General features: G+C 37.9%; 39 protein-coding genes and 3 tRNA genes. 9 read left to right on the forward strand and 33 right to left on the reverse strand.

All coding sequences use genetic code 11. The features are described 5' to 3' along the window. Nucleotides 1–934: 934 nt before the first annotated feature. Entirely contained in the window at nt 935–2,002 is a 1,068-nt protein-coding gene (locus H3R28_RS08085; protein WP_198210615.1) for an acyltransferase, read from the reverse strand. A gap of 93 nt (nt 2,003–2,095) precedes the next feature. Beyond that, a complete protein-coding gene (locus H3R28_RS08090; RefSeq protein ID WP_232351279.1) occupies nt 2,096–3,682 on the reverse strand; it encodes an efflux transporter outer membrane subunit in 1,587 nt (528 codons plus the stop codon). A 217-nt stretch (nt 3,683–3,899) separates the two neighbouring features. Here H3R28_RS08090 and H3R28_RS08095 point away from each other — a divergent pair. After that, nucleotides 3,900–3,974, forward strand: a tRNA-Thr gene (locus H3R28_RS08095). Nucleotides 3,975–4,266: 292 nt separating this feature from the next. Here H3R28_RS08095 and H3R28_RS08100 read toward each other — a convergent pair. The 9 genes from H3R28_RS08100 to H3R28_RS08140 all read right to left on the reverse strand — a co-directional run bounded on the left by H3R28_RS08100 (nt 4,267) and on the right by H3R28_RS08140 (nt 13,307). Beyond that, nucleotides 4,267–4,341 (reverse strand) — tRNA-Met (locus H3R28_RS08100). An 82-nt stretch (nt 4,342–4,423) separates the two neighbouring features. Beyond that, nucleotides 4,424–4,942 (reverse strand): DUF4167 domain-containing protein, encoded by a 519-nt coding sequence (locus H3R28_RS08105; protein ID WP_198210616.1) that lies wholly within the window; start codon nt 4,940–4,942, stop codon nt 4,424–4,426. 205 nt (nt 4,943–5,147) lie between these two features. After that, a complete protein-coding gene (gene prmC / locus H3R28_RS08110; protein ID WP_155564890.1) occupies nt 5,148–6,011 on the reverse strand; it encodes a peptide chain release factor N(5)-glutamine methyltransferase in 864 nt (287 codons plus the stop codon). A 110-nt stretch (nt 6,012–6,121) separates the two neighbouring features. Beyond that, nucleotides 6,122–7,204 carry a peptide chain release factor 1 gene (gene prfA, locus H3R28_RS08115; RefSeq protein ID WP_198210617.1) on the reverse strand — a complete coding sequence of 361 codons (1,083 nt, stop codon included), beginning with the start codon at nt 7,202–7,204 and terminating at the stop codon, nt 6,122–6,124. 3 nt (nt 7,205–7,207) lie between these two features. Then, a complete protein-coding gene (hisS, locus tag H3R28_RS08120; RefSeq protein WP_198210618.1) occupies nt 7,208–8,458 on the reverse strand; it encodes a histidine--tRNA ligase in 1,251 nt (416 codons plus the stop codon). 36 nt (nt 8,459–8,494) lie between these two features. Continuing rightward, complete coding sequence (gene ispG / locus H3R28_RS08125; protein WP_110439535.1) at nt 8,495–9,619, reverse strand: flavodoxin-dependent (E)-4-hydroxy-3-methylbut-2-enyl-diphosphate synthase; 1,125 nt, start codon at nt 9,617–9,619, stop codon at nt 8,495–8,497. Between the two features lie 144 nt (nt 9,620–9,763). Next, the gene (locus H3R28_RS08130) at nt 9,764–10,963 is read right to left on the reverse strand and encodes a helix-turn-helix domain-containing protein (protein WP_198210619.1); all 1,200 of its coding nucleotides are present in this window, start codon (nt 10,961–10,963) and stop codon (nt 9,764–9,766) included. A 27-nt stretch (nt 10,964–10,990) separates the two neighbouring features. Then, nucleotides 10,991–12,055: a nitronate monooxygenase family protein gene (locus H3R28_RS08135; RefSeq protein ID WP_110439533.1), complete on the reverse strand. Its 1,065-nt coding sequence runs from the start codon at nt 12,053–12,055 to the stop codon at nt 10,991–10,993. After that, nucleotides 12,048–13,307: an aspartate kinase gene (locus H3R28_RS08140; RefSeq protein WP_198210620.1), complete on the reverse strand. Its 1,260-nt coding sequence runs from the start codon at nt 13,305–13,307 to the stop codon at nt 12,048–12,050. Before H3R28_RS08140 ends, H3R28_RS08135 begins: the two co-directional genes overlap by 8 nt. Nucleotides 13,308–13,465: 158 nt before the next feature. Here H3R28_RS08140 and ubiG point away from each other — a divergent pair, with 158 nt between their 5' ends. Further along, nucleotides 13,466–14,218, forward strand: a complete 753-nt coding sequence (ubiG, locus tag H3R28_RS08145) for a bifunctional 2-polyprenyl-6-hydroxyphenol methylase/3-demethylubiquinol 3-O-methyltransferase UbiG (protein ID WP_198210621.1) — start codon at nt 13,466–13,468, stop codon at nt 14,216–14,218. A 142-nt stretch (nt 14,219–14,360) separates the two neighbouring features. On the opposite strand, the gene H3R28_RS08150 is transcribed toward ubiG, so the two are convergent. From H3R28_RS08150 to galU, 16 genes are all read right to left on the reverse strand, one after another. After that, a complete protein-coding gene (locus H3R28_RS08150) occupies nt 14,361–15,653 on the reverse strand; it encodes an autotransporter strand-loop-strand O-heptosyltransferase (protein ID WP_370552842.1) in 1,293 nt (430 codons plus the stop codon). A 230-nt stretch (nt 15,654–15,883) separates the two neighbouring features. Further along, nucleotides 15,884–17,929: an AMP-binding protein gene (locus H3R28_RS08155; RefSeq protein WP_198210623.1), complete on the reverse strand. Its 2,046-nt coding sequence runs from the start codon at nt 17,927–17,929 to the stop codon at nt 15,884–15,886. Nucleotides 17,930–17,989: 60 nt separating this feature from the next. Beyond that, nucleotides 17,990–24,532 (reverse strand): type I polyketide synthase, encoded by a 6,543-nt coding sequence (locus H3R28_RS08160; RefSeq protein WP_198210624.1) that lies wholly within the window; start codon nt 24,530–24,532, stop codon nt 17,990–17,992. A 75-nt stretch (nt 24,533–24,607) separates the two neighbouring features. After that, a complete protein-coding gene (locus H3R28_RS08930; RefSeq protein ID WP_198210625.1) occupies nt 24,608–26,080 on the reverse strand; it encodes a class I adenylate-forming enzyme family protein in 1,473 nt (490 codons plus the stop codon). Nucleotides 26,081–26,173: 93 nt separating this feature from the next. Continuing rightward, nucleotides 26,174–31,237 carry a Hint domain-containing protein gene (locus tag H3R28_RS08170; protein WP_198210626.1) on the reverse strand — a complete coding sequence of 1,688 codons (5,064 nt, stop codon included), beginning with the start codon at nt 31,235–31,237 and terminating at the stop codon, nt 26,174–26,176. A gap of 83 nt (nt 31,238–31,320) precedes the next feature. Further along, nucleotides 31,321–31,662, reverse strand: coding sequence for a DUF6616 family protein (locus tag H3R28_RS08175; protein ID WP_198210627.1), 342 nt, complete (start codon nt 31,660–31,662; stop codon nt 31,321–31,323). Between the two features lie 355 nt (nt 31,663–32,017). After that, the gene (locus H3R28_RS08180; protein WP_198198209.1) at nt 32,018–32,500 is read right to left on the reverse strand and encodes a DUF2147 domain-containing protein; all 483 of its coding nucleotides are present in this window, start codon (nt 32,498–32,500) and stop codon (nt 32,018–32,020) included. A gap of 48 nt (nt 32,501–32,548) precedes the next feature. Continuing rightward, on the reverse strand, nt 32,549–32,803 hold the full coding sequence (gene grxC / locus H3R28_RS08185) for a glutaredoxin 3 (protein WP_155564878.1): 255 nt from the start codon (nt 32,801–32,803) through the stop codon (nt 32,549–32,551). A 90-nt stretch (nt 32,804–32,893) separates the two neighbouring features. Next, the gene (locus tag H3R28_RS08190; protein ID WP_155579960.1) at nt 32,894–33,625 is read right to left on the reverse strand and encodes a ComF family protein; all 732 of its coding nucleotides are present in this window, start codon (nt 33,623–33,625) and stop codon (nt 32,894–32,896) included. A 20-nt stretch (nt 33,626–33,645) separates the two neighbouring features. Continuing rightward, nucleotides 33,646–34,062, reverse strand: a complete 417-nt coding sequence (locus tag H3R28_RS08195; RefSeq protein WP_155568773.1) for a secondary thiamine-phosphate synthase enzyme YjbQ — start codon at nt 34,060–34,062, stop codon at nt 33,646–33,648. 3 nt (nt 34,063–34,065) lie between these two features. Continuing rightward, entirely contained in the window at nt 34,066–35,079 is a 1,014-nt protein-coding gene (trpS, locus tag H3R28_RS08200; protein WP_155568772.1) for a tryptophan--tRNA ligase, read from the reverse strand. A 23-nt stretch (nt 35,080–35,102) separates the two neighbouring features. Next, a complete protein-coding gene (locus H3R28_RS08205) occupies nt 35,103–35,585 on the reverse strand; it encodes an FKBP-type peptidyl-prolyl cis-trans isomerase (RefSeq protein ID WP_110439519.1) in 483 nt (160 codons plus the stop codon). Between the two features lie 24 nt (nt 35,586–35,609). Further along, nucleotides 35,610–36,839, reverse strand: a complete 1,230-nt coding sequence (locus tag H3R28_RS08210; protein WP_198210629.1) for an argininosuccinate synthase — start codon at nt 36,837–36,839, stop codon at nt 35,610–35,612. 325 nt (nt 36,840–37,164) lie between these two features. Then, nucleotides 37,165–38,013 carry a methyltransferase domain-containing protein gene (locus H3R28_RS08215; protein ID WP_198210630.1) on the reverse strand — a complete coding sequence of 283 codons (849 nt, stop codon included), beginning with the start codon at nt 38,011–38,013 and terminating at the stop codon, nt 37,165–37,167. A 96-nt stretch (nt 38,014–38,109) separates the two neighbouring features. Further along, nucleotides 38,110–39,498, reverse strand: coding sequence for a phosphoglucomutase/phosphomannomutase PgmG (pgmG, locus tag H3R28_RS08220; protein WP_198210631.1), 1,389 nt, complete (start codon nt 39,496–39,498; stop codon nt 38,110–38,112). Continuing rightward, entirely contained in the window at nt 39,498–40,382 is an 885-nt protein-coding gene (galU, locus tag H3R28_RS08225; protein ID WP_110439516.1) for a UTP--glucose-1-phosphate uridylyltransferase GalU, read from the reverse strand. The genes pgmG and galU overlap by 1 nt, the downstream gene beginning before the upstream one ends. Nucleotides 40,383–41,075: 693 nt before the next feature. Between galU and H3R28_RS08230 the strand changes: the two genes are divergently transcribed. Then, nucleotides 41,076–41,894, forward strand: coding sequence for a toll/interleukin-1 receptor domain-containing protein (locus H3R28_RS08230; protein ID WP_198210632.1), 819 nt, complete (start codon nt 41,076–41,078; stop codon nt 41,892–41,894). A gap of 169 nt (nt 41,895–42,063) precedes the next feature. Here H3R28_RS08230 and H3R28_RS08235 read toward each other — a convergent pair whose 3' ends face one another. Beyond that, entirely contained in the window at nt 42,064–44,346 is a 2,283-nt protein-coding gene (locus H3R28_RS08235; protein WP_198210633.1) for an NADP-dependent malic enzyme, read from the reverse strand. Nucleotides 44,347–44,467: 121 nt separating this feature from the next. Next, a tRNA-Leu gene (locus H3R28_RS08240) sits at nt 44,468–44,554 on the reverse strand. 66 nt (nt 44,555–44,620) lie between these two features. Between H3R28_RS08240 and lipB the strand changes: the two genes are divergently transcribed. Further along, complete coding sequence (gene lipB / locus H3R28_RS08245; RefSeq protein ID WP_110439513.1) at nt 44,621–45,328, forward strand: lipoyl(octanoyl) transferase LipB; 708 nt, start codon at nt 44,621–44,623, stop codon at nt 45,326–45,328. Here lipB and H3R28_RS08250 read toward each other — a convergent pair. Beyond that, nucleotides 45,306–45,932 (reverse strand): outer membrane lipoprotein carrier protein LolA, encoded by a 627-nt coding sequence (locus H3R28_RS08250; RefSeq protein ID WP_155564869.1) that lies wholly within the window; start codon nt 45,930–45,932, stop codon nt 45,306–45,308. The genes lipB and H3R28_RS08250 overlap by 23 nt on opposite strands. A gap of 183 nt (nt 45,933–46,115) precedes the next feature. Between H3R28_RS08250 and H3R28_RS08255 the strand changes: the two genes are divergently transcribed. From H3R28_RS08255 to H3R28_RS08265, 3 genes are read left to right on the forward strand one after another with little or no spacing between them, the layout of a single operon-like run. Then, on the forward strand, nt 46,116–46,709 hold the full coding sequence (locus tag H3R28_RS08255; protein ID WP_110439511.1) for a J domain-containing protein: 594 nt from the start codon (nt 46,116–46,118) through the stop codon (nt 46,707–46,709). Nucleotides 46,710–46,757: 48 nt separating this feature from the next. Further along, nucleotides 46,758–47,780 carry an AAA family ATPase gene (locus H3R28_RS08260; protein WP_122122887.1) on the forward strand — a complete coding sequence of 341 codons (1,023 nt, stop codon included), beginning with the start codon at nt 46,758–46,760 and terminating at the stop codon, nt 47,778–47,780. Between the two features lie 37 nt (nt 47,781–47,817). Next, nucleotides 47,818–49,701: a cobaltochelatase CobT-related protein gene (locus tag H3R28_RS08265; RefSeq protein WP_198210634.1), complete on the forward strand. Its 1,884-nt coding sequence runs from the start codon at nt 47,818–47,820 to the stop codon at nt 49,699–49,701. A 52-nt stretch (nt 49,702–49,753) separates the two neighbouring features. Here the strand turns inward: H3R28_RS08265 and H3R28_RS08270 are convergent, their stop codons facing one another. Continuing rightward, nucleotides 49,754–50,980 (reverse strand): pyridoxal phosphate-dependent aminotransferase, encoded by a 1,227-nt coding sequence (locus H3R28_RS08270; protein WP_232351280.1) that lies wholly within the window; start codon nt 50,978–50,980, stop codon nt 49,754–49,756. Between the two features lie 15 nt (nt 50,981–50,995). Further along, nucleotides 50,996–52,201, reverse strand: coding sequence for a pyridoxal phosphate-dependent aminotransferase (locus H3R28_RS08275; RefSeq protein WP_155566244.1), 1,206 nt, complete (start codon nt 52,199–52,201; stop codon nt 50,996–50,998). A gap of 243 nt (nt 52,202–52,444) precedes the next feature. On the opposite strand from H3R28_RS08275, the gene H3R28_RS08280 reads away from it, so the two are divergent. Both H3R28_RS08280 and H3R28_RS08285 read left to right on the forward strand, forming a co-directional pair. After that, nucleotides 52,445–54,070, forward strand: a complete 1,626-nt coding sequence (locus H3R28_RS08280) for a hypothetical protein (protein WP_198210635.1) — start codon at nt 52,445–52,447, stop codon at nt 54,068–54,070. A gap of 56 nt (nt 54,071–54,126) precedes the next feature. Continuing rightward, nucleotides 54,127–55,314 (forward strand): aldose 1-epimerase family protein, encoded by a 1,188-nt coding sequence (locus H3R28_RS08285; protein WP_198210636.1) that lies wholly within the window; start codon nt 54,127–54,129, stop codon nt 55,312–55,314. A gap of 72 nt (nt 55,315–55,386) precedes the next feature. Here the strand turns inward: H3R28_RS08285 and H3R28_RS09010 are convergent, their stop codons facing one another. Then, complete coding sequence (locus H3R28_RS09010) at nt 55,387–56,874, reverse strand: glucosyltransferase domain-containing protein (RefSeq protein ID WP_198210637.1); 1,488 nt, start codon at nt 56,872–56,874, stop codon at nt 55,387–55,389. Between the last annotated feature and the right edge of the window lie 173 nt (nt 56,875–57,047).

Raw genomic sequence — 57,047 nt, forward strand, 5'->3', positions numbered from 1 at the left:
ACAAGAAACACCCCACCTTCTCGATGCAAACCTTATATGGTGGCAACCAGCACAATTTCAATAACTTAACCAAAATTAATCATTCGCTATATCAACCTCATCAACAGTAAAATAAAAAATGTTTCCAATAGCATCTGGTTTTATCTAAATTAGACTTGATATTTTTGTACTGATTTAAGATTAGAATTATTTTTACTTTCAAAAAAATTCCTATCAAATTAATCTGAAATTTTATTACCTATAATAAGAACTTTAGTCTATTTACATTATTACTTATTCTGATATTTTATTGATCTATATCACTCAATTACAAATTCAAACTGCCATCCAAGTATATTCATCTGATCATAAAATATTTGTTCAATTTCATTTTCAAAAAATTGAAATAATATTCAAGGAATTACTGTCTAATAACCTAATTTCAAATTTATTTGAAAAATATAATAGGATAATAAATAAATAGAAAAAACATCCTCTTGTTAAGAAATATAAAATATAGTTTATAAAAATATAGTTAATTTTATTAAAATTTTATTTTCAAAACGTAATTTTGACTATATAATAACAATATGTCTGACAAACTGGGACTTTTTAGGATAATTCTGAAATGACTAAGGTAAACCCGTATCATAATATTAACTTTTACACTAATGATTACGAATAAAAACCCTATTCAGAAATTACCCCAATTTTCTCCATTTTCTGTATGTCGAAAAAGTAAAAGTGTTAGTTTGTTAGATATTTTATTTTTACTTTATTGTTTTAAGGAGACCGTATAACAACATTAATCATTTTTTAAATTTACTTTATTTTGTTATATTAGTAAAATAGTTAAATTTCAGTTTAAAAGGGTTAATGCTTCTGCCATGTTAATCCTTTTTTTTTAACCTTATTAATTGCATCATGTTCAATGATAATACCCAAATATTCTATTTTATAACCATTTTCTAACAATTCGATTTGATAAATGAATAAACGGACGTTCAATCCAGTTATAACTGTAAAAGCTTACAATTAAGACAAGTATTAATTCTACAGCAATCTGCAAGAAAGGATGGGTAGCGTTAGAAAAAAATCGTAACTGATAAAATGTGATAAAAATATAAAGGATAGGACAATGCCACAAATAAATGGAATATGACATATCACCTAGTTTTTTAAACAAATTCGCAACTTGAATATGATTGCTTATTTCAAGACCTATACATCCATATAAAATCAGAGCTGGTGATAATCCATTATAAAATAAATTGGCCCATTCATTAAAATGTAATCCATATAATTTCTTATAAGTTAATATAAAACCTGTACCACCGATCAATATACCTAAACACAAAGCAATATACTTATCCATTACAGTATGTTTTTTTATTTTAAAAAAGATATAAGCAACGCATAACCCGAAAAAAAAGTTGAAAATCTGATTATCTCCGAGAAAAAATGGAACATGATGAATCCAATGTTCCACATAAGCATATAAAATGACCAAATGTAAAATTGCCCAGATTATAAAAAAAGGAAGCAATGATTTTCTGGGAAACAAACAAATAAAACAGAACATTACAAGATAAAAATACTGTTCGAAGGGCAATGTCCATGCAGCATTCTGTAATGGCATATCAGTAGTTAAAAGGAAAAAATGTGAAATATTTTCTATTTTATGCAAACCAGCTGTTTTAATACCATTGCAGTGAAAAAGGATAATAATGAAAATCATGGTAACCCAAAATAACGGATAAATCCGGAAAATTCTTTTTATTAAAAATTTCAATCCTTCCTTAAATGATGCTTTTTCATGGTTTTCAAGAACGTTCAACGCAATGACAAAACCACTTATAACAAAAAATAGATCCACCCCATATCGCACGAAAGGTCCAGAAAACGTATATATCGTTGCGAATATGGGTTTAACTTCTATTTTAATCGATAAAAAATGCGCCCAACAAACTGATAAAGCGGCAAACCCTCTTAACATTTGAAGGGTATAAAATTTCCTTGGCAATAATACGGCTCCAAAATATAAATTATTTATAAGGAAATAAATAATTTGACCGTAATGATCAACTATTCTGATTATGTGCTAGAAATTTTATAATCAACTTTTCTTTTGAAGCGACTCAATATGTTCGGGAAAGATTGTTTCCCATCCTCCACCAAGTGCTTTATACAGTTGTACTAAATTGGTTGAAATACGTGTTGTACTTTTTACCAAATCATCCTGAGATTGCAATAGTCGACGTTCTGCATCCAGAACATTGATAAAAGTTTGCAACCCCTCACGATATTGTTCCTGTGCCAAAAAAACAGATTGCTGGTTTGAATTGACAGTTTCCCTTAATTTATCATTTCTTAACTGTTCGGCTTGATAAGCAGACAGAGCGTTATCAACCTCCTGCCAAGCACGCAAAACAGTTTTACGATAAGCAAGAGCCGCTTCTTTCTGCTGCGCCTTTTTTAATTGTAATTGACCCTTTAATTTCCCCCCTTCAAAAATGGGAATTGATATTGTCGGTCCAACATTCCATGCTCGTGCTGACCAAAATCCCAAATCCTTGATCGATAAAGATTGAAAGCCCATTTTTGCATCCACGGTTACTTTTGGATAAAAATCCCCTTCTGCCACACCAACCTCTGCGGTTGCAACATGTAAGGCGGCTTCAGCCTCTCTTACATCTGGACGACGTTGCAGCAATTCAGAGGGCAAACCAACAGGAATCTGCGGGGGAACTGGAGGAATTGGTTTTTGTTGTGACAAAATTTGATCCAAGGCGCGGGGTGGTTCCCCCATTAATAATGCAAGGGCATTCATATAATTAATGACCTGCTCTTCCAATTGTGGGATCTGTGCATTTGTCTGTTCCAGTTGAGCACGGGCATCGTGAACATCCAGTTCTGTTACCAATCCCCCCGTATAACGTTTTTGAGCTAGATCAAGTGAATCCTGAGCAATTTTCGCATTTTTTCGAACAATATCCAGTTGTGTCTGCAATCCACGTAGAGTTATATAATCATTGGCAACTTCAGCCAACTGGAGGGTTAAAATATCTCGTCGCTCCTCTTCGGAAACTTGCCATAAAGCTTTACCAGCCTCGTACTGACGACGAACACGTCCCCAAATATCAGCTTCCCAACTTGAATCCAGAGCATCAGCCCATTCATTAAAAGTGGGAATATCAATATCCTTGGGGTCAACGATTTTACCTAACTCAGGTTTCTGATTCTCGACACGGTTAATAATTCGACGTGCCATTTTACTACTATGTTGTGCTCGGCTGTAACTGCCCATTGCATTCAAGGTGGGAAAGCGTGCCGATCCTGTTATGATTAACTGGGCACGACTGGCAATCATTCGCTGTGTAGCCATTTGAATATCAAGGTTATTTGCGATAGTGCGACGTACCAGATCAGATAATATCGGATCATGAAAACATTCCCACCAATTCGGATCCAGTTTATTCATACTGATTTGACTTGTAACATTACCGTGGATTAAATTATGGTTTGGATACCATTTTGAAGGGTACCAAGGTGTCTGTTTTTTAAAATCAGGTCCAACCGCACAACTGGTCAATGCAATACTCAAAAAGGAAAGGGATAAAAAATAAAAGCTATATTTCATAGTTACAACCTGATATCCTATTTTAATATACAGCATTAAACGGGCGTTTTCATTTCGAACCATGATGGTTCTTTAATACTATTTAAGATACGCTTTGATGAATTTACATAGAAGACAAAAATAATATTAATCGAACTGAATTTTAGATTTGATGTAAATATTTCATCTAACTTTTGAACAATTTATCCTTGATTTGCAAGCCATATAAAAAATATGCAAAAAGATAATTTTTTTTGTTGCATCATTTTGAATGAAAAGCTACTAAATAAAGCAAATCGAAGCTGCTGTAGCTCAGTGGTAGAGCACTCCCTTGGTAAGGGAGAGGTCGCGAGTTCAATCCTCGCCAGCAGCACCATTTCTGATTATGTATGACAATTTAATATATCACATCTAATCTCGTTAAATTATTAAAAAAATTTTTACAAGATCGTTCTGTTTTTTCATTCCCAACAAAATATATTTTCATATTCAATGACTCTGATCACTTCAACAATAATCATACCATCAGTCTGATCATAATAAAATTACAATCAAATCACAAAATACCAACTTAAAAACAAAATTAAAAATAAGTTGTTAAGAATTATTCGATTTTAAGGATTTTGAATTTTAACAACCATCTGTAGATTTAAACCAAATTTTAAAGATGGTAGCGACGGGCGGATTTGAACCACCGACCAAGGGATTATGATTCCCCTGCTCTACCACTGAGCTACGCCGCCTTATCAATCATTGAAAGACGAGTTTAATTACCCTTATTTAAATGACAAAGTCAAGTATTTTTCACTCATCTTCTATAATATTTTAACTATTTTCTTCCGAAAGCTTTTTTTTTCCTGCTGACAGCGCTCTAGGAGGCCTTCCTCTACGGGGCACACGAACCGGTGCAGGCTGTTCAGCCTCTATCTCCTGAACAACATGAGTTTCATTTGCAGTTTCATCAATCTTAATTTCGACAGCCTCGGTTGTTTCCGATTCATCCTCTATCATTTTTGCAGGCTCTGTATTATTTGCCGTTTCCTGAAAATTATTGGGACGATGTCTTTGTTGATTAGACTGGTTAATCATATTAACAATACGAGAATAATGTTCTGCATACTGAAAAAAACTTTCAGCATTGACCCGATCCCCTGAACTTATGGCATCCCGTCCCTGTTGAAGATATTTTTCATGTAATTGTTGAGCAGTTCCACGAATACGTCCATTAGGACCGTTACTTTCAAACACATGATTTCGATTAAAAGAAACCTGTCCGTTTTGATGCCGTGCCCCCCCGTTATTGCCTGACCGGTAATAACGACCTCGCATACGTTTTGTATTCATAAGTTATTGTTATACTTTCCTATTAGTAAATATGAAACTAAGGTTACATTTTGATTGGTTGATAGATAATGATTAATATGAAACAAGTAAACTAAATGAAATAAATAAATTGCAATTTAATACTATAATTTATACAGCTATTAATCATTATATTGAGTTAGTAGCTTCTCTTACTATAATTAAAATAAAATTATATGATAAGCTTTTACAATTTTATATTAGAAAAAACAAGGGCTCTTGTATAACCATTTAAATCCTGTTGTTTTTGCACAACATGCAGCCCTACATCCCTTCCAATCTCTGTAACATGCTCTTCCTGTTCAATTCCTAGTTCTAAAATCAAAACTCCCTGTTCCGTTAATAAATCCGCGGCTTGATAACAGATTAAACGATATGCATCAAGGCCGTCCCTTCCTCCATCCAAAGCTGACATGGGTTCATAATTTTTGACCTCTGGCATTAAATTTAATAATTCATGTTCACGAATGTAAGGTGGATTGGATAAAATAATATCAAATTCCCCCTTTAAGGCATTACCCCAATAACCTGTATAAAATATAGATCGGTCCGCCAATTTGCATTTTTCCGCATTTTTCCTCGCCAATCTAACAGCCTGTTCTTTATAATCGACCCCAATTCCAAAACTTTTCGTATATTCAGACAAGGCGGCAAGCAACAGGCAACCTGTGCCGGTTCCCAGATCCAGAAAATTATAACGAGTTTGGCGTTTCGGAAACAATTTCAACAAAACCTCGATCAAAGTCTCGCTATCAGCGCGAGGAATTAAAGTGGCTTCTGACACTTCCAAATTTAACGACCAGAATCCTTTTTCCCTCACAATATAAGCGAAAGGTTCATGCTGACTTCGTCTATAAAAATATGAACGAATTAGGACAGGATCGATCAATTCTGTTTTATCCATCAAGAATAATTCGGTTCTGCTTTTTTTTAACGCCGCAGCTATTAATAACATTGCCTCTCGTCGCGGTGCTTCAATTCCTGCCTTTTGAAAAAGCATCTCGCCTTCCTGAATTAATGAAGCCAACGGTATTTGTACACTATTATCCATGTAATCCAGTAAAAATCAATTTATCCAAATATAAAAACAACTAATGCTTTTAAACGATAATATAACTAAAGCATTAGACAGAAATAAAAGGCAAAACCAGAATTTTTTTCCTAGGTATTCTCTTCAGAAGCCAATAGTCGGGATTGTTCTTCCTGGATTAAATAATCGATAATTTCATCAAATTCCCCCAACATAACACGATCAATCTTATGCAACGTCAAATTTACCCGATGATCAGTAACACGTCCTTGTGGAAAGTTATATGTACGAATACGTTCAGAACGATCTCCTGTTCCCACCTGAGAACGACGGTCTGCCGCACGATTTTCATGAGCGGCCAACCGTTGTTGTTCATATAAACGTGCACGCAGGATCTTCATGGCTTTCGCCTTATTTTTATGCTGACTTTTTTCCTCCTGCATCGCCACGACCACACCTGTCGGAATATGAGTGATCCGCACCGCACTTTCCGTTTTGTTAACATGCTGTCCACCAGCCCCAGAAGCACGATAGACATCAATCCGCAGATCACTTTCATCAATTGTGACATCCACTTCCTCTGCCTCAGGCAGTACTGCAACGGTTACTGTTGAAGTATGAACACGCCCCTGACTTTCGGTAGCTGGAACACGTTGCACGCGATGAACACCCGATTCATATTTCAAACGTGCAAAAACTCCCGTGCCCGTGATTGAAGCAATCCCTTCTTTAAGACCGCCCAATCCAGTATCACCATATTCCAGAATTTCAAAGCGCCAGCCTCGAGATTCCGCGTAACGTTGATAAGCAGAGAAAAGTTCTGCCGCAAACAGACCCGCTTCATCACCCCCAGCCGCTGGACGTAGCTCTAAAATTGCACTTCGTTCATCAGCCTTGTCCTTTGGTAACATTGCCAAACGAATCTTATGTCTTATTTCCGGAAGTTTTTCATGCAACCCCTGTAACTCGGCCTGCGCCAAATCTTTCATTTCAGGATCATCAAGCATTTCCTGAACAGCCTGATAATCCTTTTCTGCCGTCCTTAAAGATTCAATCAAGGCTACAAGCGGATTCAATTCAGCATATTCACGTGAAGCCTCAATAAATTCATCCCCGGATATCTCAGTGGATAACAAGTGTTGTAATTCTTCTGACCGAGCTATAATTTTATCCAGACGATTATTAAAACTTGCAGAAAATTCTTCAGAAGACATAAATTATTTCGCCAATTTCAAAATAAGCTGAGAAACCAAATCATGCAAGGTAACCTCGACTTGTTCACCAGAATTCAAATCTTTCAACTGAACAACTTGTTTGGTCGCCTCATCCTCACCAATAAGCAATGCAATAGACGCTTTCCTTTTATTAGCCCACTCCATTTGTTTACGGAAATTTCCTTTATAGGTCATTTCAGCGGCAATTTTATGCGTTCTCAATAGCTGTAAAACCGTAAATGCCATTTCATGAACCGCATCAGAAAATACAATGATTGCTACAGATTTAGGTTGGACGGGTATCGAATTCAATAAAAGAGCCAATCTTTCAACCCCAGCCGCCCATCCAATAGCAGGAACAGAAGGTCCCCCCATTTCTGCAACCAGCCCCTCATATCGTCCACCCGCCAGAACGGTACCCTGTGATCCAAGCTTTGTCGTTACAAATTCAAAAACCGTATGACTATAATAATCCAATCCACGAACAATATAATGATTTTCTCTAAATGGAATTTTAAACTGATCCAGTGCTTTTCGTAACCTATCCCAGAATTCCAGTGCTGTTGTAGTCATATAATCTTTCATTAACGGAGCATGATCCAATAACACTCTATCCTGTGCCGCCTTACTGTCCAAAATACGCAAGGGATTTTTCTCCAACCGATTTTGACTATCTTCTGATAATTCAGATTTAACAGTTTTGAAATAGGCAATTAAAGCTTCTCGCCATGCTTGACGGCTGGCCAGATCCCCCAACGTGTTCAATTCAAGAACAACATTATCTGAAATACCCAGGGCATTAAGAATATGCTGCCCCATTGCAATCATTTCCGCATCTGCAAAAGGGGTTGCCGTACCCAGCAATTCTGCACCAATCTGATGAAACTGCCGATAACGACCTTTTTGAGGACGCTCATAACGAAACATTGGGCCGGCATAAAAAACCTTTTGAGGAAGGGTTTGGGTCAAAGCATTTGTAACCAAGGCACGGCAAATTCCAGCTGTTCCTTCGGGACGCAGGGTGAGAAAATCCCCACCACGATCCTGGAATGTATACATTTCCTTGGAAACAATATCCGACGTATCCCCTAAAGAGCGCGCAAAAACACCCGTTTCTTCAAAAACCGGTGTTATCCATTCTTCAAACCCATATAATGAAGTAATATTTTTTGCGGTTTGCATGACATATTGATGATTTTTTGCCTCGTCACCAATCAAATCATGGGTTCCACGAACGGGTTTAACCACACTCACTTTAAACTATCCTATGTTTGAAATTATATTTTAAAATTAATTCTTTTCTTTTTTTTGAGCAGTTTTTTCCGCTTCAATCTGTGCGGCTTTTTGTTCAACCAATTGCACAATATGGTTAATCATTTCTTCAGCAGGAATCGTATGATCCTGCTTTCCGCCAACATAGACCATATGACGTCCTGATCCACCCCCGGTAACACCCACATCCGTCATGGTGGCTTCACCTGGACCATTAACAACGCAACCAATGACAGAAAGCGTAATTGGCGTTTCAATATGAGCCAAACGTTCTTCCAATGTTGCAACCGTTGGAATGACCTTAAAACCTTGACGCGCACAGGAAGGACAGGAAACAACCCTTACCCCCCGATGACGCAAACCAAGCGTTTTCAGTATATCCCAGCCTACAACGACTTCCTCTTCAGGTTCAGCCGACAAGGAAACGCGCATTGTATCCCCAATACCTGCCCATAAAAGTGAACCTAATCCAATGGAGGATTTTACAGTCCCCGCTCTTTTCCCGCCCGCTTCAGTAATACCGATATGCAATGGATAGTCACAAGCTTCAGATAATAAACGATAAGCTTCAACCGCCAAAAAAACATCTGAAGCTTTAACACTAATTTTGAATTCGCGAAAATCATTATCTTCTAGGATTTTCGCGTGCTCCATCGCACTTTCCAATAAAGCCTCAGGATTAGGCTCTCCGTATTTTTCCAAAAGATGTTTTTCAAGAGAACCCGCATTAACCCCGATACGAATTGAACAGTTATAATCTTTTGCCGCCTTAATTACATCCCGAACACGATCCGCATTACCAATATTTCCTGGATTAATCCTTAAACAAGCAGCGCCTGCCTGTGCAGCTTCAATCGCCCTCTTATAATGAAAATGAATATCCGCAACAATTGGAACTTCCACATTACGGACAATCTCTTTCAGCGCCCTGGTACTATCCTCATCAGGACAGGAAACCCGAACAATATCAACCCCCACCTTTTCAGCTTTTTTAATTTGTGCAACCGTTGCCTGTGCATCACTGGTCAGCGTATTTGTCATTGTTTGAACACTAATCGGTGCATCCCCGCCAACAGGAACAGACCCCACATTAATTTGTCGACTTTTGCGACGAATAATTTGCTGATATGGGCGTAAACTCATTAATTTTTCTCCAAGTTAATTATGGTAATACCTTTAACCTTAAAAGAAACAATCTTAAAAGATCAATTTTACACCATCTTCTTTTAACTAACCAACCCCATTAAAATATGCAATATATAACCGCTTAAACATAAAATATTTGTCCTAACGGTTATCAGATCCTTCAGTCTTTTCCTGATCATTATTTAAATTCAAGCCATTCTCATTGACCATTTTCTTCTTATTTTTTGCAGACATTGCATCCGAATTATTATCTACAGGTTCTGTAACAATCTTTTCCAATAACTCAGGCGTTATAACAAAATGCCGTAAAACCTTTCCCCTTTCACCCAAAGGCCTTGACTGCTTCCCATTATTTTCAATAATGACAGCCCCGGCATTGCCAATGGTCATAACAACCCTTGCATGATCTGATGGAACAGTCCAGCTTTCACCTTTTTGTAATGTTTTTTGCAATAAAATACGACCCTGTTGATCCTGAACTTTTAACCAACTGGCTCCGGATGTCCTGATAATGATATTGTTATCAACTTTTTCTGTTGTCTCATTATCTTTGCTTTCAATATTTTTTACCGAAGCAGGATATTGTTGATCAACCTTACCTGATGAGTCAAATGCTTTACTGGTTTGAATAGAAGAGGGTTCCTGTGGTTTCTGTTGATTGTCTATAGATGAATTTTGTGGAGACAACTTATTTTCTTGTAAAGAATTGTTTTTATCACCCTGCGAATAATTTGCCGGTTCCGAAGCCGGTTCATTTGTTTTTTGAGACTGGGCTACCTGTGATTCAAGTTTATGGATAGCATTGGAAACATTTTGATCCGGTTTTGCATTATTTACGTTTTGAGAGGGCATAACAGATGCAATCTGTGGTGAAATTTTTTCCTGCGCCTGATCTTTACCATTTTTATCCATAATGGATGGAATAGTTTCGGCAGGAACCTTTCGATGATCAGTCATTTTGTACCAGCCAACATATCCCCCGACAATAATCAGTAAACCTGCAAAAATAATTACAGCGGCAGGAACTCCAGATTGAGGGACAGGAGCAGGAAACAGTAATTTCTGTTTATATTCTGTTCCCTGATGCTCAAAACGAAAGCGCTTGATTACCTCGTCAACATTCAGTCCCAGAAACTCTGCATAAGAACGCAAAAAACCGGATGCATAGGCTATACCGGGCAACTGATCGATCTGCCCACCCTCCAGAGCCTTTAAAAAAACCAACCGGATTCTCAGCCTCTGAGAAATATCCTCCAAACTCAAGTGCAATTCTTCTCTTCTTGAACGAAGCATTTCGCCAATAGATTGTTTATTCGCATATTGTTCAGGTCCATTACTCATCTGCTTAAAACCCATTATATAGAATGTTCACATATCTGATATACGTTGTTGTCGTCTTACCAAGGCTTCAATTGCCTGTTGCATAAGTGTATGAAAGATATCGGCAACAGGTAAAATTTCCTTTACCATTCCCACGGATTGACCAGCCATAACCGAGCCATATTCCACATCACCTTCCTTTACCGCACGACGCAAAGCCCCCGCCCAAAAATGTTCAATGTCCAGTTGGGCATCCTCTTTACTTAATTCACCATTACGATATTTTTGAATTACGGCGGCTTGATGCTTCATGAACGCTTTTGTCCCTGGATTGGAAAGACCACGCACGGGAATAACTGGAAAACTATCATCCAATTGTACTGAAGCGACTGCATCCCGTGCCGAAGCGTGAATAAACGCTTTTTTAAACCTCTCGTGGGCTTGACTTTCTACCGCTGCAGCAAACATCGTGCCCAACTGTGCGCCAGAGGCACCCAATTCAAGAAATGAAACAATGGCATCGCCACGACCCAGTCCACCTGCAACAAAAACAGGTATTTCACGGATAACAGGTAAAATTTCTTGAGCAAGTACAGTCAAAGAAACAGGACCTATATGTCCCCCTGCTTCTGCCCCTTCTATCACCAGTGCATCAACACCCATTTTAAGCAAGCGTTTTGCCAAAATCAAGGCTGGAGCAAACGCAATAACCCTAGCTCCCCCATCCTTGATTTGCCTGATTGCTGTACTCGAAGGAATACCCCCTGCCAACACAATATAATGAACCTTTAGACGCAGACAGACATCAATCAATTCAGACAATTTGGGATGCATCGTAATCAGATTTACCCCAAAAGGCTTTTTTGTCAGTGCCTGAGTGGCCTCGATTTCGACAGCTAGCATTTCGGGTTCCATTGCTCCACATGCAATCACGCCAAAACCCCCGGCATTGGAAATGGCTGAAACCAGATGATGCTCACTGACCCAGGACATAGCTCCGCCAAGAATGGCAACCTCACTTCCCAAAAAATCAGTGCCACGTTTCCACAGACGCTTCAATTCCCTTTTTGCTTGATCATATGAAACTAAATCCATATTCATTTTATCAGTCATTCATTTGATCCAATCCATAAGCTGTATGTAAAGCACGTACAGCCAATTCCACATACTCCGCAGCAACAATGACAGAAACCTTAATTTCACTTGTGGAAATCACTTGAACATTTATAGAACGTTCCGCCAATGTTTTAAACATAATATTTGCGACACCAGTATGAGAACGCATCCCAATTCCAACCACACTGATTTTTACAACATCCTCATCGGTCAGTAATTGTGAGAATTTAATTGTATCTTTTGCCTGTTCCAAAAGCTGTTGAACCTGTAACAAATCCGTTTTAGGCACTGTAAATGTCATATCTGTGGTTTGATTTGTCCCGCTACTCTGCACGATCATATCAACATTGATATTGGCCTCTGCCAAGGGCCTGAAAATAGAAGATGCCACTCCAGGAAAGTCGGGAATACCTTTTACAACCACCTTTGCTTCATTCAAGGAATAAGCGATTCCTGTTACTTGTTCTTTTTCCACAATTTCATCCTCACTAACAACTAAAGAACCTGGCAAAGCCCCCTCCTTTGACGGGTCATGATCTTCAAAACTTGAAAGAACCTGAACACGCACCTGTTCCTTCATGGCCAATTCTACACTTCTGGTTTGCAAGACCTTTGCACCGACAGAGGCTAATTCCAACATCTCTTCATATGCGATTGCCTTTATTCGTTTTGCCTTTTTTACTATTCTGGGATCAGTTGTGTAAATTCCATCTACATCCGTGTAAATATCACATCTTGTAGCATTCAAGCTTGCAGCCAACGCAACCGCCGAAGTATCGGATCCACCCCGTCCCAAAGTTGATATACGCTTATTTTCATCTATTCCCTGAAATCCGGCAATAACAGGCACAACTCCAGCCTGCATGCATTCTATCAGGGCTGCTGATTCAATCTGTTTAATTCTGGCCCTACCATGCGCATCATCTGTAATTATGGGAATTTGCCAACCTGACCATGAACGTGCTTTAATCCCCATTGTTTGCAAAGCAATAGCCAAAAGCCCGCTGGTTACCTGTTCACCTGTCGCTACAATTGAATCATATTCGCAAGGATCATATAAGGGATTGAGGGTTTGACAATATTCAACCAGCTGGTTTGTGACCCCTGACATAGCTGACACAACCACGGCTACTTCACATCCTGCGCCAACTTGTTTTTTGACTGTTTGAGCGACCTTACGAATCCTGTCCAAATCAGCAACCGATGTCCCACCAAACTTCATTACGATCCGGGGAATATCACAAGACATAAAAAATAAACTCCACAACTATTATTTTCAGCATTTAAATATGATATAATGAAGCATAAATCTCATTTTTCTAATATCATTCAATAATTAACTCAATTATCATTTATAAGCAAATAATTGACTTTTCTATTACTTTTCTTCCACCGAGGGTGAAATAAATGCCTATCGATACTACAGATAATGCCAATAAGCAAAATAATTCAATTATCACGAATGAAATTGATCATTTTAATCAGCTCGCAGATCAGTGGTGGGATCGAAAAGGGCCCATGAGCTCCCTTCATGACATGAATGATCTTCGTATTGAATGGATCAACCGCAACTTGAGACATAATAACCAATATTATAAATCCGGCAATATTCTGGATATCGGATGTGGAGCCGGTTTGGCCAGTGAAGCCCTGGCAAATATGGGATACAATGTGTTGGGAATAGATGCCGGAGAAAAAGTTATCAAAGCCGCACAATATCATCTAGATACAACACCCTTGCTCCCTAATGGCGGCTCATTAACCTATAAGGTGGGGAGCATTGAGGAACTTGTTCACGAAAATCAACATTTTTCTGTCATTACGGCCCTAGAGCTACTTGAGCACGTTAATGATCCTCAGAACTTTATCCATAATATCTCCCAGTTGTTACAAACCAATGGTATGATTTTTGTATCAACAATCAACCGTACGTTACCAGCCTTTCTATTTGCCAAGGTGGCAGCTGAATATATTACACGCAAGTTGCCTGTCGGTACACATAACTGGAGACAATTCATCACACCTTCTGAATTGGGCAAAATGGCACATTCTGCCGGATTACGCATAAAATCTATTGCCGGAATGACTTTCTATCCAAATGGATGGAAACTGACCCAGAATGTAAAAATCAATTATATTGCCTGCTTAACAAACTCATAATTTGTTAACTACAAAATAAATTAAAAAAAGCTTTTAGAAAAAACTAGAAGCTTTTTCTCTCACTCCACCATTATTGGATTGACTTAATCATATCCCTAAAAGAATTTTGCCCGTTGCCCTTACATCCAACTGTTATTAAACCTTACTTGCCTTTTTCATTTACTGGTTTCTGACGACAACCTGGAATGGACAAAATGGTTTTGATAACATGCTGATGAGAAATTGCCTTGGTGCATTCGAACTGTCGGGAAGTGTTGCTATGTTTCGGACAATATAGGAAATTATTATGATCAAATAAATATCGAATATCATTCCAACATCCATTACAAACATGCGTATTGAACACACGATAAGGCGTATTGAATTCAGTTAATGGATTGGTAAATCCTGAAATAACAACAACTGGAATGCCAGCACCCCATGCAAGCCAGGCAAGGCCAGAAGATAATCCGACAAAAAATTCGGCATGTTTCAACCAGCGTACTCTTTCCGTCAAAGGACGCGGACCTGTTTGATCTTCCGCACCGTTTGGAATATGATTCCAAACAAGATCCTTTCCGAAAACCCTGTCCCTATCAATACAAATTACACGATATCCAAGGCTTTTCAAAAAATCAATAACATAATGCCATCCAAAAGGATTGTTCCAGTATTTACATTGTGTCGAGGCCTGTGTAGCAATGACTACATAAGGTTCTGGAATAGGTCTTGTATCTTCACTTGCAACCAAACGAGGGGGAACCTCTTCAGGATCCACACCCAAAATATATCCTGCCGTTCGATGTAATCCTACCAACCTGAAATCACGAGGTTGCCAATTATTTTGTTCATCCTCAAAAAACAGGCCTATATAATATCCTGCATAAAATTTGTTTTCAATTTTCTGTTGAGCATAAACAGAAGCGTCAACAAATCTGATTTCCGGATAGGCTTTTTCAAACAAATCAATAAGGTTTTTTCCCAAAGCCAATGTCAGTTTACAGTCATGTTTCTTTCTAAATTTTTCTGCATAGGGCACCCAACCCAGTGAATCCCCCAAGGATCCGACCGGAAAGGCAATTAAAACTTCCTTGCCCCGAGCATTATATTCATGAACAAGAACCTCTTCTTGCTTTCCATCCTTATGAATCTTTGAAACAATGATTTTTCCATTCATATAATGATGTTTGGCAGTGGTTGCATATCCCTGATCCTGGCAGGTTTGATCCAGCAAGACAACCTCTGTATCAAGATCCATTAAACAAACGCGCCATCCCTCCCCTGCAGCTGGTTTTGGAACATATACGCGTATTCCAAAATTAAAATCGTATAAAATACCCATGGGTCCTTTTTGGGTAGGCTTAGGAGAAGCCTGTATAAATTGATTTACCAGATTTTTGGTGCTATTTGCCGGCTTTTGTTCTGTTTGATTGTTCACCTTTTCACCACCAATCATAGGTGAAAATCGTTTATCCAATGCTTGAATGGCGTCTTGGACCTGCCTGTTTTGTGATAAATTATTTATTTTGTTAATTAATTCACTTTCCTGAGTCTGCTTGTTTTCCAGAGAACTTGATAAATTGTCTTCACCTTTAACTTTTAATTTAACTCTTTCAAATCCTTCTACTCTCACCTTATCATTCTGGGTCAAGATAGTTCCCTTTCAATGTAGAATTAAAATTATTTTTATAATTCAGAATTACAAATTTGCTTTGCTAATAAATGACATAAATCCGTATATGTTTGACATGCGGTCATAAAATCAGACGGGTCAATCTCAACGTGAAATTTTTCTTCAAATTTATAACGTAAGTCTAACAAAAGTTCATAATTAACCTCTTTGTTCAACAATTTGTTGCGTGTTAATTGCTTTACATTCCCCTTCCAATCTTTCGTTACATTTCCAATCCATTCTTCTACTTGATTATATGCCTCTTTAAAAGACAAAAATGCTGTAATGATCGGAACCTGATATCGAAATTCCTTAATGACAGGAAGTTTCTTCTCGCAAAAAGCCTCTCGCGTACGCGCAATCTGAATTTTGCCACTGGGTGTTTTTAAGACACCTCCCGGACGTGTCAATACAATTGTCCGAGGCCAAATCATATAAAGCTTGGTTACCTTTTCATAAATATATCCGGCAATTTCTTCATATGACTTGACGGGATTTCGTATGGTTTCCGCAAGAATGGTTATTGATGTTGGATCCTTTAAATTTTCAAGGAAGAAGGTTGTTCCATTAATTCGGATATCAGGACAGGAATTTTCCAATGTGCCACTAATATCACCAGGATCATATTTCTTGTTGCCTAATGTTATGACGTTGCTGATCCTTCCAGCAAAGTACAATTCATTTTCATAAATGAACCCCAGATCACCGGTCCGCAAATAAAATTCCTTGGAACCAGATAATTTCGCATGAAATACATCCTTTGTTTCTTCTGGACGATTGAAATATCCTCTCGCAACACTGGGTCCAGAAACGCAAATTTCTCCGACCCGTCCATCTCGTAGAATTTGGTCGTTTTCCGGATTCACAATAACAATCTTTTGATCCTCCAAAGAATAACCACATGAAACCAAAATGCGTTGATCATTAACATCAGAAGCCTGCCTAACGAAACCTGTCATCAGGGCTTTTCGTGAAAAATTCCTGATTTTAGGGGAAACATTTGCCTTGCTGTTGGTAACGGTTAACGTTGCCTCGGCAAGACCATATCCAAAAATGAAATGCCTGGCCCTGAACCCTGCCGAGGAAAATCTCTTGCAAAATTTTTCTATTGTTTCAGCCTGAGAATTATCTGCCCCATTCACTGCTATTTGCCATGACGATAGATCTAATTTCCTGATCTCATTTTCCGTGGTTTCCCTTAAACAAAGATTATAGGCAAATGTTGGTCCGCCAGAAACCTGTATTTTATATCTGGTAATCGCCTGTAACCATCTTACCGGTTTTTCAATAAAATATTTTGGAGGCAACAGAAAAATTTTTCGTCCCAAACCTACTGGAACAATAATCCCTCCGATTAACCCCATATCATGGGCGAAAGGTAACCAACTCAATCCGTTGCATTCACTTTCAAGAATTTTTTCACTTGCTGGCTGATGCCGCACATTATACATCAAGTTACGATGCGTAATCAAAATCCCTTTCGTATTCCGTGTCGTCCCTGAACTGTACTGAATTAGAGCAACATCCTTATTATCACCCTTTTTAACTAATTTATCCCTGACATTTAATAAAACCTCCAGGGGAATCCAGACAGGATTACAATCCAGTTTTCGAAAATAATCCTTATATTCGATCAGTAAATGACGTGGACCAATAACAAAATCTGGTTGCGCATCATTTAAAACCGTTGCAAATCGTTCATCACTGCGAATAACATCAACATGAATTCCTGAAACAGGGATCATATTGGCATATATACAGCCAAAAAATGCCAAAACATAATTCAAATCATTTTCACATAAGATCAAAACCCTGTTTTTTTCCTTACCAAAATGATGCAGTCCTGCCGCAATAACCGAAGCCTGATGATCAAGTTGAATGGCCGTCAGAGTGTCAACAGGATCACATTGGTCATTCAACAGCGTATAAATAACCATTGAGGGTGATGAACATGCACGATGCCGCACCATATCAACAAGGGTATCGTTTCGCCAATCAACAACGTTATGTTGCTTACAAGTTCGGTCTTCCGTCTGGTCTTTCGGGATAATCAAAACCATCTTTTCTTTACCAATACCATCACTCGTATCTACACGTTCAAATTTTTACTTGAATTATTCTCAGACATTTTCCAGTGTTAAAATTTCATTACTTTCAAAAGGAACTTTTAACTTTCTAAGCAATACCCGTCCAACATCCTGAAGATTTTCCTCTTTCATAAGCTGTAGCAACGAAATTTCACATCCCAACTGATTACTGATCGCAATCTGCAGTTCCACTCCAATCAAAGAATCAATTCCGAGCTCGGTTAACCGAGTGTTTCCATCAATTGTATCTGCTGGCAATTGCAACGTTTTTTCCAAAATATGAATTAAATTCTCGATGACAAAAGGTAAACGTCCCTCTAAAGGCAAGGTATTTAACTGTTTCATAACTTCAGTCTGTTCACCTGTTGAAACCCCTAATGCGGTCAAAGGCTGAAAACGACCATAAGTTCGCGTAACAGGAAACGCGCTGAACCATTTTGACCAATCAATATCAAGGACGGCCAAAAAGGGTTTGTGAAGTTTCCATAATAATGGCATTACATCGAGTGCCTTTTTGACAGGTAGAGGATTCACTCCAAAATTCTGAAATGTTTTGACAACATGACTATCCTTTTTCAGCATATTGCCACCATCAATAGCGCCCCACTCAATAGATAAAGCAGGCAAACCAATCCTTTGACGATATTGCGCCAAAGCATCCAGAAAGGCATTTGCGGAAATATAGGCTGCCTGACCGATATTGCCAAACAAATGAGTCGCAGATGAAAATAAAACAAAATGATCCAACGCAATATCCCTGGTCAGCTCATGCAGATACCAGGCACCCTGCGCCTTGGGTAACATAACTTTTGCAACCCGTTCCCTATCAAGATTTTCAACCACTCCATCATCAATAATTGCAGCACAATGAAATATTCCCTTTAGGGGATATGGCAACTGTTGCACTTTTCCAATTGTTTGTTGTAGGGCATGAAGATCCGTGAAGTCGCACTGCATTTGATACAAACTGATTTCATTCTCTTGTAAGATGCTTAGAATTTTCTGAATTGATGAATCATTTTTCTTAAGTGAGCGCCCTATCAAGACAAGATGTTTGGCTCCTTTTTCAGCCAGCCATTGCACCAATTCAAGCCCCATACCGCCATAAGCGCCTGTCACCAGATAAAGCGCATTGGCTTCAATCGAGGCAACTTCTTTTTGAAGAGGATTAACCATTACATCTTTTGTATCGGTAAAATTGACTACAATTTTACCGATATGCTGGGCAGAAGCTAATGTTCTGAACGCTTCAACCGCTTTTGCAGCAGGATAGACCTTACAGGGTGGCAGAATAATTTTGTCATTCATTATATCCCGCACAATTTTTGTCACAATATCCAGAACTTTTTCTGGACAAACAGCTCCCATCCGATCCAAATCCATAGAAAAGAAATTAATATTTTTATTGAATGCCTTCATTGGCATCCAACGTTCTTCGGCAATATCTTTCTTTCCCACCTCACAAAAACTGCCGAATGGGGCAAGCAGTTCCAAACTGTGATGTAATGCTTCTCCTGATAGGGAATTCAGGATAACGTCCACTCCCCTTCCACAAGTTACCTGTTTAACCCCATCGACAAATTCAAGATTACGCGAATTCCAAACCTGTTCACATCCCAAATCCCGCAAATACTGACGTTTTTTCTCATTTCCAGCCGTTGCAAAAATTCTGGCTCCCCGCATTTTTGCAATTTGAATTGCGGCCAGTCCCAAACCTCCTGCCGCAGCATGAATAAGAACTATTTGACCCTGTTGTAAATTCGCCAAATTGATCAGTGTATGATAAGCTGTAGAGAACACTATGGGCACAGTAGCCGCTTCTGCATCAGGGATTTTATGTTGATCATATTCCTTGATTTTATCAATTTCATCAGAGGTCAACTGATATCGTTTTGATTCCCTTAACAAGGAATGCGTGGAATAATGGACCGCGTAAATATCCTTCAATGCCAGGGTAACATGTGAAGTTAAACATCCCTTAAACGTAATGACAAGGCGATCTCCAACATAAAAGCCAGCCTCCTCCGCCCCTTTACCAACGGCGACAACCTTTGCAGAGGCCTCCATTCCCAGTCCATCACCGTGAAATGTATCCTTCATGACAGAACGCGGTAACAGGCCCATAACTTTCAATACATCTTTAAAATTCAAAGAAGCATCAATAATTTCAAGTTCTACATGACCTGGAGGCGGTGGTTGACGCACAAATGCATCATAACGGATTTTATCCAAAATACCCGGAAAACCAGAAACAAGCCGAAATCCAATTTTTTGAGAATCAAATTGTTCATAAGGAACACATTGCACTTCCTCACGCCTTGTCATTGGTGTTAGACGGGATAGGTAGCGATCCTGACCACGCAAGACAACATCATCCTCCATCTCCTCATCCAGGATTTCGGCTGCAAGGATAGCTGAATCTGTCTTAAGATCCGCATCAATATCAATCAATTTTAATTTCAGTTCAGGACGTTCAAAGGAAAAAGCCCTCGCAAATCCTCTTAATGATGATTGATCCAAATTAATTGATTTATTATTTTCATGAATTTGTTCTGATCCATTAGTAATTATCACGAAACGAAAATTCTCTGAAATTTTCTTTTCTTCAATTACCGGTAATCCATGTGACAGCACCAGAGCTTCTTGTACCAGAGACAATCCAATTCTATCTTCAAATTCGTTGTTTCTGGTATAAAAATAAACAACCGCACGACATTGATGAATATTAACAAAAGAAAAAAAATCCTGATAATCTTTTACCTGACCTTCCCGAATATGAAATAGGTCTTCAGTCTCTTTTCCAAACTGCTGACCAATCTTTCCAACAAGAACGGTTATCCCCTGCATCTCAAGTTCTTTTTTCAGGAGTTCCAAAAATTGATCACTATCTGTCAATATCGCAATCTTGGCAATTTCTCCTAGAAGAGATAAAGGTTTTGATTTTTGCCATTCACGATGATAAAGCAATCCCATCTGTCTGGCCTCTTTCTGCTTTTGACTGGCTATTTCTTTAACAGTCAACCCCTTGATAGAAGCAATCAATTCTCCCTTTTCAGTATAAAGATCAATATCACCAGTGAATAAGTCTTCATCTCTTACCGGATTATTGGCATAAGCATATAGCTTGCCCTCATGTCGACCATAATACATAACCCGCTCAATAGCGACAGGAAGGAAAGTGGTATCTTTTACTTGCTGTTTTGCACACAAAATTCCAAACAGTTGAAAAGCCCCATCCAACAAGGTTGGATGAATACAATAATCCTTGATACTATTCTGTTCAGTATCAGCAATTTCAAGATAGGCCAATACGGCATCAGAATTATGATATAATCTCTTAATTGTTTGGAAAGTCCGGCCATATTCCAGTCCATGCTCACATAATTTCTGGTAAAAGAACTCAATCTGAATATCTTCAGACATTTTCTCTTTTAATATCTGGAGATCAATTACCTTATCTTCCGACCATGGCATAGTACGTCGCAGAGCAACCGTTGCATATAATTCCCATTCATGCGAATCATTTTTGACTCGCCCAAAAGCAAGTAATCGCCCTGTTAAATCATCAAGGCACCAAGTCATATACGGATAAAAATGCTGGTCAATAATCATTGCCTTTTTTAATTGCAGATCCTCGATAATGGCAGGCTCCTGCATTTCTTTAGGTGCATCAATTGCCAGTTGAGCATGAACTGCCAACGCGGCCTCAACATACGCCGCCCCGGGCAAGACAATCATCCCTTCAACCTTATGGTCGGGCAACCATGGCATAAAATTGATATTCATCTCGGACAACCAGCCCCGTGATGCGGCCCAATCAACATTGCCTAGAACTGGATTTACGCGTTCCGCCAACCGTGTCGCTTTAGAATGTTTACTCTCAAAAAGGTAACTTTCTCGTGCCCAACGATAAAAAGGTAAATCGATCCGTTTTCCACCCGTGATTTTTCCCCAGTCAAGATCAAGACCTATTGCGGAAAGATTGGCAAGCGTTTTTATAATGGCTTTTTCTTCAGGTTCAGAACGGTGCAAACTATAAGTAACAGCAATCGAACTGTTTAATGTTGCAGCGCATTCTTTGATAGAAGAAGATAAAACTGGATGAGGACCTATTTCCAAAAATAGATTGTGTCCATCATGAATAAGAGAGGATACCGCCTCGGCAAACAAAACTGTTTGACGTAAATTACGATACCAATAATTCTCATCATGAAAGAAGGTATCATCACAAATACGCCCCGTAACCGTCGAATACAAGGGGGTTACAGGCATTTGTGGACAAATATCTTGCACTGATGCCTCAAATTCTTCCCGGATCTGATCCATGATGGGATTATGATAGGCAAGTTCCACCCTAAGAAAACGATTGAATTCTGAATGCCTATCAAGTTCAAGTGCAATTTTTTCTAGATTTTCTTTTGATCCAGATAGAGTAAAAGAACGCGTACTGTTAATCGCTGCGACCGTAACATCTCCGGCATATTTTTCGATTAAATTGACCGCCGATGAAGGTGGCAGACCGACGGCCAGCATTGCCCCCTGACCAGAAAATTTTTGTTGCAATCGACTACGATGGTAAATGACGGTAATGGCATCCTTCAAACTTAAAGCACCTGAAATATAGGCGGCAGCAATTTCACCAACACTGTGTCCTACAATCGCAGATGGTTCAATTCCATAAATTTTCAGGGCTGTCGCTATACAAACTTGAATTACAAAAATGGCGGGTTGAGCCACCGCCGTTTCATGAATACGAGATTCAGTTTCCATTTTCTGCATCTCTTCAAGAATTGACCAACCTGACAATTTCTTAAAATAAGAATCACATTTCTCAGCGATTGTTATACATTCAGCAGGCCCCCTCGATAAGAGCCACTTTCCCATTCCCCACCATTGTGGACCCATGCCAGAAAAAACAAAAACAGGCCTGCTTTGTGTTTTAACCTGCTGATTACCAATTATTACATCCGAATTTACCTTATCCTGTATAAAATCCTGAAGGTTTTGAATAAATTCATCTTTGTTTTTTGCAACAACAACCAGATGTTTCTGAAAAAATGAACGATGCTTTCCCACTGAATAACAGATATCCGCAAGGGATATATCGGTTCCCTGCTCGAAATACTCACAATAACTTTGTGCCATCAATTTTAAAGACGGCAATTGTTTCGTTGATAACGATAAAATATACCGATTTGAAGGTAAACAAGCAGTTTTACTACAGATACCTGATGATTGTTCATTTTGACGAGGAGCCCGTAAAATAACATTTGCGTTTGATCCACCATAACCAAAGGAATTAACCGCAACATATAAATCATCTGACAAGGATTTTAATGAAACAACTTTATCCTGAATCAGGCGTAAATTCATCTCAGCAAAAGGGATATTAGGATTTGGCTCTTTTAAATTTGCCTGTGGTGGCACGGCTCTATGCTTGACACACAAACAAGCCTTAATCAATCCGGCCACACCTGCCGCCGCTTCTAAATGCCCGATATTTGCCTTTACAGATCCTATGATAACAGGTTGTCCGTTCGGTCGGCTTTTGCCAATTGTATTGGAGATTGCCTGAGCTTCTAAAGGATCTCCCACAGGTGTCCCTGTTCCATGCGCCTCAACATAAACGATATCTTCCAATTGTACATTGGCCTGTTGAGCAACTTGATGAATTAGTTTTTCCTGTGCACGCGCATTTGGAACAGTTAATCCTTCATTATGTCCATCCTGGTTAATTCCAACCCCGCTAATGACTGCATGAATTTTATCTCCATCACGCACAGCATCTTTCAGCCGTTTAAGAACAACAATACCACAACCCTCTCCCCTGCCATATCCGTCAGCAGAAGCATCAAAGCTTTTACTTTTTCCATCTTCGGCCATGAAATTGGCCTTGGCGACAATAGCACCGGATTGATCCGTGATCATCAAATTAACGCCGCCGGCCAAGGCCATATCACTATCGCCATTTCTCAGACTTTGACATGCCAGATGAATTGCGGTTAAAGAAGATGAACAGGCTGTATCAAGAACAAGCGAGGGACCACAAAAATCAAAAAAATAAGAAAGTCTGGCAGAAAGCATAGTAATCGGCAAAGTTGTAGGAAGAAAATTTCTTTCTATATCCCCTTCTTTCGCTTCGCTAACAGAATGTTTTGTTAACCAGTCCGTCGCAAAAACACCTATAAATACGCCCACTTTTTGTCCAGCATAGGATGATGGAACAAGACCTCCCTCTTCTAGCGCCTCCCACGCGACTTCAAGTAATATTCTTTGTTGTGGATCACATTGTACAGCCTCTTTAGGAGACATACCAAAGAACAAGGGATCAAATTCAACTATAGGCTGTGTCAGAAAACTGGCATTTAGAAAAAAGCTTTTGGCAATAACTGAATTATCCTGATCATAGGCCGTCCGCCAGTTCCAACGATCAGGCAAAATACGGCTAACCGTTTCTTTTTTCTGACAAATAGCCTCCCAAAAACTTGAAAGATTGAAAATATCTCCTGGGAATCTACAGCCTATACCAACGATTGCAATTTCTTCGTTACTATATTTGTTTATTAGTCTTCCCATAAAATAACACTTTCTTTTTTCTATAATTATTTATTATATTTTCTCATTAATAAAATATTCTATCTCGAATTTTTATTAAATGGTTTCAATATATTGCATTGCCAGCTTTTTTAGATGATTGCGCAACACATGTCCCTCTTCATCCCTCGGAATGGAATTAACCCATAAGACACTTACATCGGGCAGGTTATAAAATTCTTTTTCCAACATCCTGGCAATTTGATCAATATCAAAATTATCTCCGCGAACAATAGCTAACCAGGGTTGCTGAATTCCATCGTTATCAGGCATGGAAAACAGAGCCGCATCTTTTATACCTTCTATACTGCAAATGACTGCGTCAATTTTATTAGCGTAAAATTTATCACCTCCAAAATTGTAAAGTTCATCCACACGACCAATCAGCCTTAAAAGACCTTCCTCATTCAATATTCCTAAATCGCCGGGATAGAACCAACCTTTTTTAAACTGTTTATGAGTATCCTGAACATTTTGGAAAAAATTCTGTACGATATTTGGACTTTTAATTCGGATATTACCTATCTCACCATATGCTAGCGGATGGTCTTGATCATCAACAACCTGCACATCAATCCATGGCATGATCCACCCCGCAGTGTCATCATGGTTGATTTGATCAATATTGATCGAAGCGATAACCCCTGCCTCACTTGTCGCATAGGTAACATTCAGATTTTTTGTCAAACGTTGCTGAACAAAATGACGTAAACCATTAGGAAAATTACCAGCAACGACAATTAATCTTAAATGATCCTGTCTGGGTATATCTTCTGGCAAATTTTCTGCAATCAATTGAAGCTGTGCAGGCGAAATAACCATCAAATCAGGTGACAACATGGCAATAGCGGCAAAATACTGCTCGCGATCAGCCATAATAATTGTCCCGCCGATTGACCAGATGCTTAGATAGCATAAAAATCCATGAAAACTGCCAAAAGCTAATGTGGGTAGCAATGTTGGATATCTCGGAATTTCCGACATAAGAGACCAGCTGATTTTTTCCTGAGTAATCATCCTTATGACAGATGATTCAATCATTGAGGCTGTATAATCGATTCTATGCCGCATGAAAGACGTTCCAGCCGCAATTGAAACACGTACAATACGATCCGGTTCATAGAGCGTATAAATGGGATCAGATTTGAAACGCTTCATGGCCTGATCATACCAATTCAAATCAAGCACGTGTATTTTAGCTGCCGTATCAATATCAAAAAGCGTATCGCTAATAATTGCATCAGGCTGCAATATAGCAATCTCCTTTTCAGCAATCTCGCTATTACTGGACACTGATGCTGAAGCGACACCAATTCGGCTTAGCGCCATTAAAAGCATCCAGTGAATATGTACTTGCTTATAATTAACAGCCACAATTTTGGAACTATTATCAATAACTTCCAATAAAGCATGTGCAAGCCGATTTATGTCTCTATTCATTGCCGCAAAAGTAATTGAGCCTTCGAATGAACGGATAGCAATTTTATCCGGTGCAACTTTTGCAACATAATCTATGAAGCGATCAAACACGTCTGTTTTTCCCTTAAATAAAAGCTTCCCTTTTAGCTATAATAAAAGGAAAGCTCTATTAGCCCTATTTAACTGGATAATCAACAAATTGCTTTATGCCAGTTTCATCATTTCATTGATATCATCTTCAACAAGATAAGAAGCTGTATCTGTCAGCTCAACCCGGATCAATTTTTTCCCAGTGCCAAATCTTGTTATCTCAATTGGCAATTGCGCCAATCCCATTGTCCAACGATCTGTTCTATCGGGCTCAATGCTATGCCAACCTGAAAGTTCCGAAATATCAGTCGGGAACATAATCAGGGTTCTATTAGAAATCACGCTAATTTTCGAAACCAAAACACCTAGTGTCCGTCTATCATCTATAAAGGGTCCAATAACATCTGAAGGTAAAGATGTTTTTGAATTCATGGCTACAACATAAGTACCATCAGGAATAAAAAAACTGTAAATATTATCCTTGAAATGAACAGGCTTAATCTTTTTCCCCTTATCAGTAATAAGGCATAAATCAGGATTACGGGTTATCGCTCTTTTTATGACAGGTTTATACCCCAGCTGAGTTGCCCTGCGATCCAAACGATTCCAAATCGGTTCAACCTTGCTTCTGGAAACAGTCAATGGTGCAGCTGCGTCATTTTCCCAGCTTTTATGACCTGCATGTTCATTAAACTCCAGACCGAAATTAACAATATCGTTATCAAATAGATACTTATCATCTGTATTTAAATAAGATTCAGTCATCAGATTTTCTGATAGCAAAATCGAGTGTTGTTCTGTTTCAACATGATAAATCTGGAATTTGTCCCGGAATTTATCAATAACAATCGAACGGCCATTAACCAACATACGGACAGGAATCAAACCACCATCAATATACACGGTATGTTCAGGGGTTAAATATAAATCACGATGCGGTTTATTCAGACCAAATGCGTGTGCTTTGATACAAACTGGATACAAATCGTTTTTATTTTTACCTTGATCCACGGAAATATCCGTTTTACCAATCCAAACAATTTTACGGTTTATCCTTCCATTATTACAAATAGCCACAACCTCATCACCAACGGAAAGAGATTCAACCGGTTTTTCACCTTTAGATGTAAGAATGTTTGTTCCCAATAGAAAGCATTTTGTTATATCAAAATAGGAATTACCATCAGAACCCCGAATAATATTTACATTAGGCAATGCCTGATTGCTGTCCCCTGCATCATAACGAAAAGAGGCAATAGTTTTGGATGTTTTTCCATCATTGTGAATAATGGATAAAATACCGTCCTTATAACATGTATAAAAAGTGTTAACATCCGATGACCCAGTATCATTTTCAAATAACAGATGATCATCAAGTTTAAAATTCTTGATCACCAAATGACCATCGACATCTTCAATGCTACCATGATATTCATAAACACCATTGGCTTCATTATTAAAATCAGCAATCAAATCATTTGAAGAACTTGACCTTGTTATTTGTTGACCATTAACGATAACACGGGCACCATTATGAATAATGATTGTCGGCATATCTGTACCAACATTGGTGGCATTGATTGAACGAATATTCAAAACTGCATCATTGTCCAATTCTATAACACCCGGATTTATACCGTCCATTGTTAGAGAACCAATATCAACTTCAGAATTTTGTGCGATTTTTATCCGACCATTACCGCTCAATATTACATTGGATAAAGAAACAACATTGGACTCTGCACTGTTATAGTTCAAATTAGCGACACCACCATTACTCATGTCCAGGTTATGAACAGTGACATACGTCCCATCCAGATTAATGGATGCATTCTTGTTCAACATCACTGTATCTAAGGTAAGATTGTTTGCCAAACCAGTAGAAAAGTTAACCGTACCCGTTAAATTCACGTCACCAAAATTACCGGTAGCACCATCCGCGACAGCAAATGTCTTGGCTAGACTTGATGAATTCGATAGATTCCATCCTTTCACATCATAGATATCATTCGAACCCAGGGTGAAGTCGTTCGTATTCAAATCAGCAGTAACCGTTCCGGCCGTAAAAGCAACATTATTATTTAGTATAAAATTATTACCGGTACCTGATAACATGACATTGCCACTACCTAAGTTAACCGATGCATTCGTTACAGCTGCAAATGATGTATTGCTACCCAGGTTTATACCAGCTCCCTTGATTGATCCTGAAACATTAAATTTGTTATTATCGCCAAGGGATATATTGCCAAACTCAAGATTATTCGCATTACCTGTATTGAAGGTGACATTTTCACCCAATAAATTTACATTACCAAAATTGCCGGTAGCTCCATTCCCGACAGTGAATGTTTTTGCAGGGCCTGACGTATTTGATAAATTCCAACCTCTTAGATCATAAAAATCATTCGATCCTAGGATAAAATTGTTCGTATTCAAATCAGCAGTGACTGTTCCAGCCGTAAAAGTAACATTATCATTTAATTTAAAACTATTATTTTTATCCGATAACGTGACATTACCACTACCAAAATTAACCGATGCATTTGTTGCAGCTGTAAACGATGTTTTGCTACCCAGATTTATACCAGCTCCCTTGATTGATCCTGAAACATTAAATTTGTTATTATCGCCAAGGAATATATTGCCAAACTCAAGATTATTCGCATTACCAGTATTAAAAACCGTTTTATCAACCGTGGTTGTATCACCTATATATCCTGTAGCTCCATCCCCTAATGCTACCGTTCGGGATACATTAACATCAAAATAGTGAACATCAAAATCAACATTTTTTCCTATCGTTAAAGAACCCCCGCGATAACCGATAATAATTCGGTCTGCAGAAATACCAGCATTATCTCCGATAGTGAATGTTTCACCATTACCTATTAGCTGGACAGCACTCGCGACAATCCTACCTTCATTGCCAACAGAAATAATGCTTTTACTACCATTCTGAAGCAGCGTTTTTGCAGCGGATAAAATCCCCCCATTTCCTATAGTCAACAGCTGGTTTATTCCATCTATATTTAAATTGCCGTCAGTAGTTTCCAATAAAGATTGGCTCCCCAACATCACTGAATTTGCATTACCATTCAGATTGATGTCACCACTTATTGTCATTGAGGTTAGATTGCCGGCAGAAATCAATGATCTTGATGTAGGATGATTGGTCTCTGAACCAATCCCTCTAAAATCACCAAGATACATCCCGTTTCCTTGAATGCCGACATTATCACCAATATTTAATCGATCAAAGCTGCCATCAATGGTAATATCTTGGGTTAAGCTGACTTGATAACCGTCCCCAATATGAATCGACGCACTTGAATTATTCCGGTATATATAACTGGATCCGTTTATGGGAACTTCCAGATTTTCAATGTAATATCGACCCATACGAATGTATCCAGCATTCAGAACACCTCCCTGCAAATCGACATATCCCTGGTTTTCATTAATAACAATACCAGAACCCAAACTGATATTTGCCCCTGAGCCAATGACAACGCTATTATTTGAACCGACCCTGAATTCAGCCAGGGCATTACCATCACTGTCTATAAAATTTGAATTGGAAGTATCTTTTAAATAATGTCCCAGAGAAATTATATTCGCTTTAAGCGCAAGTCCTGTTCCAAACTGTAAAAGTGAATTACTGGCATCTAATCTTATCACACCATCCTCCGCAAAGGATGGAGCATTGGCCATCGGATACAAATTCTCATAACCTAGAGAAATATTGGCATCTTTACCGATAGACATATAGGCAGTACGGTACTTGGAATCCTCATCAATAATTCTGTCCATACTATTTTGACCATAACCGACTGATATTTCAGCCCCTGTCAGGGTCAAACTATCCCCCACTGTAACGGATGCCCCTGCCTCAGCTGCAAATATGCCGGCATTTCTGTTAGTCAGATGAATAACATTATCATCACCAATTATCAGCTGCGCCGCCTTCCCCGAAGCGGACAGATCCATATAACCGGCACCCATACCACCAGCAATGATAAACCTGTTTCCAAAACCAGTGGACATATACCCACCTGAACCGACAAACACACCACTTCCTGTATGGGCCCAACCATTGGATCCAACACTTATCTCTGTATCACTTCCAATTGTCATGGAGGCCAACATATAAACCCCCAACGTGCCTCCGACATTAATCTTGTTATTATTGCCTACACGTGTCCAATTGGCTGGTTTATCGGGTCGAATATCACCAACAAGCCCCCAATTTCCATCAACATCCATTTTTACATGATTTTGGGTTGAAACAGCACCTGTTCTCTGGTTTTCCATACCTGAACCAATGGATTGACCTGCATAGGATTTATCCGCCGCTCCACCCAAAAATCCATTAACACTTAGATATGACCCTTCATCCAGGATCAGCGATGCGGAACCCGTTGCACTTTTTTCATTATAACCTAACTGTAAATTTCCCGTTCCAAAGGCATCATATCCTGAACTGTTTGTGTCTCCCACATAAAGTTTGTTGCCAGCCCTCACTTCCATGGTTGCCTTGTTGTCACCCGCACTAACCATAACGCCGGTTTTATTCCAGATAATCATGTGTCCTGGACCATTCTGGGCACTGATCAAATTATCAATCTGGCTTAGAAATTTTTGCCCCCAATCCTGTTCTTTTATAAGTTTTCTAACGATGGGATTAGTGATATCAACCCCATTCTTTTTTAATAGATCCCTAAGCGTGGCTCCAACAACAAGTTGCAATCCATCACCTATCAACAGGTCATTACCTTGACCCGGATCATTGATAACAATCCTGGAGGAATCAGGATCAAGTGCGTTTGCAAACAAATCCCAGCCTTGTCCAGCCGCCGCTGCAATCGTGCTCATCATGTCGGTAGGATCTGTCATGGAAAATGTCAAAGATGTAAAATTAAAGGCAAATGTATTATCATTAAACCCATTAGGATCAGGTTCATAACCCGATCCCCATTCAGGATGCGCCTGAGATGGATCATATTCAATAGAGTTGCTTGTAGCACCGGGAATTGGCTGAAGCATGGCAAACGTTGACGTATGATCAAAACTTGAGGAAGAAATTAAGGAAGAAGTTACTGAAGAATCGTCAGACTCGGGAACTGAATCTTCACCACTTCTCAATGTGGCTGCATCTTGTACACGTGTAGGCTGCATTAATTTCATCCTTAATTAAAGTCAATGGTATTTTTAAATATTGTTCAATTGATTAAATATGATTTAGTTAAATATATCTGGCATTATTCTCTTAAAATAACTTCCGCAAATTGAGGGATAGTCAAAGCTTTCCCCCCAATATTGACCAATTCAAAATATTCATTCCATTCACTTTCTTGAAAATGCCCAACTATATATGAAGTTAACTCATTAATTGGTACAGACCAGGTTACATAATATTCCGCATCCACTGCACGAGGAACTTTTCCTTCTATTTGACCAATAGCGATTAACTGGACCCGATTTTCACCTGCCAAGGTTGATAGACTTGAAATCATGCGTTGCAAAACTTGTTCTTTGATTGCCTTTGTAAGCTTTATCCATTTTTCCCTACCGGTAAAAACTTGGGTAAATACATAGGCCATAATATTTCCTTTTAATTCGCCATTTTTATATAAAATCAGTTTCCTAATCTTTATATAAAAAATTTTTTAAATAAGATAAAAAATATGTAATTGATTCAATAAATAAAATTTATCTTTAATAATATCAATAAAAATACAAAGAATAAATCATTAATTTAATACGATTTATTTATTATTGATATAATTTAACGAATATTTATAAAATCTATTCTTTGATTTAATAATCATTTATTCGAAATATAAAATATAATAATAATTAAGAGCGTAATTATTATAAATCATTACGATTTATTAATTACGCTCTTGATAACAATTGAAATAATAAAAAATAATTATTTGTAGAAATAAAATAATATTATTTAATTCTACAACCTCTATCGATCACATGATTATACCGATGCCAAACATGTGTTTCACCAAATAGACTGATCCCCATAAAACCCCGGATTTTTAATTGATCATGATCGTCTATCCAGATTTTGGCATCATAAATTTTTTCATTTCGGGGATCTATAATTTTTCCTACCCAATATTTACTTTTTTCCTTATGCATAAAATTACGCAACATTAAAAAATTACACTGGGAAGTTCCTTTAGAACTCACGGGAGCAACAGGTCCTTTATATTGCATCCCTACAAATTTGCCACAAAGACCCTCACCACATTTATATATCTGAAAAACACCGTCTTCTGCCTTGGTTGTCCATAATCCAATTTCTGGCATGGATCTAGTTTCATTCAGATTCTGCGCGTAATTTACATAAAAGGGACAACATAAGAACATTCCGCCTATTACAGCACCTAAAATCTTGGTTATAACTTTATTTTTATTTAACACTTGCTTAATCATCTCCATTTATTAATAAATAAATCAATATTTATTGATTTATTTCAATAATGCATCAAGCTTCCCGGTCTCTTCCATCCTTAACAAATCATCACATCCACCCACTGACTGACCATTTATAAAAATTTGCGGAACAGTAGTCTTACCCCCCGAACGTTTTATTGCCTCTTCTCGTTCTGCCGTACCTTTAGGAGCATTAATCTGATTGAATTTCACGCCTTTTGAATTTAAGAGCGTCAGAGCTTTTTGACAAAAAGGACATCCTGGTTGTGTATATATTTCAACTTTTGCCATAGTTTTTCTCCCAAAAACATTTAATTACAAATAATATATCTTATTTATGATAATCTATAATTTATAAACTATAAATGAATAATTTTATTTTCAGAAATAACTTACTTTTGCAATAACAACCACAAATATGCGTTTTACACCCGCTTCCAGTAATATTCTGCTACAGGCCATCAGGGTACTGCCCGTGGTCATAACATCATCCACCAATATAATTGTCTTACCCTGAAGAATTTTTGAATAGGCTGGATTAACCTGAAATGCATTTTCCAGTAAATCTTGTCGTTCCTGTTTATTCAAATGTCCCAAGGACTGTGTATCCCTAATTCTTTTCAAGGCCAATAATAAAAGGGGAATATTTGATCTTTTGGCCAATTTTTTTCCCAGCAGGGCCGATTGATTGTATTTTCTATGTCGCAAACGTTTCTTGTATAACGGAACAGGAATTATATATGCAGCATTATCAAAAAAGGGATTGGCAATATTCCAAATAGAACCTGCTAAAAAGTTCAAGCCATTCAACCGATCTGCATATTTTAAGGGTAAAATCAACTTTTTAATCCCTTCGTTATATACAAAAGCTGCCCGCCCCTTCTCCCATAAACATGGCTCTTGCTGACAACTCAAACAAAGATGATCCTCTCCCGCCTCTGAATCAGAAAGAAAAGGCGTTCCACATTGTTCACAACAGGGCTCCACAATAAATTCAAGCTGTTTGAAACAGTCAGAGCATAAATATCCAGATCGTTGAATATGAACACCGCATAAAATACAGCGTGGCGGAAATAAAAAATCAATTATATCAAGATAAGCTTTCGATAGCATTTTCTTAATATCATCATTCTCTAGTTCCCCATTACATGTAAAACCAGTTCTCGAATATGTGGCCTTTTTCTATGTTCAAACAAATAAACGGCCTGCCATGGCCCTAAACTTAATTTCCGCTCAATGACAGGAATAGACAAGGAGGTTTCGGTCAACATCGTTTTTAAATGGGCGGGCATATCGTCACTCCCCTCATCAGCATGCTGATAGGAGCGATTTTCTGGAACGAGATCATTAAAATAATTTAGAATATCACTTCTTACCGAAATATCCGTATTTTCCTGAACGGTTAAAGAAGCTGAAGTATGTTTACACCATATCGTTAACAGGCCAGTATTGATAGCTGATCGCAAAATCCAACTGGACAGGTCAGCCGTAATCATGGTTAATCCCTGACCTTGCGTTTTAACACTCAATTTACCAACCTGCTGTTTCATTCTTTATTTTAAAAACCCCACGATATATTCTGCTTCAGACACAATAGGATCAGCAATTGCTGATGCCTTCTCGGCACCCTGTTTCAAAATTGTCTGTAGATGTTGTTTATCTGCCAACAATTTCTTTGTTTCCTCTCTGATTGGTGCAATTTTTTGAATTAAAAGATCCGACAATGCGGATTTAAACGGACTAAATCCTTTTCCGCCAAAATCCTGGAGGACCTGTTCAATCGATTGCTTGGCTAAAACCGAATAAATTGACACTAAATTTAACGCCTCTAAACGATGTGACAACCCTTCCTGTTCAGACGGTAAGGGTTCAGAATCACTTTTTGCCCGTTTAATTTTATTCGTAATTGCATCATCCTCATCCAGTAATTCAATCCTCCCCTGTTCGGAAGGATCCGATTTGGACATTTTTTTACTACCATCCCTTAAATTCATTACACGGGCGCTTGTTTTTGGAATAAATCCCTCGACAACAGGAAAGAAACCAGTTTTGTAGTCATGATTGAATTTCTGGGCAATATCATTTGTTAATTCCAGATGTTGACGCTGATCCTCACCAACAGGTACACACGTTGCCCTATATGCCAAAATATCAGCGGCCATTAAATTAGGGTAAACATACAATCCTACAGAATTGGCCTCCCTGTTTTTGCCCGCCTTATCTTTAAACTGTGTCATCCGGTTCATCCAGCCAATTCGCGCAACACAATTGAAAATCCACGCTAAACGCGCATGAGCGGATACAGCTGATTGATTAAATAAGATATGCTTGTTGGGATCAATACCAGCAGCCAATAAAACAGCTGTCTGTTCCAAAGTCTGTTTTCGTAGGGATACGGGTTCCTGCCAAACCGTCAAGGCATGCATATCAACCAGGCAATAGATACATTCATTATCCTGTTGAATATCAACCCAGTACTGAATGGCCCCCAGATAATTTCCCAAATGCGGGATACCAGTTGGTTGAATTCCTGAAAATACGCGCTTACCTGACGGCTTGACACTCATAAATCACCTTGATCCTTTATTTATTAGTTATCCGGTTGGTTTTTGGTTACCCCAACAAGATGAATCTTAAAAATTAATGGGCTATTTGAAGGAATAATCCCCATAGATTTTTCTCCATACCCTAATTTAGGCGGAACATAAAGCTGCCAAACATCGCCAGGATGCATTTTAGGCAGGGCTTCCATCCAGCCAGGTATTAATCCCTCGACAGGCATTTGCATTAAACCACCACCATGCCGATCTGATGAATCAAATATGACACCGTCTGGCAAACGACCTTCATATTCCGCCAAAATTAGATCTCCTGGAGCAGGAGAGGCTTCCTTAGGGTTTCCAGACTGAATAATACGGTAAGCCAATCCACTGGGTAATGTTTTCACTCCCGGTTCAGCCTCAACCTTTTGCATAAACTGTTCGGGGGTTAATTGCTCCTTTTTACTACCGGCGCAAGCAACCAAGGGAATTGCCAAAACCGCAGGAACTATCCAAGAAAGCATCTTTTTCATTTTCAACTCCTGATAATTCAAATTTTACAAGGCACCGCCACGTCGACCTGCCTGTGCTCCCAAACGTAGTCGTAACGCATTTAATTTAATAAAGCCCTGTGCATCCATTTGATTATATGCACCTTCATCATCTTCAAATGTTACAACACGCATATCATAGAGACTATTCGGACTTTCACGTCCCATCAAGATAATATTACCTTTATACAGCTTCAATTTTACACGACCGGTAACAGAATGCTGACTTTCATCAATCAGGGCCTGCAGCATTCGGCGCTCTGGTGAGAACCAGAAACCATTATAAATTAATTCCGCATAACGAGGCATGATACTATCCTTTAAATGCCCGGCCTCACGATCAAGAGTGATCGATTCCATGTTTCTATGGGCAAATAATAAGATCGTTCCACCCGGTGTTTCATAAATTCCACGGGATTTCATGCCAACAAAACGATTTTCAACCAGATCAAGACGCCCGATACCATTGGCCTTACCCAACTCGTTCAAACGGGCCAGTATAGTTGCCGGGGACATTACAATTCCATTAATCGCTACAGGATCACCAGCTTTGAAATCAATACTGATTTCAGTCGCCTTATCTGGAGCATCTTCCGGTGAAATTGTTCGCTGAAAAACAGCTTCATCAGGAGGAAGGGAAGGATCTTCCAAAATTTTCCCTTCCGAAGATGAATGTAAAAGATTGGCATCAACCGAAAAGGGAGCTTCCCCACGTTTGTCATGAGTAACCGGAATCTGATTTTCTACAGCAAACTGCAATAAACGGGTACGAGAAGTGAGATCCCATTCACGCCAAGGGGAAATAACAGTGACATCGGGTTTTAATGCATAATAGGCCAGCTCAAATCGAACCTGGTCATTCCCTTTACCCGTTGCCCCATGCGCAACGGCATCAGCCCCCACCTGTTCGGCAATTTCAATTTGTCTTTTAGAAATAAGTGGACGCGCGATTGAGGTTCCCAATAGATATTGTCCTTCGTAAAGCGTGTTGGCACGAAACATTGGAAAGACATAATCCCTTACGAATTCTTCACGCAAATCCTCGACAAAAATTTCTTTTACACCAAACATTTCCGCTTTTTTACGGGCTGGACCCAATTCTTCCCCTTGTCCCAAATCAGCCGTAAAGGTTACAACCTCACATTCATATGTTTTTTGTAACCACCGTAAAATAACAGAAGTATCCAACCCTCCCGAATAGGCCAGAACAACTTTTTTTACATTCCTATGTGCCATACCGCTTACTTTTCATATCAAAATTCTACAATTACGATCGGTTATATCATCAATATAAAACTTTTTAAATCATCATTCTTTGCAAGAACCCTAAAATTAAAATTTTAAAAAAATATATTATGAATAAAAATATATATTTAATAACTATTTGATTTATATAGCTTAAATTATTACAACTATTGTTCAATAATAAATAGATCAATAAATTTAAAATTATGCAGAACTTTTTCTTATTCTAAAAAATTAACAACTGATTTTTTTCATATAATCTAAAAAATAAATTCCTAAATAAAAATTTTATATTATTCGTAAATTAAAACTGATTCTATTTATTCCGCAACACTTCTTCCAAAGACATTTTGAATTGACCAGGTTTTAAAGGTTGAGGTTGTGACGCGTCGGGAGACCAACCTGTTAAAATAGCAAAATTTATATCAACTTTAATAGGTTTAAAAGTTTCCAAACGTGCAGAAAATTCGGCAAATAAAGATTTTTTTGCAAAATAAGCCTGATGCATTTGCAAGGAATTTGTTTCCCCTGCCCAACGCAGATCGCGAAATAAAGCCAATGAAGAGCGATAAACAATTTCAATCGCCTCCTTATCAATGGTGGGTAAGGCAAAACCAGCCCGTTGCATCAAACTTGCACATGATCTTAAATCAGGTAATGGAGAAATATGCGGCAAAACAGCACCACAATATTCCATTTCAACTTCAGCCATTACGGTTCGTAATAAAGAAAGAGTCGGAAGTATAGGAATTGTCGCCAGGAAAAGACCATCAGGCTTCAATATTCTTCGAATTTGTAATAAAGTACCAGGCAAATCATTAACCCAATGCAAGTTAAAATTCGCAATAACCAGATCAAAGCATCCGGATTTAAAAGGCAAGAATTCTTCATCCATACAGATTTTTGAATTTACATTCATTGAAACCAGACCTGCCGACAAATCAGCCGATATCACCTTTATTTTTCTATTTTTTAAATAGGAAGAAACATACCCTCGCCCTCCAATTTCTAAGGCAAATTCAAAAGAACGATTTATATCGTCAAGTCGTTCCAGTAACCGATCCGTACATTGTTGAAAGATATCCTGTATTTCAAAATGATATAAAACAGATCTATCTCGATGCAATTTCAGAAGAGAACGGTTAAATAATAATGGAACATTCATGGCATATATCATTTGATAGATAACAAAAAGGATACAATCGCTAGACTGTATCCTTTTTATAAAAAAATAGAAACCAGTTAAAATTCTAATCTCAATTTATTCTTCTGGAAATTCCACACCAGAAGCCTTTAACTGGGCTTTTAAAGCATTTTTCAACCGCTCCAATCCCTCACCAGATGTACTCTCCGCTCGTGCCACTAAAGCAGCTTGAGTGTTGGAAGCCCTTAAAAGCCACCATCCATCTTCTGTATTCACCCTTACACCATCAATCGTCACGACATTGGCCTTCTCTTCCTTTAACCGTTCAGCCACTTCACGGACAACGGTGAATTTACGCTCATCGGAACAATCAAAACGAATTTCAGGAGTAGAAATTGCTTTGGGTAAAGACTCTGTTACTTCTGATAAAGGACCCTTTAACCGGGCGACAATATCAAGCGTTCTGACTGCAACGTATAATGCGTCGTCAAACCCGTACCATTTATCTGCAAAGAAAATATGACCAGACATTTCCCCACCGAGAACAGCCTTTGATTCAGCCATTTTGGCCTTGATCAAGGAATGTCCAGTACACCACATCAAAGGATTTCCACCCGCTTTTTGAATTTCATCAAAAAGAATTTTGCTTGCTTTAACATCGGCAACAATTGTTGCCCCTTGATTACTTGCAAGAATATCACGACTAAAAATAACCATAAGCTGATCACCCCAAAGGATATTACCTTTGTCATCAATCACGCCAATACGATCGGCATCACCATCAAACGCAATACCAATATCAGCCTTGCGATTGGCCACCTCTTTCTGAAGCTGAACAAGGTTTTTGGGAACAGTAGGGTCTGGACTATGAGCGGGAAAATCGCCGTCTATCGTTCCATTCAAAACAATATGTTCGCCAGGCAACTTCTGAACCAAACGGGTTAGAATATCACCAGCAGCCCCATTACTGTTATCCCAGACAACACGTAATTTCCGTTCAGTTCCCCCAAAATCTTCCAAAAGCCGATTAATATAATCTTCTGAAACATCAACCTTGCGAACCGTACCATTACCCTCTGGAACCACATCACCAGCCGCAACCTGTGCCCCTAAATCCTGAATCTGCTTACCAAAAAACGGTTTGCCACCCAGCATGAATTTCATCCCATTATATTCTTTGGGATTATGACTGGCCGTAACCATAACAGCACCATCAGCCTGCATAACTGTTGAAGCAAAATAGAGCATTGGGGTCGGACCACGACCGATACGGACAACTTCCAAACCGCTTTTCTTTAATCCATTTACCAGAGCGGCCTCTAAATCAGGCGAACTAACCCGACCATCATAACCAACAACAACTTTTTTTCCATTTTTCCTTGCGACCAAACTGCCAAAGGACCGTCCGATCGCATAGGCATCCTCGACAAAAAAAGTCTGTTCATAAATGCCGCGAATATCATATTCTCGCAGGATTGTCGAATTAATTACACGTTGATGTTCCATTATTTAACCTCTTCATGGGCATATTTCTGTATTATCTTACGCATGGCCGGAGCTAGATCGGGACGTTTCAAAGCAAAGGCAACCTGAGCTTCTAGAAATCCAGATTTGCTTCCACAATCATACCGAACCCCATTATATCTCAACCCATGAAAAGGCATTTGTCCAATCAATTTTTCCATAGAATCTGTCAATTGAACTTCATTTCCTGCACCTTTTTCCATTTTAGAAAGATATTTCATAATTTCAGGTGACAAAATATAACGTCCAATAATTGAAAGATTAGAGGGAGCCTGTTCGGGCTCCGGCTTTTCTACAACCCCGGAAATCGTGACCAGTTTTCCATCATCCTTTTCAATATCCACAATACCGTAACTGGATGTCTTTTCACGAGGAACCTCGGTAACAGCGACAACGTTTCCGCCATATTCATTATAAACTTCAACCATTTGCGCCAAACATCCTGGCGTCGCCATAATCAAATCATCCGGTAATAAAATGGCAAATGGATCATCGCCAACAAATGTACGAGCACACCATATTGCATGCCCCAACCCTAATGGGGACTGCTGACGCAAAGCGGTTAAAGAACCTGCCTCGATACTAGATGGATAGAGAGCCTCTAGAGACTCTTTTTTACCTCTTTGTCGCAGTGTATCCTCAAGTTCATAAGCAACATCAAAATAATCAATTAGAGAATCTTTTCCTCGACCTGTAATCAGACAAAACTGTTCAATTCCTGCCGCACGCGCCTCATCCAGTGCATATTGAATCAATGGACGATCAACAACAGGCAACATTTCTTTTGGCATGGATTTGGTTGCGGGCAAGAAACGGGTTCCTAAGCCAGCGACAGGTAATACAGCTTTTTTTAAAGGTTTAATCACAGAACTCTACCTTGAAATTTAATAATAAAAAACAAATATGTTAATGTCTAATTTAGAACAAAACAAATATTATTTCACAATTTGATAAGAATATGTAAAAATTATGATAAAGAGGCCACATTCAATAATTAAACGCGGAATTCCCTTTTAATTAAATACCTATATGTAAATCCTAATCAAATTATGTCTAATAATTTACGGGCAATAATGATACCATAATAAAACTAAATTTTAACAGAAAAATTTGTTTTTTCAAACTTCCCAGAAATGATTGCTATTACAAATACATCGAATTAAATTTATCTAATTGATAATTTTTAAATATAATGTGAATCAAAAAAAACCAAAGATGAATAAAATACACATCTTTGGAAGATATACTTAATTAAAAAACCATTACTATTTAAATAACTTAAATATACTTTCTTTTTACAGCTAATCTATCGTGAAAACAATATATGGAATAAAATCCTGGATATATTTTGCCAATTTTTTGATCATATGAAGAAAATCATATTTTATAAAAATTTATATTAGTTCATGATGTATAATTTTATTACACAATTTATCAGCTTCCACTTGATCAATTTATTTTATTTTATTTCATTTTATTAATATTAATGTATACTTTCCTAAATTTGTCATTATTATTCATAATGTTAAAAAAGGGTTTATAACAAGGTCACTTTATAAATGCCAGAATTAATCAAAAAAACGATTTTCCTAAGTCATATTACAGAAGAAAAAGAACTTACAAGTATATTTCAACAATTAATCGAAGACAGTTTTTTTGGACAAGTCCATGTTTTCACGTCCAGTTTCTCCATAAAACCGGGTCAAAGATGGTTTGATGAAATTGAAGAAAATTTAAAAAATAGTGCCATCATGATTGTATTTTGCAGTCCCAAAAGTATTCAACGTCCCTGGATCAGTTTTGAGTGTGGGGCAGGATGGCAAAAAAATATCAATGTTATTCCACTTTGTCACTCTGGATTAACCGTTGACACCTTACCGAGCCCATTAAATTTGCTTGAGGGCGGCAACATTTCAGATAAGAATAAGATAACAGATATATTTGAGATCATTAAAAATGAAATCGGCTTTAACCGTTTACCTATCATAGACTTCGATTCATTATTTAAAAAAATAAAAGAATTTGAAAATAAATATCTTCCAGCAAATAATAAAAATACGATAGATCTACCTCAACGAAGCCCGTTGTCTTCTATAATTTCAAAAATATTATTGGAAATCAAAAAAATAAATCCCGGTTTTTTTGAAAGACTCAAAACAATGTATAAAGATCCAAAAATGGGATTAACGCTTCCCCCGGTTCCTTTAATTTATTATAGCTACAAATCTTTAAAATGCCACTTGTACGAATTACGCAAACACGACAATAACTTTCATTTCAATTATAATGTACCATCTCATTCAAGCACATTTAACCCTTACGGAAATCTAATTTTAACTGTTTCCCCTGAAGTTAAACAATTAATTGTAGAATTATAATTTTTATATTTTATCCAAAATTTTAATGCGTGTTTTACAAGCAATCGCGAATATGCAATTTTTAATGAAAAAATAAAGAGTGAAAAAATGGATTTCTCACTCTTTTATACACAGTAAATTCAGTAATCTTGAACAAGATTACAATATTTTCCTAATATTGCAATCAAATTTATTGTTTTTTTCTTAATGATTGGCGAATGGCAATAGCTGTCAGATTCACGATACCTCGTGCCGTTGTATTTTCCGTAAGAACATGAAGCGGCTTTGTTGTGCCAAGCGTTATAGGACCAATCTGCAGTCCATTTCCAACCACACGACTCAAGGAAAATCCAATATTTGCCGCATCAAGACTGGGCATAATTAACAAATTGGCATTTCCTCTCAAGGGTGAATCATCAATTAATCTCGAACGCAAGGTTTCACTTAACGCAGCATCACCCTGCATTTCCCCGTCAATTTCCAATGAAGGATTCTTTTCACGTATTATGGCCAGGGCTTTTTTCATTTTTAATGCTGATTCAGATTTTCCCGTTCCAAAAGAAGAATAAGATAATAAAGCGGCTCTTGGTACCATACCAAACATAGATACCATTTCAGAAGCCAATAAAGTTAATTCAGCAATTTCCTCAGCCGTAGGGTCCAGATGTAAATAAGTATCCCCCATAAAAAGCGCTACATTTGACTGAATCATAGCAGAAATAGTATGGAATTCCTTTACTCCATCCTGTTTGGGGATAATATTTTTCAATGTCTTAAAATGACGATACCATTCACCAAATCCACCAACAAGTGCTGCATCAACATGACCCTCCCTTAAAAGCATCGCTGCTAGAATTGATTTTCTTCTATAGAGCTGTTCATACGCCAAAGACGGAGGAACACCCGTTCTTTCAACCAATCTCTGATAAGGTTTTTCCAGTGTTTGCAAAAATGCGTTATCCTTTTGGGGGTCATAAACTGTTAAATCCTTACCAATTTTTAAGCTTAACCCCAATTGAGTAATTTTTTCATGAATCCTTTTCTGATCTCCAATAACATAAGGTAAAACCATCTGTTCATTAACCATAGTTTGAATAGCACGTAAAACCCTATCATTTTCGCCTTCAGAAAAGACAACCTTTTGCAGTCCTTTATGTTGATGAACAGCTGCAAATACAGGTTGCATAACCTGACTGGTTCTGAACACAAATTGCATCAGATGCTCCAGATATCCATTAAAATCATCAATCGGACGTAAGGCAACCCCTGTTTGCATGGCCGCTTTTGCAACCGCTGGCGCAATTTCCAAAATTAATCGCGGATCAAAAGGTTTTGGCAAAATATATTCAGGACCAAAGGCAGGTGCCTGACCGCCATAAGCGGCCACGACAACCTCATTGGCTTCTTGTGTCGCCAGATTTGCTAATGCATAAGCGGCGGCTTTTTTCATCTCCTCGTTTATTTCGGTTGCCCCAACATCTAGGGCTCCGCGAAATATAAAAGGAAAACATAAAACATTATTAACCTGATTTGGATGATCAGAACGACCTGTTGCCATAATCGCATCTGATCGAATACTGCCAACCTCTTCTGGAGTGATTTCAGGTTCCGGATTTGCCAATGCCAGAATCAAAGGATTGGATGCCATTTTTGCCACCCATTCTTTTTTCAGAACTCCAGCCACAGAAACACCAAGAAAAATATCTGCACCCGCTATAACATCCTCCAAACGGCGAGCCTGCGTGTCTTTAGCATAACGTGCCATATTTTCTGGCATATTTGGATCGCGGCCTTGCCACACCACTCCATCAATATCCGTTAAAATGACATTTTCAGGTTTTAATCCCAGAGTTACCAATAAATTTACACATGCAATAGCTGCCGCCCCGGCCCCAGAAGTGACCAATTTAACGTCTTCAATTTTCTTATTCTGAATTCGCAAGGCATTAATGGTAGCCGCACTTACGACAATCGCCGTTCCATGTTGATCATCATGAAAAACCGGAATATTCATTCTGGATTTTAGATTCTGTTCAATAATAAAACATTCAGGCGCCTTGATATCCTCCAAATTAATTCCGCCAAAAGTTGGTTCAAGCGCCGCGACAACATTGCAGAAATGTTCCGGATCATTGGCATCAACTTCGATATCAAAAACATCAATACCAGCAAATTTCTGGAATAAAACCGCCTTGCCCTCCATAACGGGTTTTCCCGCCAAGGGCCCGATGTTTCCCAACCCCAAAACAGCCGTACCATTGGAAATAACCCCAACCAGGTTACTTTTGGCCGTGTATTTGCTAGCCAAACTAGGATCCCTTTTAATTTCCAAACATGGTGCCGCCACCCCTGGGGAATAGGCTAAGGACAAATCAGTTTGAGTCGCCATTCTTTTTGTTGGTGTTATTGTTAATTTCCCTGGTGTTGGATATTCATGATAATCCAACGCATCTTGCTTAAATTTATGATCCATAATTTCCTCTTCATTGCAATCATGACATTTTTACAAATAAATCTTTGTAAAATTGGTAAAATTATATATCAAAGGCAAATGAAAAGAAAATAGGTTCTATATTCAAGTCGCAACAAGAATGTGGTGCGACCGAGAAGACTCGAACTTCCACGGGGTATTTCCCCACAAGCACCTCAAGCTTGCGCGTCTACCATTCCGCCACGGTCGCACGGGATTGATTTTCATAATTCAATCCAATATGCTTTCTCTATAACCGATGAAAGAGTTTCTAGCAATGGCTATCACACCAATATTTTTGCAAAAAAGCAAAAAAGTTGTTCCCTATCCCACAGCAATTCAATGGATGAAAAATTACGTTCAAAAAATATTTGATGGGAAAGCGGCAGAATGCCTATGGTTTTTGGAACATCCTCCGCTTTACACTGCGGGAACATCGGCAAAAGAGAGCGATTTGTTCAATCCACAGAATTTTCCTGTTTTTCATACTAATCGGGGTGGACAATGGACTTACCATGGTCCAGGAATGCGAATCATCTATGTAATGATGGATTTACGTAAACCCCATCCCACTTTTCCCGATCATGATATTCGCGCATTCATTCACAAACTTGAAGACTGGATCATTCTCACCCTTCAACAATTCAATATCGCAGCAGAAAAAAAAGAAGGGCGTGTCGGATTATGGGTTACCGATCCTGTTACAAAAAAAGAGAAAAAAATTGCCGCAATTGGAATTAAGCTATCCCATTGGATCAGCTGGCATGGAATTGCGTTGAATATTAATCCCAAACTGGAAAATTATTCCGGAATAGTCCCCTGTGGATTGAAGGAATATGGAATTACGAGCATGCATGAACTAGGAATTAATACTTCATTTGATACGATAGACCAAGTCCTCTGTCAAGCCTGGCAGCAAGTGTTTGTCTATTCTTTAAAATTGCGGTCACCACCTTCTGACCTTATGGTTGATCAGGATAGTTAAAATAATTATTTTTAACACTTAAACCCATATGAACATTTGAAATATTCATGATCGTTTGCCGTTTACGCACATCTATAGCTTGCATCTGATCAAGGGTTAACTGACCATTTACATCTTGAAACCGTAGAGTTAACAAACCTTGGGATGGATTATCCCCGCTTGCCAATGAAATTTGCAAAGCCTGTGTTCCCTTTTGTATTGCCGTTACAAGAATGGGTGATGATAAATGAACAGGGCTATTTAACATTAATCCCAAAGGGTTTCTTGCCAATCCAATATGTGTAACAGAATGATCGTCAAAATTTTTTGCCACCATTTTTTTACCCTTTGCAACAACAATCATTGTGGAAGGGGTTTCATAATTTAAACGTAATTTTCCAGGTATATATACGATACGTCCTTCAGATTGATTACCATTTGACCAAATTTGCGTGAATTGTCCCTCAAATCCCCTTGGATCGTTCAGGGCACTTTCAACCCTTGAAATTGAAACGAGCTCGCAAGTAGGTCTTGCTTTCTGATTAGCCTGACATGCCATTAATATAAACGGAAAAAGCAATATTATTTTTTTGCATATCCCATTCATGATTTTATCTATTCTCATCGCCTTATCTCTTTATATCAAGATGATTAATTCTATATCATAATTATAAAATATCTTTAATATGCCCTTTGAATTATAACCGTTTTTTGGAATATAATTCATTTTTCCCCAATTCTTGTGATATTCTTCCAAGAACAATGTTCCTTACTTTTCTATTCTATTTCTTATGAAATCAAAATACTTATGATGTTTAAAAAGAAATGGGCAACAATGTTTGATCCCAACAATGCAAAAACAACACCGCACCGTTATTGTGACATGCCAGGATGCAGAGAACCAGCAGAATATCGGGCGCCAAAATCTCGTCACCAGTTACATGACTATTATTGGTTCTGTTTTAGCCATATTCGGGAATATAACAAAAACTGGGATTATTTCAGGGGAATGAATACTGCGCAAATAGAGGAACACATGCGTTCCGCCGCTGTATGGGATAAACCTTCATGGAAGCTTGGTAGATTAGGAAAAAAAAATCTTTTAAATGAGCAATCATTCCATGATCCGCTACGGCTTTTTCAAAAAACAAGAACAAAAACACATCATGATACCGGACAGAAACCCAATATCCCCCAAGAATTACAAAAAGCTTTGCAATTACTGGAAATTAGCTGGCCACTTTCGTTGGCCAGTTTAAAAAAAAGATATACCAAGCTTGCCCGTAAATATCATCCTGATACAAATGGTGGTGACGCGGATTTGGAAGAAAAATTTAAAAAGATTAATGCAGCTTATTCCCTACTCCGAACATATTTGACAAATATGATTGAAGCAAAATAAAAAATCATTTAGATCATTAAAATAACTCTTCTACACAGGATAATTTCTATGTCCAGATCAACTTCAAACCTAACTAATCCCGATAAAACCGATTTACCTGACATTTCTATGTTATCAAAACCAGATAAATTGTTTAACGTAAGAAAAACATTTGATATTGATCTTGATATGGAGGTCAAGGGATTTTCAAAAAAAACCTCACTGGTTCCCGATCTGGATCCAAACTATTTTTTTGATCTAGATACCACTCATGCCATTCTTGCAGGATTTCAATATAATCGACGGGTCATGATACAGGGATTTCATGGTACGGGAAAATCCTCCCATATCGAACAAATCGCTGCCCGCCTGAACTGGCCATGTATTCGCATCAATCTCGATAGCCATATTTCCCGTATTGACTTGATTGGAAAGGATGCCATCATCCTAAAGGACGGAAAACAAGTTACACAATTTCAAGAGGGTTTACTTCCATGGGCTTTAGAGCATCCATGTGCACTTATTTTTGATGAATATGATGCTGGCCGTCCTGATGTTATGTTTGTCATTCAACGTGTGCTTGAAACAGAAGGCAAACTGACCTTGCTGGATCAAAATCGAGTTATCCGCCCTGATCCATCCTTTCGTCTTTTTGCAACCGCAAACACCATTGGATTGGGAGATACGACCGGGCTGTATCATGGCACTCAACAAATCAATCAGGGTCAAATGGATCGCTGGAATATTGTTGCCGCACTGAATTATTTACCCCCTCCACAGGAAATTAAAATAATCATGGCAAAAATGAATGTACAGCCTCAGGACGCAGAAACAAAAAAACAGATTGAATCAATGGTAGCATTGGCCAATTTAACCCGAATTGGATTTGCCGAAGGGGAACTGTCTACTGTAATGTCTCCTCGCACTGTCATCAGCTGGGCTGAAAACTATACAATCTTTCATGATCTTGCATTGTCTTTCCGCCTAACCTTCCTAAATAAATGTGACCTGTCAGAACACGGAATTGTAGCAGAATATTACCAACGCTGTTTTAATGTTGACCTTTTAACAACCGATCCTAAAACGGTTTAAACAATATTGAATTATCCGATTTAACAAGAGGATTATAATGCCTAAAAATCAGAAGAACAGACAGACTGATTTACTCAATTTTCAAACCGCTTATAATCCTGAACGTTTCAAACAAGCCCTGATTGGTACCATACATACTTTAAGTGGTTATACGGCAACCAATATCAATTTCTGTTCAAGCACGGTCAACAATCGTCAATATCAATCCAAAAACAATAAGGAAAACGTCTATCTTCCACAACCACCAGAAATACAAGATGCAAAAATCCTGCAATTCATTAGGGGACAAGCTGATGCACTGGCCCTATATCTAAAATATCATGATAATGATCTTCCTTCACCACCAGACTTAACATCAGGGGACGCACAAAATAGTTTCAATGCCCTGGAACAAGTCCGTGTGGAGGCATTAGGAAGCAAGAAGATGGCAGGGGTTGCCGCCAATCTGCAGGCAGTTATGGAACATAACAGTCATATAGAAGGGCATGCAAGGATGAACAAGGCGGAACAATTATCTCCTGCAAAAGCCCTTTCTTTACTTGTTTATGAAACATTGACTGGAAAAACAGTACCAAAAGCATCTCGTAAAATTCTGCAATTATGGCGCAATCAATTAACACCCCAGGGTGAAAAAGCTCTCAAGGCCATGAAAGAGGCTTTGACTGACCAAGATCATTATGCACAAGCTACCAAACAATTGCTTCAAGCCTATCGTTTACTAGAAGGAGAAGAGGAAAAATCCGATAATGGCAAGGAAGAATCCTCTCAAGATACCGCGGATCAAAACAAAGATACCAATCCAGAATATCCTGAAGAAAAACCAGAACAGCAAGAAAGCGAACTTGAACAACAATTTTCACAAATTCCCCTGAATATGGAGGATCAAGAAAAACCAGATTCAGTCATGGGAAGTAATAAATCTGAAAAAGCTGGTGGCCCCTCACAACAACCTCCGGATACTTTAGCTGATGTTGAAGATACATCCTATCACATTTACACAAAATTATTTGATGAGGTAGTTACCGCTGAACAGATTTGCGACGTAAACGAGCTAGACTTCCTAAGAAACCAGCTTGATCAACAATTACAGGAAATACAAAATATCATATCCAAGCTGGCCAATCGTTTACAACGCAAATTGATGTCGCAACAAATCAGAAGCTGGAATTTTGATCAGGAGGAAGGACTTCTCGATGCCAGCAAATTAACAAGAATAATCACCAACCCAACCAATTCTCTGAGCTTTAAACAAGAAAAATCAACCGGTTTTAAGGACACGATTGTAACACTGTTAATCGATAATTCTGGATCCATGCGAGGACGCCCTATTTCCATTGCGGCAATGTGTGGAGATATTCTGGCCAGAACTCTTGAACGTTGTTCCGTTAAGGTAGAAATCCTCGGTTTTACAACCCAGACCTGGAAAGGTGGACGCAGTCGTGAAAAATGGCTGGCTGACAAACGTCCCCAGAATCCAGGACGGTTAAATGATTTACGCCATATTATTTATAAAGCTGCCGACCAGCCATGGCGACGAGCCAAACGTAATTTAGGCCTTATGCTCAAGGATGGCTTGTTAAAAGAGAATATTGATGGAGAGGCACTTTTTTGGGCGTGGCAAAGACTTAAAACCCGTGTAGAAAAACGTAAAATTTTAATGGTTATTTCTGATGGAGCACCAGTTGATGATAGCACTTTATCGACGAATGGATCAGAATATCTTGAAAATCATCTTAAACGCATGATTCGCAAAATCGAAAATCGTGCTGAAATCGAGCTTGTAGCCATTGGAATTGGGCATGATGTAACACGTTACTACAAACATGCCGTGACAATCACCAAGGCAGAAGAATTGGGGGGAACAATGATTCATGAACTCACCAAACTATTTGATGAAAAAGACAAAATTCAATCTAAATAATTTTCAACCCATTCATTAATACTCAAGAAAACCGGAGTATTAATGAATACGATCAGGATAACCCTTGCACAAACTGGGAAATTCTTTGACAGGCCTCTTCAAGAACAACATCATCAGCGGCATAAGCTATACGCAAGTAGGGACTTAATCCAAACGCTGATCCGGGAACAACCGCAACATAAGTCTCTTCCAATAATGCTTCAGCAAAATCCTGATCATTGGCAATCAATCTTCCCTGAGCTGTTTTTTTACCAATACAGCCGGCAATACCTGGATATATATAAAAAGCCCCCTGTGGAATATTACAGCTTATACCATCCATTGCTGAAAAGGCGGCCGTCATTTTTTTACGACGTCGATCATAAGCCAGTTTCATTGATTCAACTTCTTTTTGCGCATGTTGCAAAGCCGCTGTAGCAGCTGCCTGACTAACACTGCAGGCACCAGAGGTTGAATTGCTTTGAATTTTAAGCATCGCTCTAATCAAACGCTTTACCCCACCGGCATAGCCTATACGCCAACCTGGCATTGCAAAAGTTTTAGAAACCCCATTCGCCGTTAAAATGCGATCTTTTAATTCTGGTGCCAAAGCCGCCAATGAATGATGGCGTTGCCCGTCAAAAATCAGATGTTCGTAAATTTCATCAGCAAAAATCCATATCTGAGGATTAATCCTCAATACCTCAACCAATGCCAGCAAGTCTTCTTTTGTCCAAACAGCACCAGTTGGATTGCTGGGGGAATTCAAAATCAGCCATTTGGTCCTGGGCGTAATAGCGGCTTTTAATTGCCTTGCCTTTAAGACAAAATTATCTTTTTCAGGACAAACAACATGAACCGGATTCCCTCCCAGAAATCGTACCATAATCGGATAACTGGTCCAATAGGGTGCCGGAATAATGACCTCATCTTCCGGATCTAAAGTCGCCATCAAGGCATTGAACAAAATCTGTTTAACCCCATTTGCAACCATAATTTCGTCCAATGCATAATCGATACCATTTTCTTCCTTGAATTTTTTTTGTATGGCCTTTTTCAACGATAAAAAACCGTCTATAGGAGGATACTTCGTTTTTCCTTCCAAAGCCGCCTGATAACCTCCCTCAATAGCTATTTTGGGTGTTAAAAAATCAGGCTGTCCCAGGGCCAGGGAAATAACATTTTTTCCTTCTGCTTTCAGAACCCTTGCCCGCATTGACATCGCGATGGTTGCAGGAGCCTCAAACCCGCTCATTCTTGAGGCAAGAGCGGGTTCAATTGCAATTTCCTCATTATTCATAACCAATATCTAGCCCTAGCTCAAATTCATGCAGAAATGTTTAATCCGTAAGCAGGCTTCCTTAAGCAACTCTGTATTTGTCGCATAGGAAATACGGAAATATCCAGCCATCATAAAAGCTGCTCCATGAACTGTGGCTACACCCTCTTCTTCCAGTAAGGCCGTTACGAAATCCTGATCACTATTAATTTTTGTCCCCTTACTGGTTGTTTTACCCAAACAATTTTTCATTGAAACAAACAGGTAAAAGGCCCCCATGGGTTTTAAACAGGATAGACCCGGTGCGCCATTTAGGTTATCCAAAACCAGATTTCGCCTTTTTTGATAAGTAGCCACCATATCGGCAACTGAATCCTGTGAACCAGTCAAAGCCTCAACGGTTGCCGCCTGACTAATGGAACAGGGATTGGTTGTGGACTGTCCCTGCAACTTTATCATTGCCTTGATAAATTCTACAGGGGCGGCAGCATATCCAATACGCCATCCCGTCATCGAATAGGCTTTTGAAACACCGTTCATTGTAATTGTGCGTTCTTTAAGGCGTGGTTCAACCTGGACTACTGTTGGGGCAACCACCCCATCGTAAACCAGCTTGGAATAAATATCATCCGTCAAAACCCATACATTTGGATATTGCATCAGGACATCACATAAAGCCTGCAATTCTTCTTTACTGTATACAGCACCTGTGGGATTACAAGGGGAATTCAAAATCAGCCATTTCGTTTTAGACGTAATTGCTGCACTCAGTTGTTCGGGCTGCAACTTGAAACCTGCGTGCTCCTCCTTACAAGGAATGATAACTGGTGTTCCACCAGCCAATGTTACAATATCGGGATAAGAAACCCAACAAGGTGAAGGGATAATGACCTCATCTCCTGGATTAAGACTGGCCATCATCGCATTGAATATAACCTGTTTTCCACCACTGGAAACCATGATTTCTTCAGGTTGGTAGTCAATATTATAATCGGCTTTCAAACGTTGGGCAACTGCCTGGCGGACAGCTGGGGTCCCTCCAACATCTGTATATTTTGTCTGTCCGGACTGAATGGCTGCTATGCCTGCGTTCTTAATATTGATCGGCGTATCAAAGTCAGGTTCACCAGCCGAAAGGCTGATCACATCCTGACCCTTACTTTTCATGGCACGCGCCTTTGCACTAATCACCAGTGTCTGACTAGGCTGTATTTTTTTCAATCGAGCAGATAGAATATCCATTATTACCATTCCAGTTACGTAAACAATTCATTCATATAAAGCTTATCATTATATAAAATATTTATAAAAAACTTTATATAATATAGATCATGTTTTAATTAATTATAATAATTTTATTTTTTATAAGACCATTTAACTTTTAAACGATCATTGAATTTAATTTTTCTCTTTTGAAAAATCTATATCGAACGAACTCATTTAAATAAATTTATTAAAACAAGAAAGATTTTAAAACCAATGGAAATGGCTATTCTTAAATATCATGTTCTAGATTTCATAAAAAAAAATCAAGCAAAACCGATTCCAGCAAAAATATATCCCGGATTGAAAAATATAACGCAAATTACTGAAAATTTTAAAAATAACCTGGCTAACCAAACAATATTAAAAGAACTCTGCCAATATTGCCTTACTTTTAAAAATTATATGTTGGCTGAAGCGTTAATAAATTTTCTTATAGAGATAGATTCAAACAATAAGGACTACTATTTTTTTGAGGCAACTATCCTTTTCTTGAAAAAAGATATAAACGCTTCTTTAGAAAAACTGGAAAAATATCTCAATTTCATTTGTTCTTCTGACCTCCTAACAAGGGATATCATGTCCGAATTGGAAAAAGGTGAAATTACCAATTATTATATGTTTTTTTTACCCAATATCTTACAAAGATATAAATTGCCAATTCCAACCTCCGAATTTAACCTTTATCTTTTTCCTTATTCAATGCACGACGCAAATCAAACAATTCAACAGCGTTATGCAATTTATCTGGGCTATTATTGTGACAGACTTCAAGAACATTTTAGAGATCTGTTAAAAGGGTTACTGGACGAGGAATATGAATTAAATGGAGATACAACCTGGTATCATCTAAATGCAGGAAAATTGCAGTGGCTTCTCCATAATAGACCCTTGGCAGATTATCACTTTCAAAAATCCAAAGAACTGGCTCCTGAAACTTCCGTTTATTTTGACAATGAAGATAGTGGTGTATATAGTTGGTTAACAGAAAAAAGATACCAAAATTTTGAACAGGCTGATAAACATGATGATCCATTTCATCTGGAAAAATGGCAATGGTCATATGCTGATCTAAAAGGTCAACAGGCCGATTTACTATTCATTCTGGGTTGTGATTCCCGGTATTTAAAATATTTACCCAAATTTCTCTTTACTCTTGTAAAAGCACATAAAAGGATAGATTTTCAAAGTAAAATCGTTCTTGCTCTTGCATTGGAAAATCCATCATCTCAACAAAAAGAATTTCTAAAGGAGATCTCTGAATTTATTCATAACACCATTCCTAATATGCATATTACCTATGGTTATGGTTCCTCACTTTATCGGGATGCAGCCTATTTTACCTGTTTACGTTTTCTTTTTGCGGAAAAACTTTATCAACGTTATCCTACAAAAACCTTTATTCTTGATATTGATCTCACCGTTACAGAGGATTTTTTCAGTAAAAAATTCCCTTTATTTGGTAATTATGATTTTGGTTTGAGACTTTTTGCTTTTGATAAAAATGGTGATCAGCTCGTGGGGGCACCTTGGTGTTTGGGAGCCGGAATTACATATCTAAACCATTCAGAAATCACCCCTAAAATTCTTCATTTTATCGGACATTATATAAAATGGGCTTATGATCCTCATAATTTTACCAATTGGTGTATTGATCAATGTGCTTTGTCACAAGCTGTCGAGCAATTTATACGCCCTTCCTGGAAAAATTTGGTAATAAGAGATATTGATCAAGAGAATTTATTTGATCTATCCAATTATTTTAAATCAAAAAACGATTTTTATTATCAATCCCCCTACATCAGTGAAAATAATTTTAAGGAACAAATTCAATTATTATTGCATTAATTATATAAATCTTCAAAATAATGCATGAGTGCTGTTTGTAAATCCGGGAGAATAAAATGACACTAGAATTTTCATTATCTCAAAATCAGACCAAATCTTTTACACTAACCAGCGCAGCCCATAACATTGAATTAGGTAATTGGGAGATTAACAATCACCAGCTTGGCATTGAGGATGTTTTATTTTCTATTCAGCAAATTTGTCTGCATGGAGGAAAACAGGAAGGTTCCAGACTGATTATAATTAAATGTCCTGATGGATTGACCATCACCCTGAGCCCAACACGAGGAATGAATGTGATTGAAGCAACAGCTCCTGGCATTCGCCTAGGTTGGGATTCACCTGTAAATGAGATAGTCAACCCCACTTTCATAAATCTTCAAAGTCGCAATGGCACCGGATGGTTGGAAGGTTTTAACGAAATGATGGTACGTTGCGGTTATGAATGGTCTGGGCATCCTTTTACTGATACCAATGGTGAGCTTTATAGCCTTCATGGAAAAGCAGCAAATACACCAGCATCTGAAGTTATTGTTGAGATCGATACTCTATTCCCATACGAAATCAAGATAAAAGGCTTAATTAAAGAAAGCACTTTCAAAAAAACCGATTTACGTGTTCTAACAGAGCTATCCTATATTCCTGGCTCCCACAGTTTTACCCTTCATGATCGCTTAACCAATCATGCCGATTACTCGCATCCCTATCAAATTATTTACCATAGCAATTTCGGTAAACCTCTATTGGAAAAAGATACAAAATTTATCGCCCCTGTCAAAGAAATAAGTCCTTTTAACAACTATGCTCAAAATGGGCTAGATAATTGGCAAACTTATCGTGAACCTACCAAAGATTTTGATGAAATGGTATTTAATATCATTCCCTATACCAAAAAAGATGGAAGCACCATGGCCGCGTTGCATAATAAAAGCGAAAATAAAGGAGTTTCCATAGAATTCAATACTAAGCAACTTCCCTTTCTAACTTTATGGAAGAACACAGATACCGAAAAACAGGGATACGTCACAGGCATAGAACCAGGAACCAATTTTGCCTATCCTATGACAATTGAACGTGAACAAGGTAGACTTAAAAAACTTCATGCCGGAAAAACAGTTGAGTTTAAATTGAGATATAACGCCTTACTTGATCGGCAAGCTGTTGAAATTATGAAAAAGGAAATTACCAATATTCAGGGCAATCAAGAAACCCAAATCAACCAAAAACCACTCGCACAAGAATAACAGAATTAAAATAAGGGATTAATTGACATATCCCTTGTTCAATCAATCCTTATCCAATATTTGATATATGGATTAAAAAGTTCCTGGATTATAGTTTTTGGTAATACTATCGCAATAAGATCCTGTTTTAACATACAAAATAACGCCATATAAAGTCGATTGAATATAACAGCCAGAAAAAATATCTTTAGCATCTTTTGGAAAATCTGGAGAGGCCCTGCCAATAACATTTTTATGCATGTAATACTCCCCATTTAATAAGCCGTTTACATACCAAGGGTTTGACAACCCAACAAAATCAAAAATTTTCCTTGTTAATGGATGTGTTTTCATAATGGTTTGTTGAGAAGAAAACCTCAAATCATCGCGAATAAATGTAATCCCCTCCACTTTCTTATTACCAAAATGATAAATAGATTGTAAAATTTCCTGAACTATTAATGCATTCTTCTGATGATCTATTCTTTTCAGGTTACATAATGCTGATGACAAAAGCAAAGATGTCCATAAATAACAAATTGGAACCAAAAGCATTATTTTTGAATGACAACCAGCCTTTTGAACATACAGAAATATAAAAATGAAAAAGGCTGATATACCCATCATTTCACGTGTATTACCACTGGGTATATTTAATATAATATTTGAACTCGTTATGGCAACCAGCAATAAAGGAAAACACAGGCATAAAACACATATTCTTTTATAATTTTTCTTTAAAAAATCTGTTATCACTGTATATAAAAAAAATACAGATAAAATAGTCAAAGATACTATTATATAGTTTTCCTGAATATACAATAAAAACAGTAATAGATATATTTTGATATTCTCAATAAGATGAATGAATATATGTTCATTTAAAACAATAATCTTTCCTAATGGACCATAATCGTTGGTAATCAAAAAATTTACAACGCATATTTTATAAATGAAAAATGTAGTTAATATATTGCATAATCTTAGAAATAGTTCCCTGAACAATCCGGAAAATGCTACCTGATCACTATCATTCAATAGTTTTACAGCCAATAGTCCAATAACTAATGTCAAAGCACATTGATAAAAACAATATAAAGAAAATATTAGGCATGAACGAATTATATAATCAATACACACATTTTGATTATTTTCTTTAAATACAAATAGGCATGCCAATGCAACACTGCATGTCATGATTATACAATCATATTTATACGATAAATTTTGTAAAAAAAATGGATTGCATAAAAGAAAAATAAATATAGTTAATTTTAATAAATAATTCTCTGATCGAATTATTTTATCTGTTGTATAAAGAAAAATTAAATTCAAAGCTAAGAAAGCAATAATAAATGAAAAAGGATAAGGGTCAGGAACTATTGCACTTCCGTTTAATAAACGAATCAACCAAACAGAAAACGGTCTTACATTAAGGAACCATACAAAAAGGTCACCATTAGATGCCCGATACATATCATCAACAAAATCATAAGGAGACAATAAAAAAGGAATAGAATAAATAAAAGTAATAATAGACGTTAATAAAACATAATGTTTTTTATGAATGGTTATAGACATCAGTTTAATATTATTTTTTAAATTACATATGTTGAAATTATTTTAATGTTAAAATATTAATCTTGATCTGAAAACAAGCCAATCTAATTTAATTATTTTGTATAAGAATTTTATATTTATTAAGTTATGATATTTATTTGTTTTTTTACGGTATATGAGAGGTGGACATGCGA

The sequence above is a fragment of the Commensalibacter sp. M0268 genome (assembly GCF_016101925.1).
In the GTDB taxonomy this organism is placed as follows: domain Bacteria; phylum Pseudomonadota; class Alphaproteobacteria; order Acetobacterales; family Acetobacteraceae; genus Commensalibacter; species Commensalibacter melissae.

Bases quoted from the DNA above. Each gene is read 5' to 3' on its own strand.
- H3R28_RS08090 (WP_232351279.1), bottom strand. From the start codon at position 3,682: ATGGTTCGAAATGAAAACGCCCGTTTAATGCTGTATATTAAAATAGGA.
- H3R28_RS08105 (WP_198210616.1), bottom strand. From the start codon at position 4,942: ATGAATACAAAACGTATGCGAGGTCGTTATTACCGGTCAGGCAATAAC.
- prmC (WP_155564890.1), bottom strand. From the start codon at position 6,011: ATGGATAATAGTGTACAAATACCGTTGGCTTCATTAATTCAGGAAGGC.
- prfA (WP_198210617.1), bottom strand. From the start codon at position 7,204: ATGTCTTCTGAAGAATTTTCTGCAAGTTTTAATAATCGTCTGGATAAA.
- ispG (WP_110439535.1), bottom strand. From the start codon at position 9,619: ATGAGTTTACGCCCATATCAGCAAATTATTCGTCGCAAAAGTCGACAA.
- H3R28_RS08130 (WP_198210619.1), bottom strand. From the start codon at position 10,963: ATGAGTAATGGACCTGAACAATATGCGAATAAACAATCTATTGGCGAA.
- H3R28_RS08135 (WP_110439533.1), bottom strand. From the start codon at position 12,055: ATGACTGATAAAATGAATATGGATTTAGTTTCATATGATCAAGCAAAA.
- H3R28_RS08140 (WP_198210620.1), bottom strand. From the start codon at position 13,307: ATGTCTTGTGATATTCCCCGGATCGTAATGAAGTTTGGTGGGACATCG.
- ubiG (WP_198210621.1), top strand. From the start codon at position 13,466: ATGCCTATCGATACTACAGATAATGCCAATAAGCAAAATAATTCAATT.
- H3R28_RS08150 (WP_370552842.1), bottom strand. From the start codon at position 15,653: ATGATTGGTGGTGAAAAGGTGAACAATCAAACAGAACAAAAGCCGGCA.
- H3R28_RS08155 (WP_198210623.1), bottom strand. From the start codon at position 17,929: ATGGTTTTGATTATCCCGAAAGACCAGACGGAAGACCGAACTTGTAAG.
- H3R28_RS08160 (WP_198210624.1), bottom strand. From the start codon at position 24,532: ATGGGAAGACTAATAAACAAATATAGTAACGAAGAAATTGCAATCGTT.
- H3R28_RS08170 (WP_198210626.1), bottom strand. From the start codon at position 31,237: ATGCAGCCTACACGTGTACAAGATGCAGCCACATTGAGAAGTGGTGAA.
- H3R28_RS08175 (WP_198210627.1), bottom strand. From the start codon at position 31,662: ATGGCCTATGTATTTACCCAAGTTTTTACCGGTAGGGAAAAATGGATA.
- grxC (WP_155564878.1), bottom strand. From the start codon at position 32,803: ATGGCAAAAGTTGAAATATATACACAACCAGGATGTCCTTTTTGTCAA.
- H3R28_RS08190 (WP_155579960.1), bottom strand. From the start codon at position 33,625: ATGCTATCGAAAGCTTATCTTGATATAATTGATTTTTTATTTCCGCCA.
- H3R28_RS08195 (WP_155568773.1), bottom strand. From the start codon at position 34,062: ATGAAACAGCAGGTTGGTAAATTGAGTGTTAAAACGCAAGGTCAGGGA.
- trpS (WP_155568772.1), bottom strand. From the start codon at position 35,079: ATGAGTGTCAAGCCGTCAGGTAAGCGCGTATTTTCAGGAATTCAACCA.
- H3R28_RS08205 (WP_110439519.1), bottom strand. From the start codon at position 35,585: ATGAAAAAGATGCTTTCTTGGATAGTTCCTGCGGTTTTGGCAATTCCC.
- H3R28_RS08210 (WP_198210629.1), bottom strand. From the start codon at position 36,839: ATGGCACATAGGAATGTAAAAAAAGTTGTTCTGGCCTATTCGGGAGGG.
- H3R28_RS08215 (WP_198210630.1), bottom strand. From the start codon at position 38,013: ATGAATGTTCCATTATTATTTAACCGTTCTCTTCTGAAATTGCATCGA.
- pgmG (WP_198210631.1), bottom strand. From the start codon at position 39,498: ATGGAACATCAACGTGTAATTAATTCGACAATCCTGCGAGAATATGAT.
- H3R28_RS08230 (WP_198210632.1), top strand. From the start codon at position 41,076: ATGCCAGAATTAATCAAAAAAACGATTTTCCTAAGTCATATTACAGAA.
- H3R28_RS08235 (WP_198210633.1), bottom strand. From the start codon at position 44,346: ATGGATCATAAATTTAAGCAAGATGCGTTGGATTATCATGAATATCCA.
- lipB (WP_110439513.1), top strand. From the start codon at position 44,621: ATGGCTATCACACCAATATTTTTGCAAAAAAGCAAAAAAGTTGTTCCC.
- H3R28_RS08250 (WP_155564869.1), bottom strand. From the start codon at position 45,932: ATGAGAATAGATAAAATCATGAATGGGATATGCAAAAAAATAATATTG.
- H3R28_RS08255 (WP_110439511.1), top strand. From the start codon at position 46,116: ATGATGTTTAAAAAGAAATGGGCAACAATGTTTGATCCCAACAATGCA.
- H3R28_RS08260 (WP_122122887.1), top strand. From the start codon at position 46,758: ATGTCCAGATCAACTTCAAACCTAACTAATCCCGATAAAACCGATTTA.
- H3R28_RS08265 (WP_198210634.1), top strand. From the start codon at position 47,818: ATGCCTAAAAATCAGAAGAACAGACAGACTGATTTACTCAATTTTCAA.
- H3R28_RS08270 (WP_232351280.1), bottom strand. From the start codon at position 50,980: ATGAATAATGAGGAAATTGCAATTGAACCCGCTCTTGCCTCAAGAATG.
- H3R28_RS08275 (WP_155566244.1), bottom strand. From the start codon at position 52,201: ATGGATATTCTATCTGCTCGATTGAAAAAAATACAGCCTAGTCAGACA.
- H3R28_RS08280 (WP_198210635.1), top strand. From the start codon at position 52,445: ATGGCTATTCTTAAATATCATGTTCTAGATTTCATAAAAAAAAATCAA.
- H3R28_RS08285 (WP_198210636.1), top strand. From the start codon at position 54,127: ATGACACTAGAATTTTCATTATCTCAAAATCAGACCAAATCTTTTACA.
- H3R28_RS09010 (WP_198210637.1), bottom strand. From the start codon at position 56,874: ATGTCTATAACCATTCATAAAAAACATTATGTTTTATTAACGTCTATT.